The following is a 57671-nucleotide window of genomic DNA, read 5'->3' as shown; positions in this document are numbered from 1 at the left end:
GCGGGCGACCTTGCTGTCAGCGGTGGCCCTGCCGCTCTCGGTGATCCCGACCTTCCTTGTCATGTACCTGGCGGATTTCAGCCTCAACACGGTCACGCTGCTCGCGCTCTCGCTCGTGGTCGGCATTCTCATCGACGATGCGATCGTCGAGATAGAAAACATTGCCCGCCACCTGCAGATGGGAAAACCGCCCAAGGAGGCGGCGCTCGAAGCTGCCGACGAGATCGGCCTTGCCGTCATCGCAACCACGCTGACGCTCGTCGCCGTGTTTCTGCCGACCGCCTTCATGACCGGCATCCCGGGTCTCATCTTTCGCCAGTTCGGAGTGACGGCCGCCGTTGCGGTGCTCGCCTCCCTGGTAGTCGCGCGCCTGCTGACGCCGATGATGGCCGCCTATTTGATGAAGCCGCATCCCGTCGAGACAAAGGACGGCTGGATCATGCTGGCCTATATGTCGCTGGTCCGGACGTGCCTGTCTCATCGCAAACCGACCATTCTCGGCGTCTGCATCTTTCTCGGGCTCTCGCTGTCGACGATGACCATGCTCAGCACCGGCTTCCTGCCGCCGTCGGACGACTCGCAGACGCAGGTGACGCTGACGCTGCAGCCCGGCACCACGCTCGAACAGACCGATGCGATGACGCGGCGCGCCACCGATATCATTTCCGGCCTGCCCGACATCTCGGGCGTGTTTGCCTCCGTCGGAAGCGCGACATCGGGCGATCTGCTCGATTCCTCGACGACGGCCAATTCAGCCACCGCCTCGCTCGTCGTCGATCTGGTGAAGCTCGGCGAGCGCAGCCGCAAGCAGGCCGAAATCGAGAACGATATCCGGCAGGCGCTGACCGTTCTTCCCGGCGTCATGGTGGAGGTTGGCGCGGGCGGCAACGGAACGACGCTGGACATCACCCTCGCCAGCGACGATTCCAACGCACTTGACCAGGCCTCCGAGGCGCTCGAAACGCAACTGCGCAGCCTGGAAGGCATCGGCGCGGTGACGTCCAGCGCCTCGCTGCAGGCGCCGGAGATCCAGATCATTCCGGACCTCGACCGCGCCGCAGCCCTTGGCGTGACGGTCAACCAGATCTCCGAGGCGGTGCGCGTGGCGACGAGCGGCGACTATTCCCCCGCGCTCGCCAAGCTCAATCTGCCACAGCGCCAGCTCTCGATCCGCGTCCGGTTCGATCCCGACAACCGGTCGACGCTTGATGACATCGCCGGCCTTCGCGTTGCCGGCGCCCGAGGCAGCGTCGACCTCGGCTCGATCGCCGAGCTCCGCGTCGGCAGCAGCCCGTCGGAGATCAGCCGCATCGATCGTTCGCGCAATGTTACACTGTCGGTCGAACTCAACGGACGCATTCTCGGCGAGGTCTATGGCGAAGCGCTGGCATTGCCCGCCCTTGAAGCCCTGCCGGAGACAGTCAGGCTTGTCGAACAGGGTGAACTGGAGCGCAGTTCGGAGCTTTTCGACAATTTCGCCATCGCCATGGCCATCGGCGTCTTCTGCATCTATGCCGTGCTGGTCCTGCTCTTCCATGACTTCCTCCAGCCGCTGACCATCCTGATGGCGCTTCCGCTGTCGCTGGGAGGCGCCCTGCTGCCGCTGGTGCTGACCGGCACCAGCTTCTCCATGCCGGTGGTGATCGGACTTCTTATGTTGATGGGCGTGGTGACGAAGAATTCGATCCTCTTGGTCGAATACGCGATCATGTCCCGGCGCGCCGGTCTTTCGCGCTTCGAGGCCCTCGTCGACGCCTGCCACAAGCGGGCCCGCCCGATCGTGATGACGACGATCGCGATGGGCGGCGGCATGCTGCCGGTGGCCCTGAGCCTGAGCGGCGGCGATTCGAGCTTCCGGCAACCCATGGCGATCGTCGTCATCGGCGGGCTGCTGACCTCGACGGTCCTCAGCCTCGTGGTCATTCCCGTCATCTTCACCTTTGTCGACGACTTCCTGCTGCTTCTCAAACGGCCCTTCGGCGGACGAGTGCCGGAGCAGCAGCCCGCCTGAGGACCGATCCTCCGCGGTTTCGCCTCCGGGTCATTCCGCTCCGTCGAGCGCGACAAGGCGATCTTTTGATCGCCAGCCACGCGCACGACATTCGGCACGCGGTTCCGGCCGGGGTTCTCTCAAGGCCACCACGACGGCCAGGCCGGCGTTGCTTGCGGGCGGTCGCGAGAACTGGCGGTGCAGGCCGCCCGCCACCATCGATCCGAGCGGCACCGACGATCACTATGGCACGGTCTGCCCTTTGAAGGTCCCCTCCCCGGACACTCCCGGCGGCATCATCGCCCGCGCGATCCGACAGGCCCTGTTCCTTCTTCCCCTGTGCGAAGCCGTCATTCAATGCGCTCGAGCCGCTGTTCCGCATTGATTGGTGCTGGATACAAGGCAGGCGCAGGAGTTGGAATCCGCGGCGCCTTCGGCCGGCTGTCACGCCGATCGGATCTCAGCGGCGCCCGGCAGTCAGATGACGCCGTGGACCTTCGTCGCCTCGCCCGACCACGCAACAGGACAGGAAATCCAGCCAGATCCTGGATCAGGCGGAGCTGTCTAACGCCGACAAGAATATAGGAAGAGACCGACCATGGCGCCGTTGGCGCCCCAGGAACGGAAGAAAAAGGGGTGTCCAACGGGGTCATGTCGTCCAGGGCTGCAGGGATTGGCCGTGCCCTGACCCTGGCTGTTCCCTCCCGGATGTCCGATGGATGCGGGAGCCGTGATCGACGGGGACATCGTGCGGGGACTGCGCTTCCGGCATTCCCCGCAGGGCTTCAGACAAGCCGGCCCAGCACCTGCCCCACGGCTGCGGCCAACACCAGCAGCAACACCCCGAGCAGGATGTTCACGGACCATTTGACGAGGCGGTAGATGGGCCTGTTCGTCGATTTCAATGCCTTGCTGCGAGCCAGCACCGGCGCGAGCCCGGCAAAGACCCGGTTGGCCAGGCCGCGACGGTCTTCCGGCGTATTGGGGACCACCGTGGCGCGGGTCAGCCCCTTGTAGAAAAAGTTGACCACCCGCCCCAAGGGATTCAAGGGCCGCTTGACGTCGCACATCAGGATGAGCCGGCCGGACTCGGACTCGTTGCGCACGAAGTGGAGATAGGTCTCGTCGAACAGGAGAACCTCCCCGTCGCGCCAACTCTGGTTGCGGCCGTCCACATTGATGAAGCAGGCGTCGGAGTTGGGCGTGGCGAGACCGAGATGGTAGCGCAGCGACACGGCGATCGGATCGGCGTGCCGGCTCAACCGGCCGCCTTCGGGGAGATAGGCAAACATCGCTCCCTCCACCGACGGAACCTTCCGGAGGATCTCGACCGTCCTGGGGCACAGGCGCTGAGCCGAGTGATGGGTGTATCCGTACCATTTGATGTAGAACCGGCTCCAGCCGTATTTGAAGAAGGTCCGGAAGCCGACGTCGTAGGTCCCGGCCGAACCCGGCTTTTTCGCGGCGTCCAAAGAGTCCTGCCGCAGCAGTTCCATGCCTTCATCGCGTATCGTCTGCCAGTTCTGGCGCAAGAGGTCGAGTTCCGGAAAATCGGCCGGGTCGAGAATGGGCTTCGAGCCGCGCCGCAGCGTCGTCATGTACAACAGGCAGTTCAGCGGCGTAAATATCGGCCATCCCTTGCGAAAATACTCGCCCAGGCTTTCGTAGCGGGCCTCGCCCCGGAAGCGGTACACGTACACGATGCTCGCGGTCACGAACGCGACCAGGACGGCAAGAGTCGGCATGAGGATACTCCCTGAATTCGGCGATGCCTTGATGATGACGGCTCCCGCGCTTGCGTCCCGATCGGACGCCTGCGAGCGCATTCATCCCGGACGCGGGCCCGCGCGGTTCCGGTGGGGGCATTAGCTCAGGTTTTTCATTGCCGTGGGTTTCGTCTTGCTAAGAGTTGTTGCCACGCTGGCGCCGGGTCTACCGGAAGCTTCCGAAGCCGGAATAGGAGTGGAAAATCAATTTAAATATAAACTAATAAAATTTAACTAGATTACACTATGTATTAGATTTCATAAATCTATTAACCTGCAAATAAAAATTGCAAATTTGATTTATATAATTTCTAAAAATATGCGGTTCTTCGTGTTATTATTCATTTTTACGTGAAAACACGGACACGCGCACAAGAAGAATCTCGCGATGTCGTGACACGCCTCACGCGACCGTTCACCGCGAAACTATCGTGAGCCGGCAGATCTGCCGCGTGTCAGATCAGGACGTTGCGGTTGAGCAACCGGTCTGGGTCGAAGGCGTGTTTGATCATCTGCATGGCGGCGATTTCCTCGGGAGTCCGGAATTGGCTCAGGAACGGCTTTTTCGCCCGGCCCACGCCGTGCTCGGCGGTCAACATGCCGCCACAGGCGCTCAGCGCGTCGTAGACCAGCTTTTCGATCTCGCCTTCCCGCTCCAGGGTCCGCTCGCCGACATGCACGCCCAAATGGATATTGTTGTCCGCGAGATGGCCGAAGGTGACGGTCCGGACATCGGGAAACCGGGCGCGCAGGTCATGGCGCGCGCGCTCCGCAAAGGCGGCGGCGCCGGCGATGTCGACGCTGACATCGAAGGAGATGAAGGGAGCCATGTCGCGGACGATGATGTCGGACGCCTCGCGCACCCGCCACAGCGCGTCCACCTCGCGCTGGGACCGCGCCAACACGCCCTCAACGCACAAATCGTCAGCGACCACCTGTTCCAAGAAGCGCTCCAGCGCTTCCATGTCCCTCACCTCATCGAAGCCCATGGTCTCGACAAGGACGTAGAAGGGCTGGTCGGGCGCGACCGGCCGCCGGTCGCCGCCATCGCCGGCAACCAGCGCATAGTGATCCTGCCAGAGCACTTCGAACGCGGAAAGCGTCATCAACCTTCGCGCCTGTTCGAGAATGAGCAGGAGCTGTCCGAACGAGCCTACGGACAGAAACGCCACGGACTGGGAGGTTGGCCTCGCCGCCAGGCGCAGCACCGCGCGGGTGATGATGCCGAGAGTGCCCTCGCTGCCGATGAAGTGCTGCTTGAGATCGTAGCCGGAATTGTTCTTGAGAAAGCTGTTGAGCGACGTCACCACCGTGCCGTTCGCCAGCACCGCCTCGATCCCCATCACATTGGCGCGCGTCATGCCCCAGCGGATGACGCGATTGCCGCCGGCATTGGTCGCCAGCGTCCCGCCGACGGTGGCCGTGCCGCGGGAGCCCAGATCGACGGGATAGAACGTGCCGGTCGGCTCCAGCGCATCATCGAGAGCCTGAAGCGTGCAGCCCGCCTGGACGATGGCAAACCCGCCCGTGGCGTCGATGTGCTCGATCCTGTTCATGCGCTCGAGCGAGACCACGATCTCGTCATCGTCCGCATAGGCCCCGCCGGCGACGCCGGTGCAGCCGCCATGGGTGACGATCTTCTGCTTTCTGGCGGCGCAGAGCCCGACCACCTCCGCCAGTTCGCGCGTGCTTGCCGGACGGACAAGGGCCGGCCCGCGCGGCGCGACATGGTGGAAGGGGTCGCAGGAGCGGGTGGAAAGCTGATCGCCGGTGACGACTCCGCCGGCGCCCGCCACGGCCCGCAATCCGGCAACAAGGTCTTCGTCATGCAGCATGTGTCGTCCTGCCTCCAGCCCTGAGCCTCATGGAAAGCCTGTCGGTTACCGGCTCAAGAGCTGGGAGGGGATGAAGGTCGAGATCGACGGGAAGCCGATCAGAAGCGCCATGATGACCACTTCCGCCGCCAGGAACCACAGGACGCCCCGGAAGATCGTCGGCAGCGGGATCCTGTCGCCCATCACCCCTTTGACGACATAGACATTGAGGCCCACCGGCGGCGTGATCATGCCGATTTCGAGGTACTTGACGACGATGACGCCGAGCCAGATCAGGTCGGTCCCCTGCGCCTTGAAGATCGGATAGATGACCGGCAGGGTCAGAAGCATCAGCCCCAGCGGCTCCAGGAAGCATCCCAGGATGAGATACATCAGCGAAACGCCGAGGATGAGCATCAGCGAATTCGCGCCGAGCGCGGACACCTGCTCCGCCAGAAAGGCCGGAACGCCCGAAAAGGCAAAGAACCGCGTGAGCAGAAGCGCGCCGATGGCGACGAAGAAGATGCTCGACGTGCTCAGCAAGGTTTCGCGGATGCTGTCGAAGATCGCCTTCCTGGTCAGCGCCCCGCGCACAACGGCGATCACGGCCGTGAACCCCGCCCCGAGCGCTGCGGCCTCCGTGGCCGTGGCGATCCCGGAATAGAGCGACCCGATCACCCCCAGCACGAGGAGTGGCAGCGGCCAGATATCGACAAGCGACCGCATCTTTTCGGCAAATGTCGGCTGGATATCCACCATCGGCGCAAGTTCCGGCTTGAGGTGGCAGCGGACAATGATCAGGAGCGCGTAGATGAATGCCGTCAGCAGGCCGGGCAGGATGCCGGCGAGCAGGAGGGCGGAGATCGATGTTTCCGTGAACCAGCCATACAGAACGAACAGGATGCTGGGCGGGATCAGCGCGCCCAGGGTTCCGGCGGCGGCGACCGAACCGGCGGCCAGCGCCGGATCATACCCGGCCCTGAGCATCTGCGGGATGGCGATGCGCCCCATCGCCGCGCAGGTCGCAAGCGAGGATCCGGAAGCCGCGGCAAAGCCGGCGGAGGCAAAATTCGTCGCCACCGCGAGGCCACCCGGCAGACGGGCGAGCCAGACCTTGGCGGCATCGAAAATGCCCTTCGTCAGACCGGTATGAAAGGCGATCGCCCCCATGAGGATGAACATGGGGACAGCGGACAGGGTCCAGCTCCCGCCGAACTCCATCGGCATGCTGCCGAAAATGCCGAGCGTCGCATTGGGCCCCCGGATCAGCAGCAAGCCGACCAGCGAGACACCGCCGAGGGCCAGGGCGATGGGAACACGGAGGGCAAGCAACACGAGCAGAACCGGTATTGCCGACAGACCAATGGAAAGATTGGACATGAATGAACCTTTGATTGACGCTGACTGAGGGCAGACCGCTGGCGCCAGGCGCTAGATGCCCTCTAAATCATGCGATGTCTGAGGCGAAAAATGGCGCGGACCCTTGCCGGTGATGGCGAACCGCAGGTCGTCGATGGCCTGGAGCAGCATGACGATGGCCATCAGCCCGAACGCGATCGGCAGGATCCATCGCGCCGGCCAGACCGGCATGTCGAGATAGGTGATGTCCTGGATCTCGTTGCGCGCCGTCGCCGCCATGGCCTCGTTAAACACCAGCCAGGTCAATAGCCCGATATAGATGAAGCCCGCGATTTCAGCCACGCCGTCGAAGGCCGATCGTTTGCGCTCGGACAGTCCCATGGTGAAGAGCTCCACCATGAGGTTCTCGCGCTTGAGCTGCACATAGGCGATCGGCAGGAACACCGCCGCGACCATGTAATACCAGGAGACGATCTGGATCGTGCCCGGGATCGGCTGGGAAAACAGGTATTTTCCGGCGATGTCGCCGACGACGTTCAAGAGCATCAGCAGCAGCGCCACCCCTGCTATCACCATCAAGGCGAGGCCCAGTTTATCGACAGCCCTGTACAATCTTGCCATTCTCTTCCCCAAAGTCGGTGCAAAACGCTGCGGCAAGCGGCGAAAGCAACCCGCCTTTCGGCGGGTTGCAGAAGCGCTTACTGGACAGAGACGTTGTCGTAAATCTCCGACTTCAGGCGGGCGCGGAAGGTTGCCCACTGATCGTCATTCCAATTGCCGTCGCTGCCGATCTCGTTGTAGATCTGGGTCCACTTGTCCACATTGCTTGTGAAGGCGGCGACAATGGCTTCGGGGTCCTTGACGCCGCGATCCCGCGCGGAGGCGACGGCGTCGTCGGCCTGTTTGGCAAGGGCCTCCTTGACGGCCGCCTGCAGTTCCGGGTCGGCTTCAACCGCTTTCATGCTCTTCTCGGTCGTGGCGGTCACCATCGCCTCGCCGGAGCTCTTGAGCGTCACATAGCCATTGTCGGCCACGATGCCCGGTGCTGCGTCCAGCATGACGCGCTTGTCCTCGGCGCTCAAGCCGTTCCAGACGCCGCTGTTGACCAGGAGCAGGCCGTAATGGGTGACGGTCCCGAGCGGAAGCTCGACCGTGACCGAGTCCGCCACATCCCAAAGCTGCAGGGTGGCAAGCGTCGCCGCGCCGATCGCGGTGCAATCGATCTGGCCGCGCTGAAAGCCTTCGTAGATCTCGGCGAAGGTGATGTTCACCGGCGTCGCGCCAACCGCGGCCATCAGCCGGGCAAGCGCGCCGGTGGCGCGCACTTTCGCGCCCTTCAGGTCCGCAAGCGAGGCAACATCCTTCTTCGTGCAGATGAGGCTGAACGGCTCGGTGGAAGCGTTGGCCACGAAGGTGACGCCGAGAGCGTCCAGCTCCTCCTTGCACTGGGGGCAGTCGAGCATCAGGGTTTCGGTGACAGCCGCTGCCGAGACCTGCTGGATCGTGCCGGGCATGTCCGCGACAAGCGTCACCGCGGGTGCAAGCGACGGGGTGTAGGCATAGGTGACGTTTCCGGCATCAACAATGCCCTTGCTGATGGCTTCGAACTGCGTCGTGGCCGACGCAAGCACGCCGCCGCCCGAAATGCTCAGGCTGAGCTTTCCGCCGGACGCCTCGGAAATGCTGTCCGAGAAACGCTTCATGACATAAGCGTTGTCGTAATGCGTGTCCGGCAAGAAGCTGGAATAAACGAGCTCCCCGGCAACGGCCGTGCCCGCCACCGACATCGCACCGGCCAGAGCCAGCGCCGTCATCCTGGTCATTTTGCTTTTCATGTGAATCCTCCCGATACCGAATATCCTCGGCATGCGTTATCGCCAGCTACTGTTCATCACACGGAGCAATCGCCTGTGCCTCTTGTGGCGGCAACCCGCACCCATCAAAGGCAATTCCTCGCATGCTAGGACATGACCCTATGCACATGTCGGACAATTTTCAATCCTAATATCGATATAAATTCGTAGATAGAAAAAAATTAGGTCTGCGCACCGGCCGCTCCACCCAGCCGGCGCGGGCCGGGTCGCGCCTGTCCGGGCCGCCGCCGCGCGCTTTCCCGCACAGATGTCGTCCGCCGGAACGGCCCCTCGACTCCCGGACCTGACGCCTGCCCGTCCGGCGCCGGCCGGATTGGGCCAATCCCCCTTTGAGGCCGGCTCGCATTCCTCTCTGATCCGCCTGTGCGCCAAGCGGAATTTTCTCAATCCGGCCAAGGCGGCGGGTCTGTACACCGAACCAAAAAATTCTATTATGCGAAATTGCTTCGTAATGGAGAATACGATACTTCTGGTGCCGCTTGGGAGGAGCATGATCATGCAGACGAAGAACACGCCTTGGACATCGCCATCGCTGGCGGAAAAATCACGCGACCTGACAGGCCGGAAGATATGGACGGGCAAGACGATCGCCGATTACGCGGCTGAGGCCCGATCGGAAAATCCCGACCGTCCGGTGATCGTCGCCGACGGACGGACCCACACGATCTCGGACCTCATAGACCGGGCAACGGCTCTGGCCCGCGGCCTGATGGAACTCGGGCTGAAGCCGGGAGACACGATCAGCCTCCAATTGCCCAACTGGATCGAGGCGGCGGAAATCGATCTGGCCGCGGTGATGGGCGGCTTCGTCATGAACCCCATCGTCTCGATCTATCGCGGGTTCGAGCTGCGCTCGATCCTCAACGATTGCCGGTCGCGCCTCATCTTCTCTCCCGGGATCTACCGCACCACCGACCATCTCGAGGTCTTGCGCGAGATCAGGGAGGCAGTCCCGGGACTCGACCATGTCGTTCCGGTCCGCAGCCCGGGCAGCGCCGGACCGGGGTATGAGGACATTATTACCCTGGGCCGGGCGAGCAACGCCACGCTTCAGGCCGCCCACCCGGACGATGTCAAGCAGATCGTCTACACATCGGGCACCACCGGCCATGCCAAGGGGGTGATCTGGACCCATAACCAGGCGCGCCGGACCCTGGCCAACAGCGAAGCCGCGTTCGGCCTCAAACCCGGCGCGACCTTTCTCATCGGCACGCCGGTCGGCCATGTGAGCGGCCTGAGCTACGGCATCGACAACTGCTTCTACCTCGGCACCCAGACCATCCTTATGGAGCGTTGGGATGCCGACGACGCGGTCAAGCTGATCGATTCGCTCGGCGCGCAGGTGATGGTCGGGGCAACGCCCTTTCTCGCCGGCCTGCTCGAGGCTGCCGAGCGCGCCGGGTCGACGCTGCCCAGCCTGGAGGTGTTCTTTTGCGGCGGCGCGGCCGTCCCGCCCGACCTGATCAGGCGCGCCAACAGGGTTTTCCGGAACTGCCGGACATTCCGGGTGTTCGGCTCCACGGAGTGCCCGATGATCACCCAGGGCTGCCCGGAAGACCCGGAGCTTTCGGCCACGACGGACGGACGCATCTACGACTATGAGGTCAAGGTCGTCGATGATGCCGGCCGCATTGTCGCGCCGGGTCTCGACGGGGAAATCCTGGCGCGGGGACCGGCCATGTTCATGGGCTATACCGATCCCGTCGCCACGGCGGAGGCTTTCGACGACGAGGGCTTCTTCCGCACCGGCGATATCGGCCGGGTCACCGCTGACGGCGTGCTGACCGTGACCGGGCGGAAAAAGGACCTGATCATCCGCGGCGGCGAGAATCTCTCCCCCAAGGAGATCGAAGACGCGCTTCACACCCATCCCGACATTCGCGAGGTGGCCATCACCTCCATGCCCCATGCCCGGCTGGGAGAAGGGGTCTATGCCTTCATCATCCCGGCAAGCGAACGGCGCCCGGACCAGGGGGCCTTGGCGGAGCATCTGCGCTCCATGGGCCTTGCCGCGCAGAAATGGCCGGAACGGATCGAATATGTGGACGATCTGCCGCGCACGCCCTCCGGCAAGGTCCAGAAGCACATTCTGCGGGCGAGGATCGTCGAGGACTTTGCCCGGCAGGCGGGCGGACAGGGCTGAGGTTGACGGCAAATTTTTCTTGATAGCGAAAAAATAACGCTATTTGGGATTGACCTGTCCCGTCGATTGCCGCAATTGAAAGAGGCTCGCAGCTTTTGCGAGCCGACATACGCTCTTGGAGGACACCATCATGACAGGCATACCGGTAATTGTAGATGCGGTGCGCACGCCCATGGGACGCGGCAAGGAAGGTGGCGCACTCTCGGCAATCCACCCCACGGACCTGCTGGCGGTCCTTCTTCAGGAGCTGGTTGCCCGCAACCGGCTCGATCCCGGCACGGTGGACGATGTGATTACCGGCTGCGTCAGCCAGGTCGGCGAACAGGCCGGGTCGCCGGGGCGCATTGCCTGGCTCGGCGCCGGGTTCCCCGAACACGTCCCCTCCACCACCGTCGACCGGCGCTGCGGATCGAGCCAGCAGGCCGTCCATTTCGCCGCCCAGGGCATCATGGCCGGGGCCTATGACATCGTCATCGCCTGCGGCGTGGAATCGATGAGCCGCGTGCCGATGTTCACCGCGCGCATCGGCCAGGACCCGACCGGCGCCATGCTTCACGCCCGGTATGAAGGCGGCCTGATTCCTCAGGGCATCGCCGCCGAGCGCATCGCCGCCAAATGGAACATCACCCGCGCCGAGATGGATGCCTTCGCGGCCGCATCCCACCAGCGCGCCGCCGCGACCCGCGATTCAGGCGGATTCGACAATGAAGTCGTCGCGGCGAAAGCGCCGGGCGGGCTGGTCGCGCGGGACCAGACTATCCGCGACTCCTCGACCCCGCAGGCCCTGGCCGAACTGAAGACGTCCTTCGACAACCCGGCGTTCAAGGAGCGCTACCCGCAGATCAACTGGAGCATTACGGCGGGCAATTCGTCCCAGTTGGCCGACGGGGCTTCGGCGGTTCTGGTCATGAGCGAAGCCACGGCGAACCGCCTCGGCCTGAAGCCGCGGGCGCGGTTCGTTGCCTTCGACGTCATCGGCGACGACCCCATCATGATGCTGACGGCCCCGATCCCGGCCACGAAGCGCGTCCTCGAGAAAGCCGGTCTCAAGATCGGCGACATCGACCATTTCGAGGTCAACGAGGCCTTTGCCAGCGTGCCGCTGGCTTGGCAGAAGGAATATGCGGTGGATCCGGCAAAGCTCAATCCGCGCGGCGGCGCCATTGCACTGGGCCACCCGCTGGGCGCTTCGGGCGGCCGCCTGATGGCGACCATGCTCAACGGCCTCGAACAAACCGGCGGGCGCTATGGCCTTCAGGTCATGTGCGAGGCAGGCGGGCTTGCCAATGCGACAATCATCGAGAGACTTTGAGGAACACGGAAAATGGATATCAAGGGTAATGTTGCCGTTGTCACCGGCGGAGCGTCAGGCCTGGGCTATGCGACGGTCAAGAAGCTGATCGCCGAAGGCGCCAAGGTTGTCATCGTCGATCTACCAAGCTCGAACGGCGCGGCCGTCGCCGCCGAATTCGGCGACGCGGCGCGCTTCTCGCCGGCCGATGTGCGCGACGCCGACCAGATGCAGGCCGCGTTCGACATGGCGGCGGAACTGGGGACGCTGCGCGCCTGCGTGCACTGCGCCGGCCGCGGCGGCCCGGTGCGTGTGGTCGACAGGGACGGCAATCCCGGTTCGCTGGATCTTTACCGGGAAGTCGTCGAAATCAATCTGATCGGCAGCTTCAACACGCTGCGACTCGCCGCCGCCGCGATGGCCAAGAACGACGAGGTCGACGGTGAACGCGGCGTGGTCGTCCTGACCGCGTCCGTGGCCGCGTTCGAGGGGCAGATCGGCCAGATCCCCTATGCCTCGGCGAAAGCCGGCATCCACGGCATGACCATTGTCGCGGCCCGCGATCTGGCCAGCCGCAAGATCCGGGTCTGCACCATCGCCCCGGGCACATTCGAGACGCCCATTCTCGATCGCGTCAAACCCGAAGTGAAGGCTGCGCTCGAGAAGGCGACGCCCCATCCTGCCCGGCTGGGCCGGCCCGAGGAATACGCCAAGCTCGCAGCCCACATCATCGACAACGCGATGCTCAATGGCGAGACAATTCGCATCGATGGCGCAATACGGATGGCCCCGAGGTAAGCATGACCGATTCTGCAGCACAGACACCCCGTCATCTCGACCGGGCGGCTCTCGGGGAGCCGCTCACCATCCGCGCCGTCACCATCCCGAACCGCATCGCGATGGCGCCGATGACGCGCGGCTTCAGCGCCGGCGGCATCCCGACAGCGGCCAGCGCGGACTATTACGCGCGCCGGGCAAGGGGCGGCACGGGACTGATCATCACCGAGGCCGTGGGCGTCGAGCATCCCTCAGCCCTCGGCGAGGCCGGGCAAGGGATCGACGAAGCGCCGGTCCTGTACGGGACCAAACCGCTTGAAGGCTGGCGCCGCGTGGTGGAGCAGGTGCATGCGGAAGGCGCCAAGATCGTCCCGCAACTCTGGCACCAGGGCGTCATCCGCGCACCGGGGACAGGCCCGTTCCCGGACGCGCCGACGATCGGCCCGTCCGGCGTGTGGGGGCCGCTCGGCACGACCTCGCTGGAGAGCGACAAGATCCCCTCCAATCCCGTTCTCGGAGATCCCCTGACCGACGAACAGATCCAGGACGTGATCGACGCCTTCGTCGGCGCGGCCGCCAATGCGGTCGGGGTCGGCTTCGATGGAATCGCCATCCACGGGGCGCATGGCTATCTGCTGGACAATTTCCTCTGGGAAGGCACCAATCTGCGCACCGATCGCTGGGGCGGGGACCGCAAGCGGCGCAACGCGGTGATCGTCGAGATCCTCTCGGGGATCCGTCGCGTCATCGGCGACCGTCGCCCCATCATCTTTCGGTTTTCGCAGTGGAAGCTGCAGGACTACCGCGCCGAACTCGCGCGCACGCCTTCGGAACTGGAGGAAATCCTGGGCCCCATGGCCGAGGCGGGTGTCGACATGTTCGACGCCAGCGTGCGCTTTTTCGATCGCCCGGCGTTCGAGGGTTCGGACATGAACCTCGCCGGGTGGGCCAAGAAGCTGACCGGCAAGCTGTCGATGACCGTCGGCGGGGTCGGCCTCAACAAGGGGACCTTCGACGATGCCGGAGGCCTGGCAGCCGTCGACAATATCGACAAGATCATGGCCCGCTTCGCCCGCGGCGAATTCGATATGGTCGCCGTCGGGCGCGCGCTGATCGGCGATCCGGACTGGACCAGGAAAATGCTCGATCATACGCTCCCGCACCCGTTCCATCCCAGGCAGCTCGAAACGCTCGAGTGATAGAAGCAGGGCCATCAGCACGGAGAATACCTGATGACAGATGATGCATTTCGGAAGCAGGTCAGGGCCTGGATTTCGGCAAACCTGCCTTCGGACTGGCGCGCCCGCATGGAAGGCGCGGATACGGCAGCCTTCGTGGAGCTGCAACGCGAATGGTTCGAGACCATCATCCCGTCGGGCTATGCCACGCCCCACTGGGATTCCGCCTGGGTCGGCGGCGGATTGCCGCTCGAAAGACAGGTCATCATTTTTGAGGAAATGGCGCGCGCCGACGCGCCGCGGCTGCTGCTGTATTTCATCTCTCTCTATCACGCCGCCATGACCATCAGCCATTGGGGGACAGAGGCGCAGAAGGCGCAGCACCTCGATGCGATCCTCAAGGGGGCGATCTGGTGCCAGGGCTTTTCCGAGCCCAATGCCGGCTCGGATCTGGCGTCGCTGCGGACACGGGCGGAACGCGTCGGCGACAACTACATCGTCAACGGGCAGAAAATCTGGTCGACCATGGGCCAGCATGCCGACTGGTGCCTGCTGCTGGTGAGGACGTCGAAAGAGGGGCCGAAGCAGGCCGGAATCACCTTTCTTCTCATGGACATGAAATCCGAGGGCATCGTCACGCGACCCATCCGGCAGATCACCGGCGACGAGGAATTCAGCGAGCTTTTCCTCCAGGACGTCGTCATCCCGGTCGAGAACCGACTGGGCGCCGAGGGCGAAGGCTGGAAGGTGGCGCAGACGACGCTTGCCTCCGAACGCGGCCTGACCATCCTGGAACTGGCCGAGCGCATGCATCGGGCCGTCTGGCGGCTCCTCGAGGCCATGAACCGGTCCGGACGGTCGGGCGACGCCGAATTCCGGCGCAAGGGGACCATGGTCCAGATCAAGATCGAGGCGTTGCGGGCGCTGACGGGACAGATGATGCGGCGCGCCGGCAAAGGCGAAGACGCGCCCGGCGATTCCTCCTTCGTCAAGCATTTCTATGCCGAGGTGCTGCGCGAATTCACCCAGCTCGGCCTCGGCGTCGAAGGCATGCATGGCCTGGCCAAATCGCCCCTGGTGCTGGGCGCGGGACATGAAACCGGGAACTGGATGTTCGACTTCCTCAATTCCTACATGTGGACCATCGCCGGCGGCACCAACGAAATTCAACGCAACATCATTTCCGAACGCGTTCTGGGAATGCCGCGGGAGAAGACATCGTGAGCGCGACGGAAGAGAGTATCGACGTGATTGATGCGGCGGAGATGGCGGATACCGCGCATCGCGTCCTGGCCAATCATCCGCAAAGACGGGCGCTGGCCGAACCCCGGGCCGCGCAGGATCACTGGCGGCAGTTGGTCGACCTCGGATGGCTGACGCTCGCCATCCCCGGCGCCTTCGACGGCCTCGAGCAGCCCTACACGACGCTCGTCCCCCTCTACAGCGAGCTGGGGCGCGTCCTGTCGCCCGCGCCGCTCTTGAACTCCATGCTCCTGGTCGAGATGCTAAAAGGCTCGGCGCTTGCCGGGCAGTTCTACGCAGGCATCGCATCCGGCGAGATTGTCGTCGCGCTGCACCGGCCGCATGACGCGCCGTTGGCCGCAAGCCCCGCGGGCGACGGGCTGCGCCTGGACGGCGAAATTGCCCACTGCCTTGCCCCTTCCCAAGCCACCCATCTTGTCATTGTGATCGAGCAGGCGGGCGAGCCAGCCATCGCGATCGTCGAAACAGGTGGCGCGGGACTGGAGATCGCCCCGGTCGCGTTCTGGGATCCGTCGCGCGCGCTCGCCCGGGTGACCTTCTCCGGCTTCACCGTTCCGGAAACCGCGCTGATCCACGTCGGCGACCCCGCGCGCGCGGCCATCCTGCGTGCCCAGGCGCATTTTGACCTAGCCATTGCCGGCGATGCGATCGGCGGCGCGGCGCAGGCCCTCCAGGACACGATCGACTACAGCATCACCCGCCAGCAATTCGGGCGCGCCATCGGCTCCTTCCAGGCGATCAAGCATCGCTGCGCCGACATGCGCACCTGGCTCGAATCCGCGTCAGCGCTGGTCTCCCATGCGGCGCAGGTGATGAGCGAACAAGGCTGCGACACCCCGTTGGCCGGCGGGGCGCGGCTCTGGGCGACCGAGGTCTACCGGCGCATTGCGATGGACGCCATCCAGATCCATGGCGGCATCGGCTTCACCGCGGAGCAGGATTGCCATCTGTTTTTGCAACGCGCGCTGCTCGACGAGCATCTTGCCGGCGGCCCCTCCGACACTGCTGAGAAGCTCTATGCCCCGTTCGCGGAGATGGTTGCACAGCGGTTTGGAGGATTGCTTTGACCACCGCCACCGAGCAGCACTTCGGCATTGACCTGGCGCGCCTGGAGCGCTGGATGGATGCGCAGGGCATCGCCGCCGGACCCATCAGCGATGTGGTGCGGCTCGCCGGCGGCACCCAGAACATCCTTCTGTGCTTTCGCCGCGGCACCGAGACGTTCGTCGTGCGCCGGGGGCCCGAGAACCTGCGCGACGAAAGCAATCGCATCATCACCCGCGAGGCCCGGCTGCTGGCGGCGCTCGAGGGCACCAATGTTCCCCATCCCGCCTTCATCGCCGGATCGGACGGGCCGGAGGCGCTGGGCGCGAGCTTTTACCTGACGGCCTTTGTGCCGGGCTTCAACGCCACGCTCGATCCGCCCCCGCGATTGCGCACCGACGCCGGTTTCCGGCATCGCCTCGGCCTGGAACTCGTGGGAGGGCTGGCAAGGCTCGCCGCGCTCGACCCGCTCGAGATGGGACTGGCGGATTTCGGCCGGCTCGAGGGATTTCTCGAACGCCAGACCGGCCGCTGGACCAAGCAATTGGACAGCTATGACGCCTTCGCCAATTGGACGGGCCGCGACGAGCTGCCGGGGCTCACGGACATCCGCCAGTGGCTGGACCGCAATCTCCCGCCCCGGATGCAGCCCGGCATTATTCATGGCGACTATCACCTGGGCAATGTGATCTTCGATGCGGACGGCCGGCTGGCCGCGATCGCCGATTGGGAAATGGCCACGCTGGGCGACCCGCTGCTGGACCTGGGGCGCCTGCTCTCCACCTGGCCGGACGAGAACGGCGACACGCCCTTGAGCCTGCGCGTGGAGCCTGCCGACGGGTTTCCCAGACGCAGCGAACTGATCGCCGAATATGTCCGCCTGACGGGGCGCGATCTCACCCACCTGCGCTGGTTCGAGATCCTGTCCTGCTTCAAGCTGGGCATCATCCTCGAGGGCACTTACGCGCGTTCCTGCGCCGGGCTGGTGGACAGCCAGACCGGGGACCGCCTGCACCGTTCTGCAATAGCGCTGCTTCAGCGCGCACTGGGCTGGATCGCCGACGATACCAGCCGCACTAGACAGGGGTAACCAGCCGTGGACTTTGATCTTTCACACAAGCAGGCCGAATATCTCGACGCCGTGCGCAGCTTCATGCGCAGCGAAGTCGCGGCCGCCGTGCCGACCTATTATGCGCAGCTTGACGAAAACCGGTGGCAGCAGCCCGCCATCCTTCAGGAGCTCAAGGCCAAGGCGCGGGCAAAAGGACTCTGGAACCTGTTCATGCCGCCCTCGCCCGAGCACGACACCAGCGACTATCATGGCGCAGGCCTGTCCAATCTCGACTACGCCCCGCTCGCCGAGGAAATGGGCCGCATCACCTGGGCCTCGGAAGTCTTCAATTGCTCGGCTCCGGACACCGGCAACATGGAGGTGCTGCACCGCTACGGCACCGCGGCGCAGAAGCAGACTTGGCTGCGCCCGCTGCTGGATGGCGAAATCCGCTCGGCCTTCGCCATGACGGAACCCGATGTCGCCTCCTCGGACGCGACCAATGTGAGCATGACGATCGTCCGCGACGGCGACGACTATGTGATCAACGGCAAGAAATGGTGGATTTCCGGCCTGGGCGATCCGCGGTGCACGCTGATGATCGTGATGGGCAAGACCGACCCCACCGCCGCCCGGCACCAGCAGCAGAGCCAGATCCTTGTCCCGCGCGACACGCCGGGCATTCACATCGGCCGGATGCTCACCAGCTTCGGCTATGACGATGCCCCGCATGGCCATTTCGAGGTGACCTTCGACAATGTGCGCGTGCCCGCGGAGAACCTCCTGCTCGGCGAAGGGCGCGGCTTCGAGATTTCCCAGGGCCGGCTCGGCCCGGGACGGATCCATCACTGCATGCGCATCATCGGCATGGCGGAAGTCGCGCTTGAAAAGATGGTCCGGCGCCTGCAGTCGCGGCACACATTCGGCCGCAGGCTTGCCGATCAATCGATCTGGGAACAAAGGGTGGCGCAGGCACGGGTCGACATCGAGATGACCCGGCTGCTGACCCTGAAGGCGGCGGACATGATGGACAAGGTCGGCAACCAGAAGGCGCGGCTCGAGATCGCCATGATCAAGCTCGCAGGTCCGCTCACCGCACTTCGGATCATCGACAACGCCATCCAGGCCTTCGGCGCGGGCGGCCTCGATTCGGACGCCGGCACCGCGGCGCTGTTCGCGCGTGTGCGTGCCCTGCGGATTGCCGACGGACCCGACGAAGTCCACGCCCGCACGGTCGCAAGGCTCGAGTACAAGCGCTACCCGCCGCAAGACATCCCATCCTGACCCCATGCTAGGATCCGCCATGAGCTTTCTCGAACTCGATACCAGCAGCAGCATCGCGCAGTTGCGGATGAACCGGCCCGATATCGCCAACGCGGTCTACCCGGAAGCGCACACCGAGCTTGTCGGCGCCCTGCGGGAGATCGCGGGCAGGACCGACCTGCGCGCGCTGGTCATTTCCGGCGCGGGACGACATTTCTCGGCCGGCGGCGACCTGGACTCGATTGTCGAGGCCCATCATTCGCTCGAGCTTCGGCGCCACATGGTGCATGAAGCCACCGAAATGTTCGGCATCCTCACCCGGCTCGACATCCCGGTCATCAGCGCGGTGCAGGGCACCGCGGCGGGCCTCGGCGCCACGATTGCGGTCGCGAGCGACATCATCGTCGCCGACAAGAACGCCCGGTTCATCGATCCCCATGTGGTTCTCGGTCTCGTCGCCGGCGACGGCGGCGTGATCGCCTGGACACAGGCGATGGGGATCAATCGCGCCAAGCGCTATTTGCTGACGGGCGATCCGCTGAGCGCGGAAAGCGCCTATGACATGGGGGTGGTGACCGATCTCGTCGACACGCCGGAGGAGGTGCTGCCGCACGCGCTCTCGATCGCGCAACGGATCGTTTCCTATCCGCCGCTCGGCGTGCAGGGCACCAAGCGCACCTTCAACAAGATCACCCAACAGATCGCCCATGGCACGCTGGAACTGGGCCTGATGCTGGAAGCCGAGAGTTTCCAGGCGCCGGAACTGCTGGAGACCGTGCGGGGCATGCAGGCGGCAAAGGCCGCGGCTGCGGCCGCGAAGGCAAAGGCGGCAGGCAAGTGAACCCGTTCGACTTTTCCGGAAAGACAGTGCTCGTGGTCGGCGGCTCGAGCGGCATCGGCAACGGCATCGCCCAGGCGTTCCGCGCCTATGGCGCGGACGTGCTCGTCTGGGGCACGCGCGCGAGCGCGGCCGACTATGACGGTGTCGAAGGCTCCAACCTTTCGGGGCTTGCCTACACGAAGGTCGATGTGCGCAATGACGCAGAGGTCGAGGATGCGGCCGGCCGGATCCCCAAGCTTGACGTGCTGATCATGGCGCAAGGGGCCGTCGAATACAAAAGGCGCGAGTTCGAGATGGAGAGCTTTCGCAGGGTGATCGATGTCAACCTCTCGAGCGTCATGCTGTGCGCCACGACCTTCCACCAGCGCCTGAAACAGGCCTCGGGCTCCATCGTCGTCATCGGCTCGATCGGGGCGCTGAAGGCGGTCAAGGGCAACCCGGCCTATGCCGCGTCCAAGGCCGCCGTGCACGCCCTGGCGCGCACGCTCGGCGATGCCTGGGGCGGTGACGGCATCAGGGTCAATGTGCTGGCTCCGGGCATGGTGGCGACCAAGATGACCGGCGTGACGGTCAACAATCCCGACCGGCTGAACGCCGCCCTGGGGACGATTTCCCTTGGCCGGCTGGGCACGGTCGAAGACATGGCCGGGCCTGCGCTGTTCCTGAGCTCGCCGCTGGCTGCCTACATCACCGGGCAGACGCTTGTCGTGGATGGCGGCCGGATCCTCTGATCCTTGCCGCCCGGGTGCGACCCGCCTTGGGGGACCTCGCTACAGGTCATCGCCGACACGGATCTCCGCGATCAGATGCGCGACAGACTGCAGGTCTTCGGCAATGTCGCGACGCTGCCTGTCGCCCAATTGATTGACGAACGACGTGGCGCTGAGGACCGCATCGGCATGCTGGTGCCGGTTGAAGATGGGAACGGAGATCGTCGAGATACCCGAAGAGAAGCTCCCGTCATCGATCGCCCAGCCCCGGTCCGCGGTCGCGGACACCTCGGCCATGAACTGCTCGAACGTGAAGGGGCTGTCCCATTTCACGCGCGAGAAGAAGTGCAGGGTTTCCCGCGTGGTCAGGCCGCCAAAGGCGCCGAGGACCCGCCCCATTGCGCCGGCCAGCAACGGAAACCGCGACCCCGGCTCGATGTGCACCCGAACGGCCGAGCCGTGATCGACATAGTCGACCACCACCATGTTCTTGCCCGAACGCCGCCAGACCACGAGCGTCACCTCGTAATGCTGGGCGAGCTGTTCCAGCAAGGGCGCGACGACACGCAGCGCGCCGCCATGTCCGAGATAATGCCGGGCGATTTCGACCAGGCCGTAGCTTAGGCCATAGGTTTTCGTCTCGGGGTCGAAATCCAGGATCTGTTCGTTGACGAGCGTCTTGAGGATGTTGAAGCAGGAACTGACCGGGATCTTGAGTTCGCGGGCGATCGCCGTCATGCGGTGCCGCCGGTGGTTGGCGGAGAGGCTCTCGATCACGCTCGTGGCGGCAACCACCGCGCCGACCTGCTTGCGTCCGTCGGCAATGGTATCGACCGGCATCAGCACGCCGTCGACCGATTGCTTGACATTCAAATGGGAGTTTTGATCCAAGGCACTAACCACCTGCTACCCGCTGCGTATCCGGATGTATATCCTGATGCCCGCTGGACACAAGCCCGGCCGCCGGATCCGCACTCCCCTATCGTGCCGGATCGATCCCGAATTCCCCGCAAGGCTGGTGGTGCGCTCTATTTTCCCTGCCAGTTCGGCTTGCGTTTTTCCGCGAAGGCCGTTGCGCCCTCGCGCGCGTCGGCCGAGGCAAAAACCACGTCGGTGATCTTGGCCTGGCGGGCAAACACTTCGTCGGTCGTCCAGTCCTGCTGCTCGCGCATGACCTGCGCGCAGGCCTTGATCGCCAGGGGTCCGTTTGCGGCGACGCGGGCGGCCAACTGCTTTGCCGCGGCGAGCGCTCCGCCGGGCTCGGCCAGCTTGTTGACGAGACCGTGGCGTTCGAGATCGGCCGCCGTCACCGTATCGCCGGTCAGCACCATTTCCGTGGCGATACGGGGCGGCAGCAGGCGCGGCAAGCGAACCAGGCCGCCCGCCGTGGGGGCCAGCCCGCGCTTGACTTCCGGCAGGGCGAATTTGGCGTCCGTCGCCGCCACGATCATGGAACACGCCAGGGCGATCTCGAAGCCGCCGCCGACCGCGTAGCCCTCGACCGCCGCGATCACCGGCTTTGTCATCACGCGGCGCGCGATGCCGCCAAAGCCGCTGCCCTCGAGACCGACGATCTCCCCGCGCAGAAAGGCCTTCAGGTCCATTCCGGCGCAGAACGTGCCGCCGGCGCCGGTGATGATGGCGATGCGGATGTCGTTGCGGCTGTCGACCTCGTCGAGCGCGTCCGAAATCCCCTGCGACACGGCGCGGGTCACCGCATTCTTGGCCTCGGGACGGTTAATGGTGATGATCGCGACGCCGTCTTCGACCTCAAACAACACTTCCTGCATGCGACACTCCTCGTTTCAAAGCGATCGGGCGATGATGATCTTCATGATTTCACTGGTGCCGCCATAGATGCGGAACCCGCGCGCGTCCCGGTACATTTCGGCGATCGGGTATTCCCGCATGTAGCCGTAGCCGCCGAAAAGTTGCAGACAGGTGTCGATGATCTCGGCCTGGGTCTCGGTCGCCAGCAGCTTCGCCATGGACGCCGTCGGGGCGTCCAGCCGCTTCTCGACCAGGAGCTGCGTGCAGTACTGGACGAACACCTTGGTCTGCGTCGCCTTGGCCACGCATTCTGCCAGCTTGAACTGGGTGTTTTGCTGCGCAAAAAGCGGCTTGCCGAAGGCCTTGCGCTCCTTCACGTAGGACATTGTGTGCTCGAGCGCGCTTTCGATCATCCCCATCGCCAGCCAGGCGATGACCATGCGCTCCTGCGGCAGGTTCTCCATCAGCATCCGGAAACCCTGTCCCTCCGATCCGCCGAGCAGATTCTCCACCGGGACCCGCACGTCGGAGAAGAACAGCTCGCTCGTGTCGCGGCTCTCCTGCCCGAGCTTGTCCAGCAGCTTGCCGCGCGAGAAGCCTTCAGCCTTGTCGGTTTCCACGACGAGAAGCGAAATGCCTTTGGCGCCCGCTTCGGGATTAGTCTTCACCGCGACGACGATGATGTCTGCGTGCAGCCCGTTGGAAATAAAGGTCTTCTGCCCATTGATGACATAGTGGTCGCCGTCCCGGCGGGCCACGGTGCGGATGCCCTGCAGGTCCGAGCCGGCCGCCGGTTCGGTCATCGCCACGGCCAGCAGTTTCTCTCCGGTCGCGGCCTGTCCCAGCCAGTGGGACTTCAGTTGCTCGGTGGCATGCTCGACAATATAAGGCGCGACCACCGCATTGTGCAGCGGAATGGCAAATCCGGTGGCGTCTCGCCGCGCGAGTTCCTGCATGATCACGACTTCATGGCGGAAATCGCCGCCGCCGCCGCCATAGTGCTGGGGTATGGAGACCCCGAGCAGGCCCGCCTCGCCGACCCGTGTCCAGACGTCGCGCGGCACCGTGCCCAGGTCACGCCATTTGCGCACGTCCCCGTCAGAGACTATGGAGTCAAAACTGCGCTGAACCGAAGTCTCGAAGATATTCAGCTCTTCATTGTCCATGAAGTCCGGTTTGGGTATTTTTATTACAGGCAAGAAGACCACCTTTAACTCTGATTGACACGCTCTTTCGGGCCCTGCCCCAGGCGCTCAGCCTGAATGATGCGAGCACCATGGCCGGCGTCCGGCGCTTCGCGCGACGGCTCGGGTCCAGGGCGGCCAGACTTCCGCAATGCCCGCGCATTCGAAAATTCCCCGGCACCCGCCTGATCCATCCCGCCCACGCGCCCCATCGCCGCCGGTCAAGTTCCAGCCTATCAATAGCGTGGCAAAAGTTTTCCTGCAACGAATTGTTTTCGAAATGACGAAGATTTTGAACCTCGGCACATCGATGGAATCAGGGGAAATTTCCTCATATACGAAGCTCTATCGGTATGGGAAATTGATTTGGCGTTTCGTCATACGTATGCTAGGGACCGGGCATTTGAGATGCCGGTTCCGGTTGAGGAGGAAATATGGAAGCCCGTGGCGAACTGCCGATCACAACCCTCGTTGAGCTTTCGGCCTACAACGCCCAGGATCTGGGCGACAAGATCGCGCTTGTCTTCAAGGACCGGCACACCAGCTTTGCTGCCTTCGACGCCCACACCAACCAGATCGCCAACGGGCTGATCGCCGCCGGCCTAAAAAAGGACGACCGGATCAGCTTCCTGGGACGCAACAGCGACCATTACTTCGAGCTTCTGTTCGGCGCGATGAAGGCCGGCATTGTGGTCGCGCCGATCGGATGGCGTCTGGCCGAGCCTGAGGTCGTGACGATCTTGCGCAACAGCGAGGCGCAACTGCTGTTCGTCGAGAGGGAATTGCTGCGTCCCGCCTACAGCGACGACGGCCTGCCGTTCATGCGCGCCATCATGCCTGTCAACGACGCCGACGGCGCGTTCATCGCCTGGCGCGATTCCCAGTCCGCGGACAAGCCCGCCGTCCGCATCGATCCCGAAGACGTCGCGGTGCAGATCTACACGTCCGGCACCACAGGCGCCCCCAAGGGCGCCATGCTGACCCACGCGAACTTCGTCAAGATGCGCGCGATCATGTCGACATCGGGCGGCGAGGCCAACAAATACTACCCCGACGACATCGCGCTCCTGGCGATGCCCGTCTCCCATGTGGGCGGAACGGCCACCGGCATCTGGGCGCTCTATGGCGGGATCAAATCCATCGTCGCGCCGCAGTTCGCGCCCGACGACGTCATCGGCTTCATCCGGGACGAGGGCGTGAACAACTTCTTCCTGGTTCCCGCCGCCCTGCAGACCATTGCGCGGGACCCGCGCGCCGCGACCACCGATTTCAGCCGGATCCGGGCCATTACCTATGGCGGGAGTCCGATTCCGCGCAAACTGCTGGCGGAACTGTTGGAGGTCTTCGGTTGCGGCTTCATGCAGGGCTATGGAATGACGGAGACCGCGGCAACGATCGTCGTCCTGCTGCCGGAAGAACATCTTGGCGACGCCCCGAAACTGAATTCCTGCGGCAAGCCCCTGCCCGGCGTGAAACTGCAGATCCGCGGCGTCGACGGCACGATCCTGGCGCCGGGCAAAGTGGGCGAGATCAATGTTCTCTCGCCCGGCAACATGAAGGGATACTGGCGCGATCCGGAAGCAACCGCGAAAGCCCTCGACAAGGATGGATGGCTGGCCACCGGCGACGCGGGTTATCTGGATGAAGACGGCTATCTCTACATCAGCGACCGCGTGAAGGACATGATCGTCTCCGGCGGCGAGAATATCTATCCGGCCGAAGTGGAGAACGCCATCTACGGGCATCCAGGGGTGGCCGAGGTCGCGGTCGTCGGCGTGCCATCCGAGCGGTGGGGAGAGGAAGTCAAGGCCGTCATCGTCCGCAAGAGCGGCAGCGATGTCACGGCCGAGGACATCATGGCCTGGGCGCGCGAGCGCATCGCCGGGTTCAAGGTGCCCAAAAGCGTCGATTTCCTCGAGGCCCTCCCAAAAAGCACGGCCGGGAAGACCCTCCGGCGCAACATCCGCGCTCCCTATTGGGCGGACAGAGAGAAAGTGATCTGAAGCGCCGCGCGCAGGCCCAGGCGCGGCCCGAGTCCCCTCGAAGCCGTGCTTGCGACCGTCGAGCCGGGACCGGGGACCGGCCGCCCTACTTCGAGCCCCCGGGCGCCGGCACGGCCGAGGAATGCCACAGGGCAAACTTCCAGCCGTCCGGCGTGCTGATCCAGACGTCGGAATAGCGAAGCCTGAGATTGGTCGTGGCGCCCTTGCTGACGATGCACATCCTGGCTTCGCCGGCCATGTAGACAGTCGTTCCGTGCAGCCTGGACTGGACGGCATCGCGCTCGATGCTCCGATAGCTGTAGGTGCGGTTCCTGAATCCGTCTAGGAACCCGGCCTTGGTGTCGATCAGACCGTTGGAATGGGTGTAGATCAGGCTGTCGTCCAGAAGGGCCTCCAGGGCAGCATCGTCGCCTTCGATCAAGGCCCTGTGGCGGGCGTCTTCCAGCCGGTTGACGTCTTCGATCGGATCGCGGCCAGTCATGCTGTTTCCTTCCTTGCGCGTGCGGAATGGGACCGGCCAAAGGCATCGGCCCTGGTGGGTCAGGGGCGCCTCCCACGGAAACGCCCCCGCTGTCGGCAGGGCCGGAAAGGTCAGTGCGCCGCAGCCGGCATGTGGTCCGGATCGACATGGAGATTGATCAAAAGCGGCGCCTTGCGGTTGCGGATGGCTTCCGCGGCGGACGGAAGGTCTGCCGACGAGCGCACGGTGATGCCCTCTCCCCCAAGCGCGATGGCGACCGGCGCCAGATCCGGCCATTCGAACAGCGACAAGGAGGGGTCCATCTGCTTGTTGCGGAACTGGATGTGTTCGGCGCCATAGCCGCCGTCATTGACGACGATGACGATCAGGTCCGACTTGTGCCGCACGGCGGAATTGAACTCGGTGAGGCCGCCGAGCATGAAGCCGCCGTCGCCGCTCACGAGCACGGTGGGCCGCCCTTCGGCCGCCACCGCGGCGCCCAGGGCCTCGCCCATGCCGAGACCGATGCAGCCGTAGCCCGCGCCATAGACGAAGGACCGCGGATGCTCGACCTGGAAGATGCGCCAGGCCTCGAAAATGAAGCGGCCGGCGTCGGTGGTGACGACGCGGTTGTCGGGAATGGCGGCATTGAGATAAAGCAAGGCCTCGCGTACATCGACGCATCCTTCGGCACTGTGGCTGGACGCCTTGGGGTCCAACTTGTAATCGGCAATCCGGGCCGCCAGCTCGGGCGTGCGGAACCCCGACGGCGGGATTTCCGCCATATCGAGCCAGCCGACAATGGCCTCCGCCGTCAGTCCCGGATCGCCCACCAGCCCGGCATCGGGCTGGATGTTCTTGCCCACTTCGGACCGTTCAAGATTGACCTGGATGACCCGCTTGCCCGCGAGCAGGGCGCCGTGCGACGCGGTGTACTGGTTGAGGCTTGCGCCGAAGGCGATGACGCAGTCGCTCTCCATGATGACGTCGACAGCAACGGGGTTGCTCAGCGTCCCGAAAACGCCCAGGTTGAACGCCTCGCCGCGGAACAGGTCGCGGCCACGCAGCGTTGTCGCCAGGGGCGCTTCGATCCGTTCGGCGAGCTTGAGCACGGCGGCGCGCGCCTCCGGCTCCATGCATCCGCGTCCGGCCAGCACGATCGGCCGCTTGGCGGCGGCGATGATGCCCACGGCATTGTCGAGCTCGGTGCTTGAGGGCACCACCGCACGGTCTTCATAGAGCCGGTGGACGACCTTCCTGTACTCGACATCGCGCCACTGGAATTCGGCCGGCATGTTGAGGACGATCGGGCGCCGCTCCAGCGCCGCCCGGCGGAACGCGGTGGCGACGTCTTCCGAAACGGTGGACGGCGCGCGGAGCTGCTCGAAGCCGGCGCCCGTGGACTGGATGAATTCGCGCTGCGGCACCTTCTGGAGATGCTCCTTGTCTTCGACGGCGGTGTCGCCGCACAGAAGAACAATCGACACCCCGGACTTGACCCCCTCGACCAGCGCCGTCAGCGTGTTGGTCATGGCTGGCCCGTGGGTGACGGTCGCCACGCCGACCTTACCGGAAACCTGGGCGTAGCCGATGGCGGCCAGGACCGCATTGGCCTCGTTGACCACCGGAAAATAGCGTCCGCCATAATCGCGGATGAAGCTGTCGACCATGTAGAGATTGGCGTCCCCGATCAGCCCGAACATCGTGCCGCCGCCATTGTCCAGCACGGCCCTCGCAATGGCCGAGTGGACCTTCATCCGGCTGGTATCGGTGGTTTTCATAGTCTTTCCTTTCAACGGTTTGGATACAAGCTGGATGGACCTGCGGCAGGATCGGCGAGCCGCTGACGCCAAACCCGCCCTGTTATACAGCGCGCGCGCTTGGCCGCCAGCGACGCCGCGACGGCGGTGTGTCCGAGCGGGTTCATTTGGCCGGTTGCTCCAGGGGGGCCGGCTGCACCTTCTCGCGCGCTGGCGCACGTCCGGCGCGACGGAGATAGGCGCCGAACGAGGCCAGGCCCCGCGGCAGGAACACGATGACGACGAGCAGGATGGCGCCATAGGTCATGACCCGGACCTGGGGTTGGAGATCGAGCACTTCCGGCAGCACCGTGATCAGCGTCGCGCCGAGCACGGGACCCCAGAGCGAGCCGATTCCTCCCACCGCCAGGATCACGAAAGCCTGGAAGGACGAGGCGGCAAAGCTGAACGGTTCGGGCGAGATGTACTGGATGAAGAAGGCATAATAGACGCCCACGGCCGCTGCGATCGCGCCGGAGATGGCGAAGGCGCCAACCTTGTAGCGCATGGTGGAATAGCCGAAGGCCCGCGTCTGCAGGTCGTCGGACTTGATGCCGCGCAAGACGAGCGCAAACGCCGTGGTGCGAAACCAGGCGAACCAGATCAGCAGCGCCAGCGTCAGCGCGCATCCCAGCAGGTAGAACCCGCTGTTCTGCGACAGGTCGATCGTCACGGGTCCGAAGACCATCGGCGCCGGCCGGACGATGCCCGCGAGCCCTAGCGGCCCGCCGGTCACGGCGACCCAGTTGTTCATCACGTCGGACGCAATCATGCCGATGGCGAGCGTGGCGGTGGCGAAATGAAGCCCGCGGATGCGCAGGATGATGGGTCCTATCGCGGCGCTGATGACGGCGCCGATGACGGGCATGACGAGGAGCGGAACGATCAACGGCTGGCCCAGGCGAACGGCCATGAAACCGGCGCCGTAAGCGCCGAGACCGAAAAAGGCGCCGATTCCCATGTGATAATAGCCGGTCAGCCCGAGCGGCACGTTGAGGCCGATGGCCAGCATCGACCAGATCATGATGGTCATGCCGATGGTCAAGGCATAGCCGCTGCCATTGATGTAGATGGCCGCCATCGCGGCGACGAGCACGACATATCCAAGCCAGTCGATCCTAGGCATTCGACCGCCCTCCGAACAAGCCGTTGGGCTTGAGCAGCAGAACCGCCAGCAACAGCACGAACCCGAAGGAATTGGTGTAGCCGGACGACAGGAAGCTGCCGCCGAAGGACTCCACCAGCCCCAGCAGCAGGCCGCCGAAGAACGCGCCGGAAATCGATCCCATTCCCGCGAAAATGATCACCACGAAGGACTTCAGCGACATGATGTGTCCCATGCTGGCTTGCGCCGGGAACGCCATCACGTACAGCCCTCCGGCGAGTCCCGCCAGACCGGAGCCGATGGCAAAGGCCATCGCCTGGTAGTAGTCGACAGGAATGCCCATCAGCTTGGCTGCGTCGGGCCGCAGGGACATCGCCCGCATGACGCGGCCCGCCGTGGTCTGCCGGACGAACAGCTCGAGGCCGATGGCCGCCAGCAGCGCCGCGGCGATGATGATCGCCCAGGTGACGGGGACATAGGCGCCGGCGACGAGGAATGTCATGCTCGGTGCGCCGGGCACCGTGCGCGCCTCGTCGCCCCAGAGCTGGATCGCCGCCGCCCCGACGATCACGACGATGGCCATCGAGATCATCAGTTGGCCGATTTCGCTCTTGTCCTTGACGCGGGAGAACACCCCCACGGACAGGACAAGGCCGAAAGCCGTGGCGACAACGACACCAAGCAGGATTGCCGGAAGCAGCGGCAGGCCGAAGCTTGTCACAGACATCAGGGTCAGCATGCCGCCGAACATGACGGCCTCGCCATGGGCAAAATTGGGAACGCGGACAACGCTGAAGATCAGCACCAGCCCCATCGCCGTGAGGGAATAGACCGACCCCTGAGCGAGACCGTTGACAAGCTCCTGCATGGTTTCACTTCACGAATGTGAGAGGAACGAACTTGCCGTCCTTCCACTGCCGCACGACAGTGACGAACTGTGCCTGGCGGTCCTTGAACAGCAGATCGCCGTCGTAGGGCTTGATGGGCGTCACTGCCTCGGGAACGTCCGACACTTTCAGCACATCGAGGGCCGCCTTGATCGCAGGCACGTCGGTGGTGGTGCCGGCATGCTCCATCGCCCGGGTCAGAATGAAGACCGCATCGTAGGCGCTGACGGACAGCAGTCCGGACGGCGTCCCGAAGCGGGCCTGGTAGGCATCCTCGAACTTCTGTGCGGCCTCCTTGTTGAGGTCTCCGGCGATGAGATCGCTCACGACCGGCGCCACGACCTCGACGACACCGTCCATCGACTCGGCGGCCTGCGCATTTTCGACATCCGTTGCCGACATGCCCGAATTGGTCACGATCGGGCCGGAATAGCCGAGCTCCCGCGCCTGCTTCACCAGCCGGGCGACATCGGCCGGGTAGCCGCGCAGCACCAGCACGTCCGGATTGTTCCGGCTCATGGCGGCAATCTGCGTGGCGAACTGGGGATTGCCGGAGCCCCATTCCTCCTCTGCGACGATCTCGACGCCAGCCGCCAGCAGCCCGGCCTTGAGGGCGGGCACTTCGTTGACGAGGCCGGCATTCTTGTTGTCGACGCCGAGCGCAACCCGCTTGAACTCCGGATTGCCCGTCACGAAGCTGACGATGGAATCGGTGTATTGCTTGGACGTGACGCGCGGCCGGTAGATCGACGGATTGTCGGTCAGTCCCGGCAACAGCGAAGCGGTGACCATGACGATGACGTCGGTCCGATCCTTGATGATCGGGGAATAGGCCGCGGAAATCGAACTGGTGCCGCCGCCCATGATGAAGCTCGGCGCGCCCAGCCCGAGAATTTTCTGAACGGTGGCGACGCCGGCGGACGTGTCGGTGCGATCATCGTACTGGTCGATCTGCAGCGTGTAGTTCACGCCGCCAATGGTGACGCCGCCGGCTGCATTGATCTGTTCGCCCGCCAGTTGGACCGCGTTGGCCTGCGGCACATAAACGGCCGATGCGACGCCGGTCAGCGATTCCATGTCGCTGAGTCTGAGCGTATCGGCATGGGCATGACCGGATGCCAGCAGAACGAAGACCGATCCTGCTGCAAGTGTGAAAATGTTCCTCATAATCCCTCCCTGGATTTCAACGTTAGTGTCCTGCGTAGGCTTTCATCAGGTCCTCCTGGGTCAGGCTTTCCGTTTGACCCTTGAGAACGATCTTTCCTCCGACCATGACATAGGCCAGGTGGCACACCTCCTTGGCGAGCATGGCGTTCTGCTCGACCATCAACAGGGCGATGCCCAGACGTTCGCGCACCGTGGCGAGCGCCTCGATGAGAGAATCGACAACCACCGGTGCCAGCCCAAGGGTGGGTTCATCGATCATCAGCAGGCGCGGCGCGGCCATCAGTCCGCGGCCGATCGCCAGCATCTGCTGTTCGCCGCCCGACATGGTGTCGGCCGCCTGCCTGAGCCGCTGGCCGAGCTTGGGAAAGATCTCGAGGACCTGCTCGCGCAGCTCCCTGCGGCGGTGCGGCGCCGCATAGCCGCCGAGCCAGAGATTTTCCTCCACGCTCAGTCCCGGGAAAACCTGGCGCCCCTCGGGCACATGGACGAGGCCGCTGCGCACGAGGGCTGCGGAGGTCCACCGGCTCGCATCCTCGCCATGCACAAGGATCGCGCCCGACTGGGCAGGCAACAGGCCCGAGACAATCTTGAGGAAGGTCGACTTGCCGGCGCCGTTGGGGCCGACAAGCGCCACGCCTTCGCCGGCGGCGACGGCGAGATCGATATCCCGCACGATTTCCGAGCCGCCATAGCCGCCTTTCAGGCGTTCGATCTTGAGAATGTCAACCATGGGCCGCCACCGCATAGCGTTTGCCCAGATAGGCGATCTGCACGCCTTCATCGCGCGCCGCGACATCTGGGCGGCCGGTGAAGATCGGCGTTCCCGAATCCAGCACCAGGACGCGATCGCACAAGGCCATCACCGAGCCGATATTGTGCTCGACAAGTCCGATGCCGACCCCGGCATCCCTGAAGCTGCAGATGATCTGCGACAGGCTCACGATCTCGGCTTCCGAGACGCCGGAGAACGGCTCGTCGAGCAACAGCACCTTCGGCCTGCACAAGGCCGTCGCCGCAAGATTGACGATCTTCTGGATGCCGTAGGCAAGCAGATCCAGTTCCTGATCGAGACAGGACTCCAGATTGCACAGCTCGATGATCTGTTCGCGGGTGAAACGGCGTTCGCCCGCGTGACCGTGCACATGTTCGGCAAGGCGCAGCAGCTCGGCAACCGTGAGAATCTCGCTGGGGCGGACGTTCTGAAAGCTGCGGATCAGTCCGGCCCGCGCGCGCGCCGGCAAGTCGAGGGAGGCAATGTCGCGGCCGGCCAGCATCAGGCGGCCGGCATCGCTCGAAAACGCTCCCGAGACGACATTGATCAAGGTCGACTTTCCCGCCCCGTTCGGCCCCAGAATTCCAAGGATCTCACCTCCCGACAGGCTGAAGCTCACATCGGACAAGGCCTTGAGACCCCCAAAGCGCTTGCTCAGGCCGGTCGCCTCCAGTACTGCCACAGCTCTCTCCCAAAGCTAAGCATTCCCCGGCTCTAATTTTCTAAATGCGATAGAGTTCCGAGATGGTGATATTATTGTATCGCGGCTGCATGACCGCAGTGACACAAAAATGAGAAAAGAGAATTGCCGGAATTAGCGACATGTCTCTCCCCTCAACGGTTATCAAGGCCGTGCCGGGGCGCAGCCGCACGCCTTCGCGCGGGTGTTTCTTGATCAGCTTGGGATTCAGGCCGGATGCCCTGATCGGCAGTCTGCCGTGACACGCCGGCAGCGGCCATGGCCGATCGGCGCATGCCGCTTTCGGGCCGCTCAGACGGAGCGATAGATGTGGCCGCGACGGATGACGGGGTCCAGCAGCGCGCCAAAATCATCCGGTGCATCGGTCGCAACGGGCCGTCGTTCCGGCCCGGTATAGCCGAGCAGCCGGCGCACCGGATCGGACATGTAGTAGCCACCGGCGACGGCCAGCGCCAGGGCGGCAAAGCCCTCCTCGTCCTCGGCCCGGATCTTCCCGATGGCGGCTTGCGGATCCTGGGTCGCGGCGACGCGGCAGACCCTGAGCAGATCGCCGACGATATCGGAGCGCAGATTGGCCACCCGGTCCAGCAGATCGTCGGCCACGCCGACGCTGGTCGCCGACGGCATGCCCTCCGCCTCCGGAATGAGGATGTCGGCCAGGGCGCCAAACACCTGGCGCTGCTCGGCGGTGAACCGGCTCATGCCGCCACCTTCTCGTTGCGGCGATTGGCGATCAGGTGCTGCACGCAGCGCGCGGCCAGCGCGCAGATGGTTGCGGTCGGGTTGACGCCGCCGGAGGTCACGAACAGGCTGCCGTCATAGATGTGCAGATTGGGCACGTCATGGGTCCGGCCGTAGGCGTCGGTCACCGCGCGCGCCGGATCGTCCCCCATCCGCGCCGTGCCGAGCAGGTGGCCGCCGCTATGAGGGGTGACGGCGACCTTGAGGGTTTCCAACGCTCCGGCGGCCAGCATCGACTCGGCGGCCCGGTCCATGTGCCAGGCCTTGAGCCGCTTTTCGTTCTCGCCGATGCGGTACTGGATCTTCACGCCCGGGACACCGTCGCTGTCGGTCATTTCGGTGTCGAGCAGCACGCGGTTTTCGGGATTCGGCAGATCCTCGCCGACGATGGACCAGACGGCGTTGCGGCCAAGACGGCGCATCTTGCGATGCATGGCCGCGCCCCAGCCCCGTTCGAGCGGCGCGCCGGCGAGGCCCGAATGGATCGACAGCGGCCCGCCGCTCGGCATCAATGCCCATTTGGCGCCGCGCACGAAGCCGCGGGATGCGTCGGTCTCATAGAACTGCATGGAATAGATCGACATGCCGCCCGGCCCGACCCAGCTCTCGATGGAGTCCGGGAACGTGCCGACCACCGCCGAGACCGGGTGCAGCATCAGGTTGCGGCCGACCAGGCCAGTCGAATTGGCGAGGCCGTTTGCGAAGCGCCCCGACCGGGAGAGCAACAAGAGCCGCGCCGTCCCGATGCCGTTGGCGCACAGGATGACCACCTTGGCTTTCTGCACATGCTCGACACCCGAGCGGTCGATATAGACCGCGCCGGTGGCCAGCCCGTTGCCGTCGATGAGGATCTCGCGCACCCGCGCTCCGGTGACCAGGCGCGCGCCGGCGGCCATTGCATCCGACCAGAACACCCGGCCGGCCTCGGCCTTGGCCCCCTCCGGACAACCCTTTGAACACACGCCGAGGCGAACGCAACTGGCCAAATGCCGGTGCGGTCGCGAGGGCATGCCGTTCGATCCCGGCCACCAGTGCCAGCCGAGCTTGTTCATGCCGCGGGCCAGATGCTGTCCGGCAATGCCGATCGGAAAGGCGGGATTGGGATAGCGCATCGGCGCGGGATAGGCGGGATCGCCGTCATGGCCGGACACGCCCATGGCCGCTTCGGTCTCTTCATAGAAGGGCAGCAGGTCCTCGTAGCTCAGCGGCCAGTCTTCGGCGACGCCATCAAGCGACCGCACGCGAAAATCGGACGGTGCAAGCCGATGCCAGTTCGCGCCCCACAGCACGGTGGAGCCGCCGACGCCATTGTACATGGCGACGCCGACATCGGAGCCGCTTTCATCGAGCGGATAATCGGCCTCGATCAGCCGGTGATTGGGGCTCCAGTGCCAGCGCTGGCGGTCCATCAGCTCGCCTTCCGGCTTGTCGCCGTGGAACTGGTCCGGAGAGGTCCATTCCCCCTGTTCCAGGCAGACCACGCTGAAGCCGGCCTCGGCCAGGTGCTTGGCGGCGATGCCGCCCGAGGGGCCGGCGCCGACGATCAGCACGTCATGGTCGCTCGAGACGCTCATCGGCCCTTGAACTCCGCGGACCGCTTCTCCACGAAGGATCGCAAGCCTTCTCTAGAGTCTTCGCTGTTTGTCAGCACCGCCTGGGCCGGCTTCGTCGCCTCCAGGGCGGCGCGTTCTCCCTGATGCACATAGACCAGCGCATTCGCCTTCGTGGCCTGCACGGCCAATGGCGCGTTGGCGGCGATGAGCGAGGCGATGGCGATGGCGCGGTCAAGCTCGAGACCGGCGGCCACCACTTCCTGCGCGATGCCGATCCGGTAGGCTTCGGCGGCGCCGAACTCGTCGCAGGTGAGCAGATGATACATGGCGTTGCCCCACCCGCCGCGCTCGACAAAGCGGTTGATGCCGCCCGCGGACGACATGATTCCCCGCTTGGGCTCAAGCTGGGAGAACCGGCAATCGTCTGCGGCGATGATAATGTCGCAGCCCAGGATGAGTTCGAGGCCGGCCGTGAAGGTGACCCCCCGGGGCGCGGCGACGACCGGCTTGCGGCACCTTATCCAGCGCGACCAGGGATCGACCTTGTCCATTTCGATCGGCGAGCGGCCGTCCGCCAGGAGGCTCATGAATTTGGGCAGGTCGAGGCCGGCCGAGAAGCACTTTCCGTGACCGAAGACCACGCCTGCGCGCAGCTCCGGATCCTCGTCGAGCGCGACATAGGCCGATTGCAGTTCGGCGTGCATCTTGGGCGTGAAGCTGTTCATCTTCTCCTGCCGGTCAAGGCCGATCAGCAGGACATGTCCCCTCTGTTCGGTGGTGACGCGACCTTCGGGATGGCGTTCGCCATTGGGTTTTGAGCCAAACCACTCGCTCATTGCGCTGCCTCCCATCCTGCTGCGGCCTGCAGCATCTCATCCCGCGCGGAAAGATATTCCCGGGCCATGCGCGCGACCAGCTCGGCCGCCGGCACCACGGCCGACACGGCGCCGATCCCCTGCCCCGCGCCCCAGACATCCTTCCAGGGCTTGGGCCCGGTGGCGCTGCCGCCGTAATTCGTCTTGGCCGGATCGGGCAGATTGTCGGGATCAAGGCCTGCGGCGACGATGGAGGGCTTGAGATAGTTCGCGGGCACGCCGCTGAACACCGGTGTATAGATGATGTCGTCGGCCGCGCCCGCCGTGATCATGGCCTTGTATTCAGGCGCCGCATTGGCCTCCTCGGTTGCGATGAAGGCGGAGCCGACATAGGCCAGATCGGCGCCCATCGCCTGGGCCGCGAGCACCGAGCGACCGGTGGCGATCGCGCCGGACAGCGCCAGGGCACCGTGAAACCAGGACCGCAATTCCTGGATCAGGGCAAAGGGCGAGAGCGCGCCCGCGTGGCCGCCGGCGCCCGCCGCCACGGCGATCAGCCCGTCGGCGCCGAACTCGGCCGCCTTGCGGGCGAATTTCAAGTTGACGACGTCGTGGAAGACCAGCCCGCCATAGCCGTGGACCGCCTCCATGACCTCTTTCCTTACCCCCATGGAGGTGATGACGATCGGCACCTTGTGCGCCACGCAGGTCGCCAGATCGGCTTCGACGCGGTCGTTGGACTTGTGCACGATCAGGTTGACGGCAAAGGGCGCTGCGGGCCGGGCCGGATTGGCGCGATCATGAGCGGCCAGATCCTCCTCGATCTCGGACAGCCACTCATCCAGCACCGCCTGCGGACGCGCATTCAGCGCCGGGAACGAGCCGACGATGCCCGCCTTGCACTGCGCCTTGACCAGCGCAGGCTGGGAAACGATGAACATCGGCGCGGCGATGACCGGCAAGCGCAGACGACCGGCGAGCGAGTCAGGCATGGGCATTGGACTTCTCCGGTACTCTGTCCGCACAACCGGCGCGACGGCGCCGTGCGAACGCGATTGATCCCCCGTTTGAGGGCCGCCCCGTGGGGGGCCTGCACTTTTCTGCGCGGGATTTCGCCCGCACGCCGCGTCCCGGGAATTCGGAACGATGGCGGCCGCTTCATCGCCGCTCGGCGCCCGCCGCAGGTCCAGACACACTGGGCCGGGACCGTCATTATCACAGTGATGGCTTTCGTCCAGAGTTTTTTCATTACGAATGTATAACGCAAATAGGAATTTTATATGTGGAGATCACACATAACCTCAATGATTACAATGGCTTCCGCACCCAGTCCGTCATGTTGGCCCAAAACAATTTATTCTCAATATCGGATTTTCCTCGCTTGAGGGAAATTTTTAGGTTAGCTATGACAGGCGTCAGCGGCTGGCAGGGCGGAGAGCATCCGCGTGACCGGCAGGGGTGAATGTGAGGGAGGCTGGATTTGTCTGGTCCATTGGACGGCATCAGGATTCTGGAATTTGCCGGTATCGGGCCGGGGCCGTTTTGCGGCATGATGCTGGCCGACCAGGGTGCGGAGGTCATCCTCATCGAACGGCCGGTGCGCACGCGCCGGGGCGCCGCCAATCTCGACATTCTCAACCGCTCGCGCAAGTCGATCGTGCTTGATCTCAAGCAGCCCGCAAGCCTGGAGGTTGTGCGCAGGCTGGCTCGCGGCGCCGACGGCCTGATCGAAGGTTTCCGGCCCGGCGTCATGGAGCGGCTTGGCCTCGGTCCCGATGTGCTGCTCGCCCAAAATCCCAGGCTCGTCTATGGCCGCATGACCGGCTGGGGCCAGACCGGACCCGATGCCCACCTGCCCGGCCACGACATCAACTACCTGGCCCTGTCGGGCGTGCTTGACGCGCTGGGCCGCGCCGGCGACAAGCCGACGCCGGCCGCCAATCTGGTCGCCGATTTCGGCGGCGGCGGCATGATGCTGGCCTTCGGCATGCTCGCCGGCATCCTCTCCGCCAAAAGCACCGGCAAGGGCCAGGTCGTCGACTGCGCCATGACCGATGGTGCAACGCTGCTTTCCGCGATGATCTGGACCATGCGCAGCCAGGGCCGCTGGAGCGGCAAGCGCGGCGAGAACCTGCTCGACACCGGCGCGCCGTGCTACGACACCTATGAGACCAGCGACGGCCGCTACATGGCGGTCGGATCCCTGGAGCCGGAATTCTACGCGGTCTTCTGCGCGCGCATGGGCCTCTCCGACCATCCGGATGCGCAGCGCCAGCTCGACCCGGCGGTCTGGCCGCGGTTCAAGCGGACCCTGGCGGAGCGCTTCCGCACGAAGACGCGGGACCAGTGGGTCGAGGTGTTTGCCGGAGCGGATGCCTGCGTCACGCCCGTGCTGGCGATGGACGAGGTCATGGACCACCCGCACAACGCGGCCCGGCAGCCGCTGATCGAGGTCGACGGCGTGCTGCAGCCGGCGCCGGCGCCGCGCTTCATGGGCTCGCCCCCGGTGCGGCCGCGCATGCCGCAGACCCGCGGCGAAGACGCCCATGCGATCCTGGCCGCGGCCGGCTTCGGTCCGGCCGAGATCGCGGAACTGCAAAAGAGCGGAGCCCTGGGTCCGATGGAGGTCGTCACCGATGCCGTATGAAGCAATCACCCTGGACCAGAACGGCGGCGTCGCGACGCTGACGCTCAACCGTCCCGAAGCCCTCAACGCGCTCAACATCGCCATGCTTTCAGAAATCCGGCAGGCGCTGGCCGTGCTGGCGGAGGACAAGAGCGTTCGCGTGCTGGTGGTGCGCGGGGCCGGGCGCGCCTTCTGCTCCGGAGCCGACATCGCCAAGGGGACGGGCGCCAACCGGGGCGACGCGCCCTTCGACGCCGGCCTGATCCTTGAACTGCAGGTCAACGCGCTGATGCTCGAGCTGGCGGATTTTCCGGCGCCGATCGTCGCCGCGGTCACCGGCGCCGCGGCCGGCGCCGGCTGCGCCCTTGCGCTCGCCGCCGACCTGGTGGTGGCCTCCGATTCGGCCTATTTCCTGCTCGCCTTCGCCAGGGTCGGGCTGATCCCCGATGCCGGCGCCACCTGGATGCTGCCGCGGCTCATCGGCAAGGCCCGCGCCACCGAGATGATGATGCTGGGCGAGCGGGTGGGCGCGGCCCAGGCCGTGGCATGGGGCCTCATTCACAGATCGGTGGAAGACGAGGCCCTGGACAAGGAGGTCGAGGCGCTGGCGCAGCGTCTCGCCAGCGGCCCGACCGTTGCCTACGGCCTGATCCGCCGCGGCCTGCATGCCGGACTGCAGTCCAGTTTCGCCGAAAGCCTGCAGGGCGAGCGCGAGGCCCAGCGCGTGGCCGGCACGACGAAGGATTTCGCCGAGGGAACCTCGGCCTTCAAGGAAAAGCGCGCGCCCAGGTTTGAAGGGCGCTGAAGCCGCCACACCCACGGAAAGACGACCGACATGGACATCCCCAATCCAGGCAAGCCGGACCACAGCGCATGAGCGATACTCTTCAGATGCTGCTCGACACGACCACACGGCTGTTTGCCGAGCTCTTCACGCCCGCCGACCTGCACAGGGCGGCCCACGGCGAGTGGCTGGCCGACAAATGGCAGGCGCTCGAGGAGTTCGGCCTGCCAATGGTACTGGTCGGCGGTGCCGACGGCGAGCTCGGCATCGACACCGCGGAGGGCCTGGCCCTGCTCCGGGCCGCGGCGAGCTTCGCCGTGCCGCTGCCGCTGGCCGAGACCGTCTTCGCCAATCATCTTCTCGACCTTGCAGGCATGAAACCGGCCGCAGGCCCTGCATCGATCGCGCCGGTCCTGGCGCAGGACAAGCTTAAGCTGGAACCGGTCGAGGGTGGCTACAGGCTCAGCGGCGAAGCCCATGCCGTGCCCTGGGGTCGTTTCGCAAACACCATGGTGGCCGTGGCGCACCTGAACGGCAGGCCGCATCTGGTGCATGTCGACGCCGGCGGCTGGACGGTCGGCGAACAGGGCCGTACCCTGTGCGGCTTTCCGGCGGACCGGCTGGACTTCGCAGCCGTCCTCGACAAGGCCCGCGTCCAACCGCTCGGCGATGAACTGCCCGAAACCATCCTCCGCAGTGGCGGGGCCGCGCTGCGGACCATCGCCATCGCAGGCGCGCTGCAAAAGGTGCTGGAGATCACCATCGGCTATGTCGGCGAGCGCAGTCAGTTCGGACGGACGCTGTCCAAGTTTCAGGTGATCCAGCACGACCTGGCCAGGATCGCCGAACAGGCCGTCGCCGCGGGCGCCGCGGCGGAACTGGCGGCGGAAGCCTTTGTCGACGGGTTCGACCCGATGCGGATCGCCGTGGCCAAGTCGCGCGCGGGCGAGGCCGCCGGCATCGCCGCGCCGCTGGCGCATCAATTGCACGGCGCCATCGGCGTCACCGAGGAATACCAGTTGCATTATTTCACCCGCCAGCTCTGGGCCGGCCGCGACGAGTTCGGCACCGAGCGGGAGTGGAACGAACTTGTCGGCCGCGCCGCCCTGCAGCAGGGGCCTGACGGCCTCTGGCCTTTCCTGACCGCTTTGTGACGAGACCCAACATGCACACTTTCCGCTTCCCAAGCCCGCCGCACTCCGCCGCCTCCGAGAGGCTGCGCGGGGAGGTGCGAGACTTCCTCGCCGACGCGTTGCGGGACCGACCGGCACTGGCGCGATCCGATTCCTGGAACGGCTATGACGCCGCGTTCAGCCAGGCGATGGGATCCCGGGGCTGGATCGCCATGACCTGGCCCAAGGCCTATGGCGGACACGAGCGCAGCGCCTTCGAGCGCTACGTGGTCATCGAGGAAATGCTCGCCGCCGGCGCACCCGTCGCGGCGCACTGGATCGCCGACCGCCAGAGCGGCCCGCTGCTCTTGAAGTTCGGCACCGAGGAGCAGCGGCAATCTATCCTGCCGCGGATCGCGCGCGGAGACTGCTACTTCTGCATCGGCATGAGCGAACCGGATTCGGGCTCGGATCTGGCCTCCGTGCGCACCAGGGCCGCGCCGGTGGAGGGCGGCTATCGCATCAACGGCACCAAGCTGTGGACGACGAACGCGCAGAACTGCCACTACATGATCCTGTTCTGCCGCACCAGCGGCTCGACCGAGGACCGGCACAAGGGCACCAGCCAGTTGCTGATCGATCTCGCGTCGCCCGGCATCACCATCAACCCGATCATCGACATGGCCGGGCAGCATCATTTCAACGAGGTGGTGTTCGAGGACGTGTTCGCCCCCTCCTCCGCGCTGATCGGCAAGGAGGGCGAGGGCTGGGCGCAGGTGACCAGCGAACTGGCGCTCGAGCGCAGCGGGCCGGAGCGGTTCCTCTCCTCCTTCACGCTGATGCGCGAACTGGCGCTGGCGCTGGGTCCCGCTCCGTCGGAGCATGGCGCCATCGCCTTCGGCCGGCTGGTCTCCCATCTCACGGTGCTGCGCCGGCTGTCGCGCGGCATCTCGGCTCTGCTTGAAGCCGGAGAGAACCCGCAACTGGAGGCCTCCATCGTCAAGGATCTGGGGGCCAGTTTCGAACAGGACATTCCGGAGATCGCCCGGCAACTGGTGGATTCGGCGCCGACGGAGCCTTCGACGCAGGCATTTTGCGCCGTGCTGGCCCACACGCTTCTCAACGCCCCGACCTTTTCGTTGCGCGGCGGCACCCGTGAAATCCTGCGCGGCATCATCGCCCGCGGCCTTGGACTGAGATAACGGAGAACAGACCTATGAGCGACCGCGTGCTGACCCACATCGACAACGGCGTCATGACCATTACCCTCAACGATCCGGACGCGCGCAATCCGATCTCGGAGCTGCCGATGATCGAGGCGCTGCTGGCGGCCATTGAGCTGGCGAACGAGGACATGGCGACGCGGGTCGTCATCCTCACCGGCGCGGGCAGCGCGTTCTCCTCGGGTGGCAACGTCAAGAAAATGCTGGCGCCGGGCGGCCTGGCCGATCCCAGGCCGGTCCAGACCCGACGCAACTACAAGTCGGGCATCCAACGCCTGCCGCTGGCCTTCGACGCGCTCGAGGTGCCGGTGATCGCAGCGGTCAACGGTCCGGCCATCGGCGCGGGGCTCGATCTGACGCTGATGTGCGACATCCGGATCGCGGCGCGCAGCGCCCGCTTCGCCGAAAGCTTCGTCAAGCTCGGCATCGTGCCGGGTGATGGCGGCGCGTGGCTGCTGCAGCGCGCCGTCGGCTATGCGAAGGCGGCCGAAATGACGCTCACCGGCGACATGCTTTCGGCCGAAGAGGCCCTCGCCTGCGGGCTCGTCTCCCGCGTCGTGGACGATGCCGACCTGCTCGGCACCGCCAGGGAGCTGGCCGGCAGGATTGCCGGCAATCCGCCGCATGCGGTGCGCATGGCCAAGCGGCTGCTCAAGGAAGCCCGCTCGGCCTCCCTTCCAGGACTGCTCGAACTGTCGGCCGCCATGCAGGCGCTGAGCCACACCACCGACGATCATCACGAGGCGGTGCAGGCCTTCGTCGAGAAGCGCGCCCCGGCCTTCAAGGGGCAATAGGGGTCGGATCCGGCCTCGCTTCGGTTCCACCGCGTCGCGGCGCGCAAGACCGCATCGGCCTGCCGAGCGCGGCCGTTCGAGGCGTTTCCGCCCTGCCAACGCGCCCATCCCGGCGGATCAACTATGGTCGCGGCACCAGGGTGAAGGCGAGCCGGGCGTCAGGCGCCCGGTTTCTTCGCCAGCACGCCGGTGAGGCCGGCGCGGGTTTTCTCGGCGAACTCGTTGGACACATGACCCAGTTGATGGGAATCGAAATGCGCGTCGAGGCCCGCGCGAAATCCCTGCAGGTCGAGCGTGCGATGGAGCGAGCGCTTGACCAGCTTGAGCGCGAAGGGCGGCGCCTTGGCGATCTGGTTGGCAAGCTCCAGGGTGGCCGATTCGAGCTCGGCGACCGGCACCAGCCGGGAAGCCATTCCGCAGTCCAGCGCCTCCTGGGCGCCCATCCGGCGGCCGGTGAACAGCAGGTCCTTGGCCTTGCGCATGCCGAGCACCTGGGGGTGCACCAGAACCTCCACGGCCACCGCGCCGAACAGATTGACCACGGGATCGGAGAAGAACGCATCGTCGGCCACGACGACCAGGTCGCACATGTTGGCCAGCATGAAGCCGGCGGCGACGCAGGCCCCCTGTACGGCGGCAATGGTGGGTTTCGGAGAATCCCAGAAGCGCATCGCCGTATCGAAATAGTACTTCTTCTCGAAGGCATAACGCTCCTCGACGCTGTAGCCCTGGCCGTCGTTCTCCGCCGACTTGAGATCGTGCCCGGCGCTGAAATGCGCGCCTTTGGCCGCCAGGATGATGACGCGCACGCCCTCGTCGGCCTGGGCCAGGTTCATGGCCTGGTCGAGTTCGGTCAGCAGGGCGGTGTCCTGGGCGTTGCGCTGGGCCGGACGATTGAGCCAGATCCGGGCGACGGGACCGATGGTCTCGTAGATGAGGCTGGAATACTCTGTCATGGGAAACCTTGCGATACGGCCCTGAGCCGCCCTTCCTGTTGTCTTGAGACCGGCCAAGCGCCGGCACGGACCATGTTGCCCCCGCGTCGCCGGATGGCCATCCCGCGAGGCGCGGACACGTCGCGCGAAACGCCGGCGGAGTTCATATCCCTCCGGCACACCGGCAGCCTGCCGGAGTTGCTCGTATTATCCTATAGGCGAATTTTATTCGTGTCACGGGAATATGCTTGGTCCCGTGCAAACGTCGCGCGGCCCTGATCGGCGACGACCACGTCCCGTTCCGCGCAGACGACGCGAAAACGCACGGCGCCGCCGTTGCGCCAGAGGTCGATGCGCAGCGTCTCGCCCGGAAAGACCGGGGCCGTGAAGCTGCAGTCAATTTCGGTCAACCGTTCCGGCCGGTTGTCGCAACAGGTCGCGATGACGGCATAGGCTGCAATGCCGTAGGTGGCCAAACCGTGCAGGATGGGCCGGTCGAAACCGGCCGCGGCCGCCGCGGCGGGGCTGGCGTGGATGCTCGTGTCGTCCCCGCTCAACCTGTAGATCAGGGCGGACTGCGCGCTGGTCGGGTGGAGAAAGGAAATGTCCGGCGGCCCGGCGGGCCAGGGCTGCGGCTGCGGCCGCGCCGTCCCGTTGCTGCCGCCACATCCGCCATCGCGACGGAAATAGATCGTCTGGATCGAGGTGGCCACCGGACCGGCCGCGTCGGAAAGGTCGGTCCGCACGGCCACGATCGCGCCGCGCGCCGCACCCTTGTCCAGAACATCGGTGATGCGGGTCTCTCCCCGCAACGCGCCGGCAGGCTGCAAGGGCCGGTGGAGGGTGAGCCCGTGCTGCACCTCGACTCCGCCGGTGGTGTCGAGGCCGATACCGGGATCGGAAAACCAGCTTCGCTCCTGCGCCAGGACCGCAGCCATGGTGGGCAGCGCCCTGAGGCCGTCCTCGTAGACATAGCTCAACTGGCGCGGGTCGAGCGGATCGAGCCCCAGGCCGAGACCCAGCGCATAGAGCATGGTGTCGCGGGCGGTGTAGATCTGCTCCGTCCGCGGAATCTCTCGGTTCATGAGGTCAGCCCCTGAAATCTTCATGCCCGACACCTTTCCGGTTCATCATCCATTGTGGTTGCATCGCCCCTATTGCCGGCATGGCGCCGACGCGTTTCTCCGGTTATAAGCCGGGTGGTAAAGACACCAGATGATGTTGAGGCGCTGACGTGCACGGGGAACAGAAAATGACGGAGGAAATTGCAGGCGGCAGCGGCGGCGAGAAGGGCGCAGTGGCCTCGATCTCCAAGGCGATCGCGATCCTGCGGTTGCTGGGATCGGCGAACGCGCCTTTGACGATGACCGAGATCGCCCGCGGCACCCACCTCACGCCCAGTTCCTGCCACGACCTGGTCAGCACCCTGGTCAGCATCGGCCTGGTGCAGGCCAGTTCCCTGGGCAAATCCTATGAACTCGGGGCGCGCACGGTCAAGCTGGCCAAGCGGGCGCTGCATCCCTCCGACAAGTTCCACGAGGTGCAGCACAGCATGAACCTCATCTCGGACAAATACGACATCAACCTGACGATCTACCAGCCGTTCGGCAGCCAGAGCTACCTCTCCACCATCGTCTCGGAGGGCAGCGCGCCGATTCGCATCCGGCTGAGCCCCGGACAGGAGCACAAGCTGTTCCAGGGCGCCGCCGGCCGCATGTTCGCCGCCTACTCGACGCTCGACGCCGCCGAGTTCACCGCCCAACTCGACCGCATCGGCGTGTCCGGCGACAAGGCCGTGGCGGCGTTCAGGCAGTTGGTGGCCGACGACAAGGCGCGCGGCTGGACCGAAGATCACGGCGTCACCCAGCGCGGCGTCGCCGCCATCGGCGTGCCGATCCTGACGGGCGACGCACGGCTGCTGGGCGTCATCGAACTGGTGATGTTCCAGCGGCAATACGAGCACGCCCCCATCGCCGCCATCGTCAGGGACGCCACCCATCTCGCCCAGGAGGTTGCCGGCGCACTCGGTCGCACCGCTTGACGGCGCCCGTTCGGCCGGGCCGAAGATCGCACAGCGCTCTGTTCCGGTCATGACCCGCCCGGGAGCGTCTGCGGCACGGCGCGCGCGTCTCACGATCGCCCCTACGGCCTGAGCGCCGCGGTCAGTTCGGGAAGCACCGCGAACAGATCGCCGACCAGCCCGTAATCGGCGGCCTGGAAAATGGGCGCGTCCTCGTCATTGTTGATCGCCACGATGACCTTGGCATCCTTCATGCCCGCCAGGTGCTGGATGGCGCCCGAAATGCCGACGGCAATGTAGAGGTCGGGGGCGACGATCTTGCCGGTCTGGCCGACCTGCTGGTCGTTCGCCGCATAGCCGGCGTCGACCGCGGCGCGGCTGGCGCCCACGGCGGCCCCCAATGCGTCGGCCAACTGCAGGATCAGTTCCTGGAACTTCGCCTCCGACCCCAGCGCCCTTCCCCCGGACACAACTATGCGCGCACCCTGCAGTTCGGGCCGGTCGCTCTTGGACAGGTTGTTCTTAACGAAGGTCGACAGCACTTCCCCGGTCGCGGGCGAGATGGTCTCGATCGCAGCGCTGCCGCCGGTCCCCGTCGCCTGAAAGGCCGAGGTTCGAACGGTGATCACCTTGGTGGCGTCGAGCGCCTGCACCGTCTGGATGGCGTTGCCGGCATAGATCGGCCGCTTGAACGTGTCGGGCGCCACCACCGCGACAATTTCGGAAACCTGCATGACGTCGAGCAGCGCCGCCACGCGCGGCATGGTCGCCTTGCCGACGCTGCTGGCGCAGGCGATGATGGTGTCATAGCCGCCGGCCAGCGCCACGATGGCCTCGGCCAGGGCCTCGGGCATGCGGTGTTCCAGGGCGTCGCTCTCGGCGAGCAGCACCCTGGACACTCCGCTGAGCCGTGCCGCCGCCTCGGCCACGGCCCGCGCCCCTTTGCCGGCCACCAGGACATGGATGTCCGGGCCGATCTGCGCCGCAGCCGTCAGCACCTTCGACGTCTGATCGGACAGCGTGACGTTGTCGTGTTCGGCAAGAAGAAGAATGGTCATGTCTTGTGCTCCTCGGTCTTGCTCCAGGCTCAAGTTCACTCGGAACCAGACGGAGCCGCAATTTCTTGGTGTCGTCTGTCTTTCCGGGGAAACCGGTTTCCATGTGTTCCCGACAGACCCTAAAGCACGCCTGCTTCGTTCTTCAGCTTGTCGACCAGTTGGGCCACGTCCGCGACCTTGACCCCGGCCTGGCGCCGGCCCGGCTCTTCGGTCGCGAGCACCTTGAGGCGCGCCCGGATCTCGACGCCATAGTCTGCGGCGGCCTTCTCTTCGATCGGCTTCTTCTTCGCCTTCATGATGTTGGGAAGGCTCGCGTAACGCGGCGTGTTGAGCCGAAGGTCGGTGGTGATCACGGCAGGCAGGCTGATCTCCACGGTCTGCAAACCGCCGTCGATTTCCCGAACCAGCCTGACCTGCCCTTCGCCGAGCTCCACGGATGATGCGAAGGTTCCCTGCCCCCAGCCCAGCAGTGCCGCCAGCATCTGCCCGGTCTGGTTCGAGTCGTCGTCAATCGCCTGTTTGCCGAGAATGACCAGTTCGGCGCCTTCCGCCTCCACAACGGCCTTGAGCAGCTTCGCCACGCTCAGCGGTTCGACGATGTCATCGGTCCTGACCAGAATGCCGCGATCTGCGCCCATTGCGAGCGCGGTGCGGATAGTTTCCTGGGCCTGGGCCGGACCGATCGACACGATGACGATCTCGTCGACCTTGCCCGCCTCCTTGAGACGCAGCGCCTCCTCGACGGCAATCTCGTCGAAGGGATTCATCGACATCTTCACATTGGCGAGTTCCACGCCCGATCCGTCCGTCTTGACGTGAATCTTGACGTTGTAGTCGACAACCCGCTTGACTGCGACGAGTGCTTTCATCTGTTTCTCCCAAACAATCCCGGCGGCCGCGGCGAGCCTAGTCCCCGGCGGGCGCGGGCCAGTGTTTCATCTCATTGGCGACCTGCGCGCGCATGTCCTCGGGAAGCAGATCGTCCGAACGGTCGGAGATCTCGGCGAACCGGCGCGCCAGTTCCTCCGCGCTCCCCTCGTCGAGCAGCCGCCCTTGCGTGAAACTGACATAGGCCCGCTCGAAGGCGCCGCCGCCTCCCATCAGGATGACGCGATTGGGGGCCTGCTCGGAGGCCAGGAAGACGATGCCCGGCGCGACCTTGTCGGCGGCCAGCACGGCTTTTTCATGCGCCGTGAGGATGGACTGGTTCATGCGGGAGACGCCGGCGGGGGCGAAACAATTGACGTGCACGTTTTTCGGCGCGCCCTCGATGCCGAGCGTGTTCATCATCCCGACGAGCGCCATTTTCGCCGTCGCATAGGCGGTCTGCCCGAAGGCGCCGGCCAGGCCGCTGCTCGAGCCGATCAGCACGATCCGCCCGTACTGCTGGTCCCTCATCGTGGCCCAGACTGCCTTGGCGCAATGAAACGCGCCCGTCACATGCACGTCCATGACCGCGCTGAAATCCTCATGGGTGAGCTTGCCGAAACTGCTGTCCCTGACAAAGCCCGCATTGTTGACGAGAATGTCGATCCGACCCCACCGCTCCTTGGCTCTGGCGGCCATTTCCTCGCACCAATGCGGGTCCGTCACCGATCCGATCAGGGCGAGCGCCTCGCCGCCGCCGCGGCGGATCTCTTCAGCGACGCCGTCTTCGGCGCCGTCGCCCGCCGTTCCCGTCCCGTTCACCACCACGCGCGCCCCGCGCGCCGCGAGCGCCAGGGCATATTCGCGCCCCAGGCCCCGACCGCTGCCGGTCACGATGGCGACGCGGCCGTCGAAACGGATGGGCTGCCCGCCGGCGGCTTCGGGATGCGGGCGCATCAACCGACCGCCTTCCGGCCGCTTTCGATGGCGGTGCTCAGGCCCTTTTCCCAGACGTCGCCGAAGGCCGCGGATGCGTGCGACAACTGGTGGGTATCGAAATGCGCATCGAGGCCGGCGCGGAAGCCCGCCATGTCCATGGTCCGGTGCAGCGAGCGCTTGACCAGCTTGAGCGCGAAAGGCGGCGCCTTGGCGATCTGACCGGCCAGCGCCAGCGTCTCGGCTTCGAGCTCCGATCGCGGCACCAGGCGCGAAACCATGCCGATCTTGTAGGCTTCGCGCGCATCCATGCGACGCCCGGTGAACAACAGGTCCTTGGCGGCGCGCATGCCCAGAACGCTCGGATGGATCAGGACCTCGACCGCCGCGGCGCCCAGCGTGTTGACCACCGGGTCGGCAAAGAAGGCGTCCTCGGATGCGACGACCAGATCGCACATATTCGCGAGCATGAAGGCGGCCGCCAGACACGCCCCCTGCACCTGCGCGATCGTCGGCTTGGGAGCATCCCGGAGCTTGAGGCAGAAATCGTAGAAAAGCCGCTCCTCGTGGGCGTATCGCTGCTCGACCGAATAATGCCGGCGCGACTCCCCCTCCTTGAGGTCGTGGCCGGCCGAGAAATGATTGCCGACGCCCGCAATGACCAGAACCCGGACACTGTCATCGGCGAGCGCCTCGGCAATGGCGCGTTCCATCTCCTCGAGCATGCGCGTGCCCTCGGCATTGCGGCGTTCGGGACGATTGTGCGAAATGCGCGCAACCGGCCCGATCCGCTCATAGAGAACCTGCTCGTAATCGGACACGGTAGATCCCTCCCCCGTTCATGCCGCCGGATGGATCGCGGTAGGACCGGAATATATTCACTAGGTCGTTTTTATTTCGTTATTCCGAAAAAGTCGATATGGTGGCCGATGTTTTGTGTATACTCGGGCAGAATTCAGTTTTGCCGGATGAGCAAAGCTCGGAGGAGGAGTCGGGCCGTGGACGATACCCAATTGCGCACGCTGATCGCCGTCAGCGAGAGCGGCAGCATCAGCAAGGCATCGGAGCGCCTGCACATCGCACCGTCCGCGCTCAGCCGCCAGATCCGCTTTCTCGAGAGCGAACTGAACCTGCAGTTGTTCGAGCGGCACGGCCGCGGCATGGTCGTGACCGAAGCCGGCAAGGCCGTGGTCGACCGCTCGCGGCGGGTCACGGCAGAGATGGACGGCATCAAGCAGTTCGCCGCCGAAAGCAGCACCGCGCCGGCGGGCAACGTCACCCTCGGCATGCCGCCGTCGGTGGCGGAAATGATGGCGGCGCCGATCGTGTCGGCCCTCTGGGAAAGCTACCCCGAAATCCACCTGCGCATCGTCACCGCGTTCACCGGCCATCTGCGCGACTGGGTGCAATCAGGCGACGTGGACATCGCGGTGCTCTACGATCCGCTGCACACGTCGGCGCTGCGCTCGACGCCGCTGCTCACAGAAGAACTGCTGCTGGTCGGCCCCTCGAGCTGCGAGCTGTCGCTGACACGCCCTGTTCCGTTCAGCACATTGACGGGCGAGCAACTGATCCTGCCAAGCCCGCAGCACGGACTGCGGGCCGTGCTCAACATTTACGCCGCCAAATCCCGCCTGCACCTGTCGACCCGGGTTGAGGCGGATTCCTACAGCACCATCATCGCCCTGGTGCTGGCGGGCCTCGGCCGGACGGTGCTGCCGCTCTCGCCCATTCACAAGCTCATCGACGCCGGCCAGTTGCGCGCCGCGCCGCTGGCCGATCCATCCCCCAACCGCCGGCTCGTGCTCTCCCTGGCCAACGAGCGGCCGCCGACACGGGCGATGCGGGTGGTCACCGATACGATCCTCGAGACCGTGCATGCGCTGGTCGAAAGCAAGATCTGGCATGCCCAGATCAACCGCGACCTGTCGACCGCCGGCCACCGGCTGTCGCCATAGCGGCACGGTCGCACTCGCCAGACCCGGTTGCCCGCATCACGACGGCAGCGGATCAAGATTTTTCTCCAGTGCGATATTTATACGTAAATCCGAAAACGGTTTGACGGGAAACGCGGCATGGGATACGCCAGTCCCATGCCTGCACGAGGCAGGGCAATCATGCGCCCGGCCCGCCTGGCGCAGGGAGTATCTGCTTTAGACCCGCGCGACGCGCCGCATTTTTCGCATCGATGTCGGGCAAATTGTCCATTCGGACGCTGCGAAATGCCGAGCCGGCGAAGCAACAACAGCGAGCAATATCTTGACCGTCAGCCATCGATTCAATGCCGAGCCCCCCGCTTTCGGCGACGCCGTGGAGATCCGTCCGGGCATTCTATGGATCCGCCTGCCGCTGCCCTACAGGCTCAATCACGTCAATATCTATGTCCTGGACGATGGCGCCGGCTGGACCGTCATCGACACCGGCATTGGCACCGACCAATCCATACAGGCCTGGCGGACATTGCTGGCGGGGGTGCTTGCGGGGCGACCGGTCAACCGCATTGTCTGCACGCACCACCATCCCGATCACGTCGGAATGGTCGGCTGGCTTTGCCGGGAAACCGGGGCAGAGCTGCTGATGGGCGAGGTGGAGTTCCTGCTGGCCCAATATTATGCGAACGCGCCCCACGCCATCGACGGACGCGCCTTTCGGCAGCTTTACCTGCTTCACGGGCTGAGCGAGGACTTCGTGGCCCACATGATGAGCGAGGGACACGACTATCAGCGGCGCACGACCGGACTGCCGTTGAGTTTCACACGCCTTGTCGCCGGCCAAACCGTGATGATCGGCGCGCGCGCCTTCGAGATCGTCACCGGGGGCGGTCATTCCTCGCTGCAGGTGATGCTGTATTGCCGTGAAGACGGGCTGTTTGTCGCCGCCGATCAGGTGCTGCCGCGCATCACGCCCAATATCGGCGTCGCCGGCATCGAACCGAGCTCGGATCCGCTGCAGCATTTTTTCACGTCGCTTGCTTCGATCAGGGATGCCATTCCCGACGGGACGCTCACCTTGCCCGGGCACGACTGGCCGTTCACGGGTCTCCATCAGCGGATCGACACGCTCGTGGAGCATCACCATGCGCGCTGCGACATCGTGGCGGAGGCCTGCCGCGACGGCGCCAGGACCGTCGCCGATCTCGTCCCGGTGCTGTTCGACCAGGACCTGAGCCATCATCAGATGTCATTCGCCTTTGCCGAGACGCTGTCGCACGTCAATTACATGATCGGACAGGGCAGGCTTAGGCTCGATACGTCGGGACCGGTGTGGTCCGTGGGCCTGAAGGATCGGAGCCCTCTGGGATGAGGGCGGAAGCCGCAGTGACCTTCCGGCCGCGCTCGGATCCGGCCAGGCTGCCGCCCGAAGCCGGATTGCGACCCGCGATCGAGGTCCTATCCTGCTGCCCCGGCCTTGCGATCGACGAATCCGAAGTCGGCGAGGAGCTTCTGTCGCGCTCGCGAAAGCCGAGCATCGTGGCGGATGCCGCCGCGGTGATCCTTGGAGCACCGGCACGCAAATTGACCGGCCGCACGCTGGTCGATGACGAGGTGCTCAGGGAAGCGGGAGAATGCGATTTTGGCAAGTACCGCACCGGACCGGCCGGCGCCGAGCTTGCGCTCGATCTGTATGTCGATCGATGACCGTCTTCACGCCCGACGAATTGCGCGCGCGCATAGGACAGGAGCTCGGAACATCCGACTGGGTGACCATCGACCAGGCCGCCATCGACCAGTTCGCGGCCTGCACGGGCGACCGCCAGTTCATCCACACCGATCCGGACCGCGCCCGCCAGTCGCCCTTTGGCGGAACGATCGCCCACGGCCTGCTGACGCTGTCCATCCTGGCGCCGCTTCAACAGCCCTTCACCCAGGTGGAGGGAACCGCGATGACCGTGAATTGCGGGTTCAATCGCGTCCGGGTTCATCACACCGGTTCCGGTCGGCAGCCGGATCCGCGGCCGCTTCATCCTGAAAGCGGGTGAGGAAACCGGAGAGAAGCAGATTCAGATCATCCTCGAATCGATCGCCGAGCTCGAGGGAGCCGAACACCCCGCCGCCATTGCCGATCTTGTCCTGCGCAAATATCTTCGACCCCTGTAAGGCCGGAATTTTGTCCGGCGCAGATCCTGGATGGGGTCGATCATCCTCTTTCCGGCGCAGATGCACCACCGGGCCCTTCCCCGATCCGAACAACAGGGTTGAGCCAGCGAAGGGTACGTCATGACCGGTTCCGATGCTTGGGAACGCTGTGCTCGAGCTGAAGGGACAGCCGGTTGGGGTGGTCCGACCCGGTGTCCGTCCGGCCACAATCCCTGCGCACGGAGCACAGTTTGCCTGTGTCGATGGCACCTGCTTCTTGACTTTTTCGCCCCACGCTTCGATTGAAGGCCCGCCCGATGCCTGCTGCGTCCAATGGATCCCCTGAACGAGACCGGACAGGCAGCGATCCAATATGTTACAGCGTTCTTGCGCATCCGGCAGGATGGGCGGCGCCACAAAGACCAGAACACAAAAAAGGGAGGGGGAAAATGCGCTTTCTTGCTCGAATTGCCTCATTGATATGCGCGGTCAACCTTTTGATCGGCCGGACCTTCTCCTGGTTGGCGCTCGCCATCGTCGTCGTCTGCTTCACCGTCGTCGTCCAGCGCTACCTGTTTTCGGTGAGCCACCTGTGGATGCAGGATCTCTATGTCTGGCTGAACGGGGCGATGTTCACCGCGGTGGCGGGATTTGCGCTGCTGCGCGACGACCATGTCCGGGTCGACATCTTCTACCGCCCCGCCGGGATGCGGACGCGCGCGCTCGCAGACCTCGTCGGCGTGTTCCTGTTCCTGCTGCCGTTCACCTGGGTGGTGTACCAATATTCCATGCCCTTCGTGCTGCGCGCCTGGGGCTACCGCGAGGCCTCGGCCAATGTCGGCGGCATGCCGGGCCTGTTCATCCTCAAATCCTTCATCATCGCCTTCGCCGTGCTGATCGCGCTGCAGGGGCTGGCGATGGCGATCCGCTCCATCCTCGTGCTGTCGGGCAATGAGCGGCTGGTTCCCGAACCCATCCAGTACAAGTCGGACCAGTTCGTCGTCGATCATTCCAAGGGGGCCCTGTGATGGATCCGGTGCTTATCGGCGAAATCCTCGCCGCGCTGATGTTCTTCGGCGTGATCGGCTTCCTGCTGATCGGCTTCCCCGTCGCCTTCACGCTGGCGGGCGTGTCGCTCTTGTTCGGCGCCGTCGGGCTGTGGCTGGGCGTGTTCGATCCGTCCAATTTCGGCTCGCTCCCCAACCGCTACATCGGCTTCATGACCAACGAGGTGCTGGTCGCGGTGCCGCTGTTCATCTTCATGGGGGTGATGCTGGAGCGAAGCCAGATCGCCGAGCAGCTCCTGCTGACCATGGGCAAGCTGTTCGGCAATCTGCGCGGCGGGCTTGGATTCTCGGTGATCCTGGTCGGCGCGATGCTGGCCGCCTCGACCGGCGTCGTCGGCGCCACGGTGGTGACGATGGGGCTGATCTCGCTGCCGGCCATGCTGCGCGCGGGCTACGACCCGAAGCTCGCCACCGGCGTGATCTGCGCGAGCGGAACGCTGGGCCAGATCATCCCGCCCTCGACCGTGCTCATCTTCATGGGCGACATGCTGTCGGGCATCAACAGCCAGGTGCAGATGGCCAAGGGCAATTTCGCCCCGGTCCCGGTGTCGGTCGGCGATCTCTTCGCCGGCGCCCTTTTGCCCGGCATGCTGCTGGTCGGCCTGTATCTCGCCTATGTGCTGTTCAAGGCGGTGACCGATCCCGCCTCCTGCCCGGCCACGCCGGTGCCGGCCGACGAGAAGGGCGATCTCCTTAGGGAAGTGTTCGTCGCCCTGGTTCCGCCGCTGTTGCTGATCCTGGCCGTGCTCGGCTCGATCCTGGGCGGCATCGCCACGCCGACGGAAGCAGCTTCGGTGGGCGCGGTGGGCGCGATGCTGCTTGCGGCGCTGCGCTGGCGGCTGTCCTTCACCATCCTCAAGGAAACCGTCATCGCCACGGCGACCATCACCAGCATGGTCTTCATCATCCTGCTCGGCGCCTCCGTGTTCTCTGTGGTGTTCAGGATGATGGGCGGCGACAATCTGGTGCACGAGTTCCTGAGCAACCTGCCCGGCGGCCCCATGGCCGCGGTGGCCATGGTGATGATCATCATGTTCTTCCTGGGCTTCATCCTGGACACGTTCGAGATCATCTTCATCGTCATCCCGATCACCGCGCCGGTGCTGCTGGCGCTCGACGTCGATCCGGTCTGGCTCGGCGTCATGGTGGGCGTGAACCTGCAGACATCCTTCCTCACCCCGCCTTTCGGCTTCGCGCTGTTCTACCTGCGCGGGGTGGCGCCCGAGGGCCTGCCGACCAGCGCCATCTACAAGGGCATCATCCCCTTCGTGGCGCTGCAGATCGTGGCGATCGCCATCCTGTTCATCTTCCCCGAGATCGTCACCTGGCTGCCGCGCATGGTGGCCGGCTAGGCATGAAAAAGGGCCCGGCGTTTCCGCCGGACCCTTTCCTGCGACTGACCGCGAGGGCTTAGTACTTCAGGTACTTCTGGCGTGCGGCGACATAGGGCGCATCGATCTGCTCGGTGCGGTTACGCACCAGGTTGAGCGCTTCGATGAAGCTTTCGGTGGTCTTCTTGACCAGCGGATCGGAGCTGTTGCGCAGTCCCTCGACCAGTTCCACCGACGCCTTGGCGCCTGCTTCCATGATGTCCTCGGGGAAGTTGCGGACGATCACGCCGTGATCGTCGACCAGGGTCTTGAGCGCGCGCGGGTCGTTGGCGATGAAGTCCGACGCAACCTGGTCGTATTCGGCCTGGCTGATGTCACGGATGATCGCCTGCAGGTCGGCGGGCAGTTCCTGGTACTTCTTCTTGTCGACGACAAGTTCGGTCGCCAGGCCCGATTCCACGAAGGACGGCATGTAGTAGTTCTTGGCGACCTGGTAGAAGCCGAGCGCCAGGTCGTTGTAGGGGCCGACGAATTCGGCGGCGTCAAGCGTGCCCGACTGCAGCGCCTGGAAAATCTCGCCGGCCGCCATGTTGGTGACGGTTGCGCCGAGCTTCTCCCAGACCTGGCCGCCCAGGCCCGGCGTGCGGAAGCGGACGCCCTTGATGTCTTCGACGCTGTTGAGTTCGTTGCGGAACCAGCCGCCGGCCTGCGTGCCGGTGTTGCCCGACAGGAAGCCCTGGACGCCGAACTGGTCGTAGATCTCGTCCCAGAGCTCCTGGCCGCCCAGGTAGCGGACCCAGGCGGTGAGTTCCGGCGTGGTCATGCCGTAGGGAACGCCGGTGAAGAAGGACAGGGCCGGCGACTTGTTCTGCCAGTAATAGGCGGCGCCATGGCTCATCTCGGCGGTGCCGTCGATGACCGCGTCAAGCGACTGCAGCGGCGGAACCAGTTCGCCGGCGGAATAGACCTGAACCGTCAGGCGACCGCCCGAGGCGGCGGTGATGCGATCGGCCAGCCGCTGTGCGCCGACGCCCAGGCCAGGGAAGTTCTTGGGCCAGGTCGTGACCATGCGCCAGGTGATGTTTCCTTGCGCGATTGCAGGCGCGGCAAGGCTCGTGGCGACGGCGCCCGCACCGACGATGCCTGCGTTGCGGATAAAAGAACGACGATCCATTGGTTTCCTCCAAAATCGAATAAGCTCGTGAAAGCATGCCTGACAACCTGAAAGACAGCCTCGAGGGAGAGACATACTCCGCCCCGCGGGGGCATGTCCATGCCAGAAAGCGATATGGGACCTTCGGCCATATTTGTGTGATTTCATGGTCATGGAAAGCAGACAGGCGCCGGAAGCCGCGCCGGGACGGACCCGGCAAGGACCGCGGCGGGCGGATCCGCCGCCGGAAAGCAACGACACGCCGCAACACGCTGGCGTTGCGCAAACCGGGCTGCCGCAGGAAAGATTTGGGAACTGGCGCGACTGCCGGTATCTTCAGCCTCCTTCCCTTGAAAAGCAGGCGTCCAAGTTCGGGAGCCGGCAATTCTTGCAGAATGCGCTCCGGACACGGCCGGGGACTTGTGCCCTCCTTTGCCCGCGGCGCCGCCTGGGTCCCGATACGCCCGGAGGCTGCCCGGGATCACAAACCGCTGAAGGGCGGGCATCCGGCTGCTCCCGTTGCCGGGATGCGGCGGGTCCCTTGGCCCCTCTCCGTCACGGTGCGGCGAAGCGGGCCCTGAGCTCGGTCTTGAGCACCTTGCCGTAATTGTTCTTGGGCAGCTCGGCTTCGAAGACATAGGCCTTGGGGCGCTTGAAGCCGGCGATCTGGCTGCGGCAATGGGCGTCGAGCTCGGCTTCGGTCGGGGCCTGCGGCCCGGCGGGGACGACGACGGCCACCACCTCCTCGCCCCACTCGGCGCTGGGCCGGCCGATCACGGAGACTTCGGCGACGCCCGGATGGGTGAGCAGCGCCTCCTCGACCTCGCGCGGGTAGATATTGGTGCCGCCGGAGATGATGACGTCCTTGGAGCGGTCACGCAGCGTGAGATAGCCGTCCTCGTCGAGCGAGCCCATGTCGCCGGTCCAGAGCCAGCCGTCGCGGAGGGTCTGCGCGGTGGCGTCGGAATTGTTCCAGTAGCCCTGCATCACCGGCGATCCCGCCGCGATGATCTCGCCGATCTCGCCGGCAGGCCTGTCTGCTCCGTCCGGGCCGACGACGCGGATGCTCACGCAGGATTGCGCCCGGCCGACCGAGGCGAGACGCTCGCGCCAGCGCGGGTGCGTGCGGTCGACGATGTCGCCGCGCGGCAGCGCGGTCAGCGTCATCGGCGATTCGCCCTGGCCGTAGATCTGCACGAAGCGGGCGCCGAACTGCTCGGTGGCCGCCTCGATGTCGGCCAGATACATCGGCCCGCCGCCATAGACGATGGTGCGCAGGCCCTCCCCCGCATAGCCGGTCTGGCGCGCGGTGGCGAGAAGCCGGTGGATCATGGTCGGCGCCGCGAACATCGTCACATTGCCGAGCCGCGGCGCCAGCGCGCAGAGTTCGGCCGCGTCGAACCCGCCCGAGGCAGGCACCACATGGCGCGCGCCGCGCAGCACATGCATGAAATTGTAAAGGCCCGCGCCGTGCGACAGGGGGGCCGCATAGACCGCCGCGTCCTCTTCCAGCACATCGTCGACATCGACGAAATAGGCATAGGTCATGGCGTGCAGATTGGCGTTGGACAGCATCACGCCCTTGGGCTTGCCGGTGGTGCCCGAGGTGTAGAACAGCCAGGCGAGATCGTCGCCTCGGCGGGCGACCGGAGCGGCGAGCGTTTCGCCGCCCGGCTCGAAGGCGGGTTGGCGGTCGAGATCGTGCAGCGCGCAGCCGGGCGGCAGCAGCGGGGAGAGTTCACCCTCCCCCGCGACGAACACCACCCGGCTTTGCGAATCGGCGAGGATGAAGGCCGCCTCCCGGGCATGCAGCTTGGCGTTGATCGGCACGGCCACCGCGCCGCAGAACCAGATGCCGTAGAGCAGCTCGAGATAAGACGGGCTGTTCTTCATGAAGATGGCGACCCGGTCGCCGGGCTCGACCTTGTGCCGCGCGCGCAGCACCGCGCCGATCCGCGCCGCGTGATCGGCGAATTCCCGATAGCTCGCCACCACCGTTTCGCCCGACAGCAATGCGGGCCTGTCCGCCTCTCGCTTGGCCGTGCGCACGAGCCATTCTGCCAGGTTCATCGTGTCTCTCCGCAGTCCCGCCGGGTCATCCCTTGCAAGCGATGCCCGGGAGCATATGGCTCCCGGGCGCGCAATCAAGCCTTGCCGTAGCCGCCGCCGCCGGGCGTGATCATGAACACCTCGTCGTCCGGGTTCATCTCGCGCTTGCGGGTGTCGGCCACATCCTCGCCATTGATCTGGAAGGTTCCCTTGGCGCCGTCGCCGCCGCCAAAGATGCCTTCCGGGCCATAGGCGAGCCGGCTGGGGATGGTGTTGAGCAGCCAGCGCGAATTGGTGCGCATGCGGTAGCCGATGCGCTG

52 protein-coding genes (1 of these 52 running past the window's edge) are annotated in these 57671 nt (G+C 65.2%); 24 read left to right on the top strand and 28 right to left on the bottom strand.

Features of this window, described 5'->3' with window-relative positions; translation table 11 throughout:
- Window positions 1-2011: the 3' portion of an efflux RND transporter permease subunit gene (locus LL06_RS03530; protein WP_035522236.1), read on the top strand. 1061 nt of this gene lie to the left of the window's left edge; only the last 2011 of its 3072 coding nucleotides appear in the window; the start codon falls outside the window, past its left edge; its stop codon occupies window positions 2009-2011.
- Between the two features lie 764 nt (window positions 2012-2775).
- On the opposite strand, the gene LL06_RS03525 is transcribed toward LL06_RS03530, so the two are convergent.
- The 5 genes from LL06_RS03525 to LL06_RS03505 all read right to left on the bottom strand — a co-directional run bounded on the left by LL06_RS03525 (window position 2776) and on the right by LL06_RS03505 (window position 8764).
- The gene (locus tag LL06_RS03525; protein WP_035522309.1) at window positions 2776-3735 is read right to left on the bottom strand and encodes an aspartyl/asparaginyl beta-hydroxylase domain-containing protein; all 960 of its coding nucleotides are present in this window, start codon (window positions 3733-3735) and stop codon (window positions 2776-2778) included.
- 476 nt (window positions 3736-4211) lie between these two features.
- Entirely contained in the window at window positions 4212-5591 is a 1380-nt protein-coding gene (locus LL06_RS03520; protein WP_035522234.1) for an FAD-binding oxidoreductase, read from the bottom strand.
- A gap of 45 nt (window positions 5592-5636) precedes the next feature.
- Window positions 5637-6950 (bottom strand): TRAP transporter large permease subunit, encoded by a 1314-nt coding sequence (locus LL06_RS03515; protein WP_035522231.1) that lies wholly within the window; start codon window positions 6948-6950, stop codon window positions 5637-5639.
- A gap of 51 nt (window positions 6951-7001) precedes the next feature.
- Window positions 7002-7550: a TRAP transporter small permease gene (locus tag LL06_RS03510; protein WP_081963627.1), complete on the bottom strand. Its 549-nt coding sequence runs from the start codon at window positions 7548-7550 to the stop codon at window positions 7002-7004.
- A gap of 77 nt (window positions 7551-7627) precedes the next feature.
- Window positions 7628-8764 (bottom strand): C4-dicarboxylate TRAP transporter substrate-binding protein, encoded by a 1137-nt coding sequence (locus tag LL06_RS03505; protein WP_161784928.1) that lies wholly within the window; start codon window positions 8762-8764, stop codon window positions 7628-7630.
- A 535-nt stretch (window positions 8765-9299) separates the two neighbouring features.
- Here LL06_RS03505 and LL06_RS03500 point away from each other — a divergent pair.
- From LL06_RS03500 to LL06_RS03455, 10 genes are all read left to right on the top strand, one after another.
- Window positions 9300-10946, top strand: coding sequence for an AMP-binding protein (locus LL06_RS03500; protein ID WP_161784927.1), 1647 nt, complete (start codon window positions 9300-9302; stop codon window positions 10944-10946).
- Between the two features lie 130 nt (window positions 10947-11076).
- A complete protein-coding gene (locus LL06_RS03495; RefSeq protein WP_035522301.1) occupies window positions 11077-12258 on the top strand; it encodes a thiolase family protein in 1182 nt (393 codons plus the stop codon).
- A 12-nt stretch (window positions 12259-12270) separates the two neighbouring features.
- Window positions 12271-13035, top strand: coding sequence for an SDR family NAD(P)-dependent oxidoreductase (locus tag LL06_RS03490; protein WP_035522225.1), 765 nt, complete (start codon window positions 12271-12273; stop codon window positions 13033-13035).
- A gap of 2 nt (window positions 13036-13037) precedes the next feature.
- Window positions 13038-14213 carry a 12-oxophytodienoate reductase gene (locus tag LL06_RS03485; protein ID WP_081963624.1) on the top strand — a complete coding sequence of 392 codons (1176 nt, stop codon included), beginning with the start codon at window positions 13038-13040 and terminating at the stop codon, window positions 14211-14213.
- Between the two features lie 33 nt (window positions 14214-14246).
- The gene (locus LL06_RS03480; protein ID WP_035522222.1) at window positions 14247-15416 is read left to right on the top strand and encodes an acyl-CoA dehydrogenase family protein; all 1170 of its coding nucleotides are present in this window, start codon (window positions 14247-14249) and stop codon (window positions 15414-15416) included.
- Window positions 15413-16522 (top strand): acyl-CoA dehydrogenase family protein, encoded by a 1110-nt coding sequence (locus tag LL06_RS26260; protein ID WP_052161170.1) that lies wholly within the window; start codon window positions 15413-15415, stop codon window positions 16520-16522. The genes LL06_RS03480 and LL06_RS26260 overlap by 4 nt, the downstream gene beginning before the upstream one ends.
- A complete protein-coding gene (locus LL06_RS03470) occupies window positions 16519-17589 on the top strand; it encodes a phosphotransferase family protein (RefSeq protein WP_035522220.1) in 1071 nt (356 codons plus the stop codon). The genes LL06_RS26260 and LL06_RS03470 overlap by 4 nt, the downstream gene beginning before the upstream one ends.
- A 6-nt stretch (window positions 17590-17595) precedes the next feature.
- The gene (locus LL06_RS03465; RefSeq protein ID WP_035522217.1) at window positions 17596-18834 is read left to right on the top strand and encodes an acyl-CoA dehydrogenase family protein; all 1239 of its coding nucleotides are present in this window, start codon (window positions 17596-17598) and stop codon (window positions 18832-18834) included.
- 19 nt (window positions 18835-18853) lie between these two features.
- Window positions 18854-19654: an enoyl-CoA hydratase/isomerase family protein gene (locus tag LL06_RS03460; protein ID WP_052161169.1), complete on the top strand. Its 801-nt coding sequence runs from the start codon at window positions 18854-18856 to the stop codon at window positions 19652-19654.
- Window positions 19651-20385: an SDR family oxidoreductase gene (locus LL06_RS03455; RefSeq protein ID WP_035522214.1), complete on the top strand. Its 735-nt coding sequence runs from the start codon at window positions 19651-19653 to the stop codon at window positions 20383-20385. The genes LL06_RS03460 and LL06_RS03455 overlap by 4 nt, the downstream gene beginning before the upstream one ends.
- A gap of 39 nt (window positions 20386-20424) precedes the next feature.
- On the opposite strand, the gene LL06_RS03450 is transcribed toward LL06_RS03455, so the two are convergent.
- The 3 genes from LL06_RS03450 to LL06_RS03440 form a co-directional block, all read right to left on the bottom strand.
- Window positions 20425-21237, bottom strand: coding sequence for an IclR family transcriptional regulator (locus LL06_RS03450; RefSeq protein WP_035522211.1), 813 nt, complete (start codon window positions 21235-21237; stop codon window positions 20425-20427).
- A 155-nt stretch (window positions 21238-21392) separates the two neighbouring features.
- Complete coding sequence (locus LL06_RS03445; protein WP_035522209.1) at window positions 21393-22154, bottom strand: crotonase/enoyl-CoA hydratase family protein; 762 nt, start codon at window positions 22152-22154, stop codon at window positions 21393-21395.
- 15 nt (window positions 22155-22169) lie between these two features.
- Complete coding sequence (locus LL06_RS03440) at window positions 22170-23300, bottom strand: acyl-CoA dehydrogenase family protein (protein ID WP_244447037.1); 1131 nt, start codon at window positions 23298-23300, stop codon at window positions 22170-22172.
- A gap of 452 nt (window positions 23301-23752) precedes the next feature.
- Here LL06_RS03440 and LL06_RS03430 point away from each other — a divergent pair, with 452 nt between their 5' ends.
- Entirely contained in the window at window positions 23753-25321 is a 1569-nt protein-coding gene (locus LL06_RS03430) for a long-chain-fatty-acid--CoA ligase (RefSeq protein ID WP_035522203.1), read from the top strand.
- An 85-nt stretch (window positions 25322-25406) separates the two neighbouring features.
- Here the strand turns inward: LL06_RS03430 and LL06_RS03425 are convergent, their stop codons facing one another.
- The 11 genes from LL06_RS03425 to LL06_RS03375 all read right to left on the bottom strand — a co-directional run bounded on the left by LL06_RS03425 (window position 25407) and on the right by LL06_RS03375 (window position 36318).
- On the bottom strand, window positions 25407-25802 hold the full coding sequence (locus LL06_RS03425) for a nuclear transport factor 2 family protein (RefSeq protein ID WP_035522201.1): 396 nt from the start codon (window positions 25800-25802) through the stop codon (window positions 25407-25409).
- Between the two features lie 110 nt (window positions 25803-25912).
- Window positions 25913-27562 carry a thiamine pyrophosphate-binding protein gene (locus LL06_RS03420; RefSeq protein WP_035522198.1) on the bottom strand — a complete coding sequence of 550 codons (1650 nt, stop codon included), beginning with the start codon at window positions 27560-27562 and terminating at the stop codon, window positions 25913-25915.
- Between the two features lie 142 nt (window positions 27563-27704).
- The gene (locus LL06_RS03415) at window positions 27705-28706 is read right to left on the bottom strand and encodes a branched-chain amino acid ABC transporter permease (RefSeq protein ID WP_081963622.1); all 1002 of its coding nucleotides are present in this window, start codon (window positions 28704-28706) and stop codon (window positions 27705-27707) included.
- Complete coding sequence (locus LL06_RS03410) at window positions 28699-29553, bottom strand: branched-chain amino acid ABC transporter permease (protein WP_035522192.1); 855 nt, start codon at window positions 29551-29553, stop codon at window positions 28699-28701. Before LL06_RS03410 ends, LL06_RS03415 begins: the two co-directional genes overlap by 8 nt.
- 4 nt (window positions 29554-29557) lie before the next feature.
- The gene (locus tag LL06_RS03405; RefSeq protein WP_035522190.1) at window positions 29558-30739 is read right to left on the bottom strand and encodes an ABC transporter substrate-binding protein; all 1182 of its coding nucleotides are present in this window, start codon (window positions 30737-30739) and stop codon (window positions 29558-29560) included.
- A 22-nt stretch (window positions 30740-30761) separates the two neighbouring features.
- Window positions 30762-31469 carry an ABC transporter ATP-binding protein gene (locus LL06_RS03400; RefSeq protein WP_081963632.1) on the bottom strand — a complete coding sequence of 236 codons (708 nt, stop codon included), beginning with the start codon at window positions 31467-31469 and terminating at the stop codon, window positions 30762-30764.
- On the bottom strand, window positions 31462-32193 hold the full coding sequence (locus LL06_RS03395; protein WP_035522187.1) for an ATP-binding cassette domain-containing protein: 732 nt from the start codon (window positions 32191-32193) through the stop codon (window positions 31462-31464). Before LL06_RS03395 ends, LL06_RS03400 begins: the two co-directional genes overlap by 8 nt.
- Window positions 32194-32502: 309 nt before the next feature.
- Window positions 32503-32913 (bottom strand): hypothetical protein, encoded by a 411-nt coding sequence (locus LL06_RS26255; RefSeq protein ID WP_052161166.1) that lies wholly within the window; start codon window positions 32911-32913, stop codon window positions 32503-32505.
- Window positions 32910-34526, bottom strand: coding sequence for a GMC family oxidoreductase (locus LL06_RS03385; RefSeq protein WP_035522184.1), 1617 nt, complete (start codon window positions 34524-34526; stop codon window positions 32910-32912). The genes LL06_RS26255 and LL06_RS03385 overlap by 4 nt, the downstream gene beginning before the upstream one ends.
- Entirely contained in the window at window positions 34523-35341 is an 819-nt protein-coding gene (locus LL06_RS03380) for a crotonase/enoyl-CoA hydratase family protein (RefSeq protein ID WP_035522182.1), read from the bottom strand. The genes LL06_RS03385 and LL06_RS03380 overlap by 4 nt, the downstream gene beginning before the upstream one ends.
- Window positions 35338-36318 (bottom strand): nitronate monooxygenase family protein, encoded by a 981-nt coding sequence (locus tag LL06_RS03375; RefSeq protein WP_035522180.1) that lies wholly within the window; start codon window positions 36316-36318, stop codon window positions 35338-35340. Before LL06_RS03375 ends, LL06_RS03380 begins: the two co-directional genes overlap by 4 nt.
- A 482-nt stretch (window positions 36319-36800) precedes the next feature.
- Between LL06_RS03375 and LL06_RS03370 the strand changes: the two genes are divergently transcribed.
- The 5 genes from LL06_RS03370 (at window position 36801) to LL06_RS03350 (ending at window position 41859) form a co-directional block, all read left to right on the top strand.
- Complete coding sequence (locus LL06_RS03370) at window positions 36801-37967, top strand: CaiB/BaiF CoA-transferase family protein (RefSeq protein WP_035522178.1); 1167 nt, start codon at window positions 36801-36803, stop codon at window positions 37965-37967.
- The gene (locus tag LL06_RS03365; protein WP_035522175.1) at window positions 37957-38751 is read left to right on the top strand and encodes an enoyl-CoA hydratase-related protein; all 795 of its coding nucleotides are present in this window, start codon (window positions 37957-37959) and stop codon (window positions 38749-38751) included. Before LL06_RS03370 ends, LL06_RS03365 begins: the two co-directional genes overlap by 11 nt.
- 68 nt (window positions 38752-38819) lie before the next feature.
- Complete coding sequence (locus LL06_RS03360) at window positions 38820-39884, top strand: acyl-CoA dehydrogenase family protein (RefSeq protein WP_035522172.1); 1065 nt, start codon at window positions 38820-38822, stop codon at window positions 39882-39884.
- Window positions 39885-39895: 11 nt separating this feature from the next.
- Complete coding sequence (locus tag LL06_RS03355) at window positions 39896-41044, top strand: acyl-CoA dehydrogenase family protein (protein WP_035522169.1); 1149 nt, start codon at window positions 39896-39898, stop codon at window positions 41042-41044.
- 14 nt (window positions 41045-41058) lie between these two features.
- On the top strand, window positions 41059-41859 hold the full coding sequence (locus LL06_RS03350; RefSeq protein ID WP_035522167.1) for a crotonase/enoyl-CoA hydratase family protein: 801 nt from the start codon (window positions 41059-41061) through the stop codon (window positions 41857-41859).
- Between the two features lie 158 nt (window positions 41860-42017).
- Here the strand turns inward: LL06_RS03350 and LL06_RS03345 are convergent, their stop codons facing one another.
- Window positions 42018-42815 (bottom strand): enoyl-CoA hydratase, encoded by a 798-nt coding sequence (locus tag LL06_RS03345; RefSeq protein WP_035522164.1) that lies wholly within the window; start codon window positions 42813-42815, stop codon window positions 42018-42020.
- A gap of 191 nt (window positions 42816-43006) precedes the next feature.
- Window positions 43007-43903, bottom strand: a complete 897-nt coding sequence (locus LL06_RS03340; protein WP_244447041.1) for a MaoC family dehydratase — start codon at window positions 43901-43903, stop codon at window positions 43007-43009.
- Window positions 43904-44046: 143 nt separating this feature from the next.
- Between LL06_RS03340 and LL06_RS03335 the strand changes: the two genes are divergently transcribed.
- The gene (locus LL06_RS03335) at window positions 44047-44835 is read left to right on the top strand and encodes a helix-turn-helix domain-containing protein (RefSeq protein WP_035522161.1); all 789 of its coding nucleotides are present in this window, start codon (window positions 44047-44049) and stop codon (window positions 44833-44835) included.
- Window positions 44836-44936: 101 nt separating this feature from the next.
- Here the strand turns inward: LL06_RS03335 and LL06_RS03330 are convergent, their stop codons facing one another.
- From LL06_RS03330 to LL06_RS03315, 4 genes are all read right to left on the bottom strand, one after another.
- The gene (locus LL06_RS03330) at window positions 44937-45872 is read right to left on the bottom strand and encodes an electron transfer flavoprotein subunit alpha/FixB family protein (RefSeq protein ID WP_035522159.1); all 936 of its coding nucleotides are present in this window, start codon (window positions 45870-45872) and stop codon (window positions 44937-44939) included.
- Window positions 45873-45991: 119 nt separating this feature from the next.
- Window positions 45992-46741 carry an electron transfer flavoprotein subunit beta/FixA family protein gene (locus LL06_RS03325; protein WP_035522157.1) on the bottom strand — a complete coding sequence of 250 codons (750 nt, stop codon included), beginning with the start codon at window positions 46739-46741 and terminating at the stop codon, window positions 45992-45994.
- Between the two features lie 37 nt (window positions 46742-46778).
- Window positions 46779-47696, bottom strand: coding sequence for an SDR family NAD(P)-dependent oxidoreductase (locus LL06_RS03320; RefSeq protein ID WP_052161165.1), 918 nt, complete (start codon window positions 47694-47696; stop codon window positions 46779-46781).
- Window positions 47696-48496 carry an enoyl-CoA hydratase gene (locus LL06_RS03315; protein WP_035522154.1) on the bottom strand — a complete coding sequence of 267 codons (801 nt, stop codon included), beginning with the start codon at window positions 48494-48496 and terminating at the stop codon, window positions 47696-47698. The genes LL06_RS03320 and LL06_RS03315 overlap by 1 nt, the downstream gene beginning before the upstream one ends.
- Before the next feature lie 177 nt (window positions 48497-48673).
- On the opposite strand from LL06_RS03315, the gene LL06_RS03310 reads away from it, so the two are divergent.
- The 6 genes from LL06_RS03310 to LL06_RS03285 all read left to right on the top strand — a co-directional run bounded on the left by LL06_RS03310 (window position 48674) and on the right by LL06_RS03285 (window position 54170).
- Window positions 48674-49633 carry a LysR substrate-binding domain-containing protein gene (locus tag LL06_RS03310; RefSeq protein WP_035522151.1) on the top strand — a complete coding sequence of 320 codons (960 nt, stop codon included), beginning with the start codon at window positions 48674-48676 and terminating at the stop codon, window positions 49631-49633.
- Between the two features lie 301 nt (window positions 49634-49934).
- On the top strand, window positions 49935-50978 hold the full coding sequence (locus tag LL06_RS03305) for an MBL fold metallo-hydrolase (RefSeq protein WP_052161164.1): 1044 nt from the start codon (window positions 49935-49937) through the stop codon (window positions 50976-50978).
- Window positions 50979-50992: 14 nt separating this feature from the next.
- Window positions 50993-51313, top strand: coding sequence for a hypothetical protein (locus LL06_RS03300; RefSeq protein WP_152599476.1), 321 nt, complete (start codon window positions 50993-50995; stop codon window positions 51311-51313).
- Window positions 51310-51654 (top strand): MaoC family dehydratase, encoded by a 345-nt coding sequence (locus LL06_RS03295; protein ID WP_244447036.1) that lies wholly within the window; start codon window positions 51310-51312, stop codon window positions 51652-51654. The genes LL06_RS03300 and LL06_RS03295 overlap by 4 nt, the downstream gene beginning before the upstream one ends.
- Window positions 51655-52200: 546 nt before the next feature.
- A complete protein-coding gene (locus tag LL06_RS03290) occupies window positions 52201-52779 on the top strand; it encodes a TRAP transporter small permease subunit (RefSeq protein WP_035522145.1) in 579 nt (192 codons plus the stop codon).
- A complete protein-coding gene (locus LL06_RS03285) occupies window positions 52779-54170 on the top strand; it encodes a TRAP transporter large permease subunit (protein ID WP_035522144.1) in 1392 nt (463 codons plus the stop codon). The genes LL06_RS03290 and LL06_RS03285 overlap by 1 nt, the downstream gene beginning before the upstream one ends.
- A gap of 58 nt (window positions 54171-54228) precedes the next feature.
- On the opposite strand, the gene LL06_RS03280 is transcribed toward LL06_RS03285, so the two are convergent.
- The 3 genes from LL06_RS03280 to LL06_RS03270 form a co-directional block, all read right to left on the bottom strand.
- Entirely contained in the window at window positions 54229-55323 is a 1095-nt protein-coding gene (locus LL06_RS03280) for a TRAP transporter substrate-binding protein (RefSeq protein ID WP_035522142.1), read from the bottom strand.
- Between the two features lie 534 nt (window positions 55324-55857).
- Complete coding sequence (locus tag LL06_RS03275) at window positions 55858-57372, bottom strand: AMP-binding protein (protein WP_035522140.1); 1515 nt, start codon at window positions 57370-57372, stop codon at window positions 55858-55860.
- Between the two features lie 74 nt (window positions 57373-57446).
- Window positions 57447-57671 (bottom strand): hydantoinase B/oxoprolinase family protein (locus LL06_RS03270; protein ID WP_035522137.1); only part of this gene is annotated, 225 nt, incomplete at its 5' end.

Source organism: Hoeflea sp. BAL378 (assembly GCF_000759435.1).
In the GTDB taxonomy this organism is placed as follows: Bacteria; Pseudomonadota; Alphaproteobacteria; order Rhizobiales; family Rhizobiaceae; genus Hoeflea.
This window is presented reverse-complemented; position numbering and strand designations above follow the sequence as displayed.

Bases quoted from the DNA above. Each gene is read 5' to 3' on its own strand.
- LL06_RS03355 (WP_035522169.1), top strand. From the start codon at position 39,896: ATGCACACTTTCCGCTTCCCAAGCCCGCCGCACTCCGCCGCCTCCGAG.
- LL06_RS03500 (WP_161784927.1), top strand. From the start codon at position 9,300: ATGCAGACGAAGAACACGCCTTGGACATCGCCATCGCTGGCGGAAAAA.
- LL06_RS03325 (WP_035522157.1), bottom strand. From the start codon at position 46,741: ATGAAAGCACTCGTCGCAGTCAAGCGGGTTGTCGACTACAACGTCAAG.
- LL06_RS03460 (WP_052161169.1), top strand. From the start codon at position 18,854: ATGAGCTTTCTCGAACTCGATACCAGCAGCAGCATCGCGCAGTTGCGG.
- LL06_RS03510 (WP_081963627.1), bottom strand. From the start codon at position 7,550: ATGGCAAGATTGTACAGGGCTGTCGATAAACTGGGCCTCGCCTTGATG.
- LL06_RS03365 (WP_035522175.1), top strand. From the start codon at position 37,957: ATGCCGTATGAAGCAATCACCCTGGACCAGAACGGCGGCGTCGCGACG.
- LL06_RS03440 (WP_244447037.1), bottom strand. From the start codon at position 23,300: ATGGACAATGAAGAGCTGAATATCTTCGAGACTTCGGTTCAGCGCAGT.
- LL06_RS03505 (WP_161784928.1), bottom strand. From the start codon at position 8,764: ATGAAAAGCAAAATGACCAGGATGACGGCGCTGGCTCTGGCCGGTGCG.
- LL06_RS03360 (WP_035522172.1), top strand. From the start codon at position 38,820: ATGAGCGATACTCTTCAGATGCTGCTCGACACGACCACACGGCTGTTT.
- LL06_RS03420 (WP_035522198.1), bottom strand. From the start codon at position 27,562: ATGAAAACCACCGATACCAGCCGGATGAAGGTCCACTCGGCCATTGCG.
- LL06_RS03410 (WP_035522192.1), bottom strand. From the start codon at position 29,553: ATGCAGGAGCTTGTCAACGGTCTCGCTCAGGGGTCGGTCTATTCCCTC.
- LL06_RS03485 (WP_081963624.1), top strand. From the start codon at position 13,038: ATGACCGATTCTGCAGCACAGACACCCCGTCATCTCGACCGGGCGGCT.
- LL06_RS03330 (WP_035522159.1), bottom strand. From the start codon at position 45,872: ATGACCATTCTTCTTCTTGCCGAACACGACAACGTCACGCTGTCCGAT.
- LL06_RS03385 (WP_035522184.1), bottom strand. From the start codon at position 34,526: ATGAGCGTCTCGAGCGACCATGACGTGCTGATCGTCGGCGCCGGCCCC.
- LL06_RS03335 (WP_035522161.1), top strand. From the start codon at position 44,047: ATGACGGAGGAAATTGCAGGCGGCAGCGGCGGCGAGAAGGGCGCAGTG.
- LL06_RS03340 (WP_244447041.1), bottom strand. From the start codon at position 43,903: ATGAAGATTTCAGGGGCTGACCTCATGAACCGAGAGATTCCGCGGACG.
- LL06_RS03445 (WP_035522209.1), bottom strand. From the start codon at position 22,154: ATGCAGGAAGTGTTGTTTGAGGTCGAAGACGGCGTCGCGATCATCACC.
- LL06_RS03345 (WP_035522164.1), bottom strand. From the start codon at position 42,815: ATGACAGAGTATTCCAGCCTCATCTACGAGACCATCGGTCCCGTCGCC.
- LL06_RS03515 (WP_035522231.1), bottom strand. From the start codon at position 6,950: ATGTCCAATCTTTCCATTGGTCTGTCGGCAATACCGGTTCTGCTCGTG.
- LL06_RS03405 (WP_035522190.1), bottom strand. From the start codon at position 30,739: ATGAGGAACATTTTCACACTTGCAGCAGGATCGGTCTTCGTTCTGCTG.
- LL06_RS03495 (WP_035522301.1), top strand. From the start codon at position 11,077: ATGACAGGCATACCGGTAATTGTAGATGCGGTGCGCACGCCCATGGGA.
- LL06_RS03375 (WP_035522180.1), bottom strand. From the start codon at position 36,318: ATGCCCATGCCTGACTCGCTCGCCGGTCGTCTGCGCTTGCCGGTCATC.
- LL06_RS03350 (WP_035522167.1), top strand. From the start codon at position 41,059: ATGAGCGACCGCGTGCTGACCCACATCGACAACGGCGTCATGACCATT.
- LL06_RS03520 (WP_035522234.1), bottom strand. From the start codon at position 5,591: ATGCTGCATGACGAAGACCTTGTTGCCGGATTGCGGGCCGTGGCGGGC.
- LL06_RS03400 (WP_081963632.1), bottom strand. From the start codon at position 31,469: ATGGTTGACATTCTCAAGATCGAACGCCTGAAAGGCGGCTATGGCGGC.
- LL06_RS03295 (WP_244447036.1), top strand. From the start codon at position 51,310: ATGACCGTCTTCACGCCCGACGAATTGCGCGCGCGCATAGGACAGGAG.
- LL06_RS03430 (WP_035522203.1), top strand. From the start codon at position 23,753: ATGGAAGCCCGTGGCGAACTGCCGATCACAACCCTCGTTGAGCTTTCG.
- LL06_RS03525 (WP_035522309.1), bottom strand. From the start codon at position 3,735: ATGCCGACTCTTGCCGTCCTGGTCGCGTTCGTGACCGCGAGCATCGTG.
- LL06_RS03280 (WP_035522142.1), bottom strand. From the start codon at position 55,323: ATGGATCGTCGTTCTTTTATCCGCAACGCAGGCATCGTCGGTGCGGGC.
- LL06_RS03490 (WP_035522225.1), top strand. From the start codon at position 12,271: ATGGATATCAAGGGTAATGTTGCCGTTGTCACCGGCGGAGCGTCAGGC.
- LL06_RS03425 (WP_035522201.1), bottom strand. From the start codon at position 25,802: ATGACTGGCCGCGATCCGATCGAAGACGTCAACCGGCTGGAAGACGCC.
- LL06_RS03480 (WP_035522222.1), top strand. From the start codon at position 14,247: ATGACAGATGATGCATTTCGGAAGCAGGTCAGGGCCTGGATTTCGGCA.
- LL06_RS26255 (WP_052161166.1), bottom strand. From the start codon at position 32,913: ATGAGCCGGTTCACCGCCGAGCAGCGCCAGGTGTTTGGCGCCCTGGCC.
- LL06_RS03415 (WP_081963622.1), bottom strand. From the start codon at position 28,706: ATGCCTAGGATCGACTGGCTTGGATATGTCGTGCTCGTCGCCGCGATG.
- LL06_RS03380 (WP_035522182.1), bottom strand. From the start codon at position 35,341: ATGAGCGAGTGGTTTGGCTCAAAACCCAATGGCGAACGCCATCCCGAA.
- LL06_RS03275 (WP_035522140.1), bottom strand. From the start codon at position 57,372: ATGAACCTGGCAGAATGGCTCGTGCGCACGGCCAAGCGAGAGGCGGAC.
- LL06_RS03320 (WP_052161165.1), bottom strand. From the start codon at position 47,696: ATGCGCCCGCATCCCGAAGCCGCCGGCGGGCAGCCCATCCGTTTCGAC.
- LL06_RS03290 (WP_035522145.1), top strand. From the start codon at position 52,201: ATGCGCTTTCTTGCTCGAATTGCCTCATTGATATGCGCGGTCAACCTT.
- LL06_RS03285 (WP_035522144.1), top strand. From the start codon at position 52,779: ATGGATCCGGTGCTTATCGGCGAAATCCTCGCCGCGCTGATGTTCTTC.